The following is a 55,129-nucleotide window of genomic DNA, read 5'->3' as shown; positions in this document are numbered from 1 at the left end:
AGCCGGCATCACCCGCTCCGACGAGCGCTCGGCCCGCGTCCTGGTGGTCGCCGACAGCAAGGTGAGCAACGCGTCGGCGCCACATGGCGAGGCCCGCACCTACCGGCTGCAGCTCGACCTCGTGCTCAAGGACGGCCGCTGGCTGACGTCCGGCGTCGAGTTCGTCGGCTGACCTCGCTCCCGTCCCGCCCGCCTGCCTGCCTAGTACGACCCGTGAGGAGAACGACCGTGTCGAACCCGACCACCCGAAGCCGCACCGGCACCCCCGCCCGCCGGAGCCTGACCGCGGCGGCCCGCGCGGCCGCCAAGCGCGCGGAGCGCATCGGCCACGATCCCATCGACCAGACGCTGCTCCCCCTGGGCCGTGACCTGGTGGAGGACGCCTCTGACACGCCCCCGCAGCGGTCGGCGGGACAGCAGGCCGGCCGCACCGTGCTCATCGAGCCTCCGGACGGCTGGGACGATCCGCCGGAGCCGAGGCTTGAGTCCGAGGAGAACCAGGAGACAGGGGACTCCGGCGCCGGGAGTGCGGCGCGCCGCCGCCCGCGGGGACTGCTCACCGCGGTGCTCGCCGTCGTACTCGTGGCAGGACTGACCGCGATGGCCGTGCTCGGCTGGCAGTACCGCGAGGGCCGGCTGACCGAGCAAGCGCGCGGGCAGGCGCTCGCGGCCGCGCGGGAGGCGGCGCCCGTCGTCCTGTCGTACGACTACCGGCATCTGGACCGGGACTTCGCCGCGGCGCGGAAGCACCTGACCGGGGCCTTCCGCGACCAGTACGAGAAGACAACCAGGACGGTGGTGGGGCCGACCGCCAAGAAGTACAAGGGCATCGTGAAGGCGACGGTCGTGAAGCCCGCGGGCGGTGGAGACCCGGCGGCCTCCGTGGTCTCCGCCTCGCCGGACAAGGCCGTCGTCCTGCTCTTCGTCAACCAGGTCACGCAGAGCACGCAGGTCTCGGGCTCCCGCGTGGATCTGAACCGGGTACGGATGACTCTGACCCGTACGTCCGACGGCTGGAAGGTGAGCGCCGTCGACGCGCTCTGAGCGGCCCATCCCCTAGTGGTGCCAGGGCAGCTGAACCGGAGCAGGAGGAATACGCCCAGCAGCGAGCTCGACGGCCAACTCTGCGAGGCCGAAGGGGTAAACAGTCTCAGAGGTGGCAGCCAGCTCATCCAGCGTCCACCAACGGTGCCCCGCGTGGTGTTTGCGCTCCAACGCTTCCTGCCCGCTGGCATCGACCTGGTGATCCTTGACCCGGAGGTGAAAGAAGTCGTCGCGGAAGATCCCTTCGGCCCATCCGAGGTCCGCATAGCCGGAGGTCACCGCGACCTGCGGGCCGAGTGCCTCCGGCTCGACGGACAGCCCCGTCTCCTCCTGCAGTTCCCGGGCCGCCGCCTCGGCCAGAGTCTCGCCGGCCTCTACGCCCCCACCGGGGGTGAACCAGCAATAGCCGCTGCGCGGTTCATCCGGTTCGACATGAGACTTCAGCAGCAGAACCCGGTCCGCCTCGTCGAGCAGAACCACACGGGCGGAGCAGCGGCGATAGCTCTCGTGATCGGACATCCTCGCAGGCTAAACCCTGTCCCGTAAACGATCCATGGCGCTGGCCGACCTGCTCGCTGCTCCTTCACCCAGCGAGGGCACGGCGCGGGTGATGAGGGCCGCGCGTCTCCTGTTATCCCCGTGTGATCCGCCGGCTGCCAGGTGGGGGCATGCGCGTACTGATCGTGGAAGACCACAGGGATCTCGCCGAGAGTGTCGCGAGGGGGCTGCGCCGGCACGCCATGGCGGTCGAGCTCGCCCACGACGGCGAACAGGGGCTCGCCCGGGCATCGAGCGGCGCGTACGACGTCGTCGTCCTGGACCGCGACCTGCCTCTCGTGCACGGCGACGCGATCTGCCGCGCCTACCCTCCTCATCGGCGGCCTGGCCGGCTCCTATCCGGCCGTGCGCGCCGCCCGACTGCCCCCGACGGAGGCGCTCGCGAACCACTGATCCGGCCCGCAGGCCTGCCGCTTGGCAGCACTGGCCGCGGCCCCCCGTTCGGCCGGTGAGGGGCCGTACTCCGGCTGTCCAGACGGGCGATCCGCGTCGGAATCAGCGGGAGTGGACGGTCGGGCTTTGTACTGGCCCGGTTTCGTCGGGCGCCTTGACACCACCACGGATGCGCAGGCAATCTTCCGATACACAGAAAAATACTTCCGCAATACGGAAGGAATGGCTTATCTCTCATGCCTGGTTCTGAGACAGCCGCCGCCACCGACCAGCGCTTCGACGTCAACCTGTCGATCCTCTTCACCGAACTCCCGCTCCTGGAGCGCCCGGCGGCCGCCGCGGCGGCGGGTTTCACGGCGGTCGAGCTGTGGTGGCCGTGGGTCGACGCCCCCGCGCCCGGACAGTCGGAACTCGACGCGCTGACGAGGGCGATCGAGGGCGCGGGAGTGCAGCTGGTGGGCCTGAACTTCTACGCCGGGCGGCTGCCGGGCCCGGACCGCGGCGCCCTGTCGATCCCCGGCGCGGAGTCGGAGAGGTTCCGGGCCAACATCGACGTGGCGGCCGGCTTCGCCGAGTCCCTGGGGTGCAAGGCCCTCAACGCCCTCTACGGCAACCGCGTCGACGGAGTCGACCCGGCCGAACAGGACGAACTCGCCCTCGAGAACCTGGTCCTCGCGGCCCGAGCAGCCGACCGGATCGGCGCGATCCTGCTGATCGAGACCCTCAACAAGCCGGAGTCACCGCTCTATCCGCTGGTGAGCGCCCCGGCCGCCGTCGAGGCCGTCGACCGGGTCAACGAGGCGACGGGCCTCGGCAACGCCCGCTTCCTCATGGACCTGTACCACCTGTCCATGAACGGCGAGGACCTGCCCGCGGTCATCGAGCGGTACGCGGCGAGGACCGGCCACGTGCAGATCGCCGACAACCCGGGCCGCGGCGCCCCAGGCACCGGCTCCCTGCCGCTGGAGGAGCTCATCGGCCTGCTCCGCAAGGCGGGGTACGACGGCTGGATCGGCCTGGAGTACAAACCGGGCGACCGCCCGAGCGCCGAGGCCTTCGACTGGCTGCCCGCCGAGGCCCGCGCCGCGCGCTGACGCATCCAGCGGGGCATCCTTCGGCAACTCATCGACGGAGCACGGTCTTCAGAGGAGGCACCCTCATGAGCGACAACCTCCCCGGCAAGCTGCCCCACGTGGCATGGATCGGCCTCGGCATCATGGGATCCCCCATGTCCGAGAACCTGATCAAGGCCGGGTACCCGGTCGCCGGCTACACGCTGGAGCGGGAGAAGCTCGACCGGCTCGCCGCCGCGGGCGGCACCGCGGCCGGCTCGATCGCCGAGGCCGTCCGGGACGCCGACGTCGTGATCACGATGGTGCCCGCCTCGCCGCAGGTCGAAGCGGTCGCCTACGGCCAGGGCGGCATCCTGGAGAACGCACGGCCCGGCACCCTCCTGATCGACATGTCCTCCATCACCCCGGTGACGTCGGCCGAACTCGCCAAGGCCGCCGCGGACAAGGGCATCCGCGTACTGGACGCCCCCGTCTCGGGCGGCGAGGCCGGGGCCGTCGAGGCCGTGCTGTCCATCATGGTCGGTGGCGAGCAGGCCGACTTCGACGAGGCCAGGCCGGTCTTCGAAGCTCTCGGGAAGACGATCGTGCTGTGCGGCCCGCACGGCTCCGGCCAGACGGTGAAGGCCGCCAACCAGCTGATCGTCGCCGTCAACATCCAGGCGTGCGCCGAGGCCGTGGTCTTCCTCGAGAAGTCCGGCGTGGACCTCGACGCGGCTCTCGAGGTCCTGAACGGCGGCCTGGCCGGCTCCACGGTCCTGACCCGCAAGAAGGACAACTTCCTGAACCGCGACTTCAAACCGGGCTTCCGTATCGACCTCCACCACAAGGACATGGGCATCGTCACCGACGCGGCCCGTGCCGTCGGTGCCGCGCTGCCCGTCGGCGCGGTGGTCGCCCAGCTCGTCGCCGCGCTGCGCGCGCAGGGCGACGGCGGCCTCGACCACTCGGCGCTGCTGCGCGGCGTCGAGCGCCTCTCCGGTGCCGAGGTCTGAGCAGCAGAGCCACCCTTGGGTTTCCGGGCCGCGTCGGCGCCGACATCTGTCGTGTCGCGCCCAGGCGCCGCCGTGGCCCGGATTCCATCCCGCTCTCTCAATCGCCCTTGGCCCGGACGGAAACCTCAAGTCTTGCTCTGAACTGACTCCCAGAGGCTTCGCAGCCGTACACCGTTGGGCAGAACCTGAACACACGAGGCCCGCCGACACGGGGGCGGCGGGCCTCGATTCTCTCTTGCCCTGTCGGCTCTCGGGCCTCTCGACGTCGGTCAGACCGAGGTGGGCGCGTGCCACGGCTCCGTGGCGACCTCCTCGAACTCGACCACCTTGCTGATGTCCGCCGTCGTGGACATCGAGATATTGGTGACGCGCTCCAGGATCGCCTCGACGACGACCGGCACCCGGTGCTCGCCGGCGAGCTTCCTCGCCTCCTCGAAGGCGGCGCCCAGTTCGTTCGGGTCGGTGACCCGGATCGCCTTGCAGCCGAGGCCCTCGGCGACCTTGACGTGGTCGACGCCGTAGACGCCGAGCTCGGGAGAGTTGAGGTTCTCGAACTCCAGGTTCACCTGAGAGTCGATGCCGAGGCCGAGCTGCGCCTGGCGGATCAGCCCGAGGTAGGAGTTGTTCACCAGGACGTGGACGTACGGGATCCTGTGCTGCGCGCCGACCGCCAGCTCCTCGATCATGAACTGGAAGTCGTAGTCGCCGGAGAGCGCGACGATCTGGGCGTCCGGGTCGGCGGTGGCCACGCCGAGCGCCGCGGGGACGGTCCAGCCGAGCGGGCCCGCCTGGCCGCAGTTGATCCAGTGCCGCGGCCGGTAGACGTGCAGCATCTGGGCGCCCGCGATCTGGGAGAGGCCGATGGTGGTGACGTACCGGGTCTCGGGCCCGAACGCCCTGTTCATCTCCTCGTAGACGCGCTGCGGCTTGATCGGGATGTCGTCGAAGTGGGTCCGGCGCCGGAGGGTGGCCTTCCGCTGCCGGGCGGACGCGGCCCAGGCCGAGCGGTCCGGGAGGCTGCCCGCGCCCTTGAGCTCCTTCGCCACCTGGACGAACAACTCCAGCGCGGCCCCGGCATCGGAGGCGATGCCGTAGTCCGGGGCGAAGATCCTGCCGATCTGGGTGGGTTCGATGTCGACGTGGACGAACCTGCGGCCGCGCGTGTAGACGTCGAGCCTGCCGGTGTGGCGGTTGGCCCAGCGGTTGCCGATGCCGAGGACGAAGTCGGACTCCAGGAAGGTCGCGTTGCCGTAGCGGTGCGAGGTCTGCAGGCCGACCATGCCGGCGTTGAGCTCATGGTCGTCGGGGATGGCGCCCCACCCCATGAGCGTGGGAATCACCGGGACGCCGGTCGACTCCGCGAAATCCACGAGCAGTTCGCAGGCGTCGGCGTTGATGACGCCCCCGCCGGCGACGATGAGCGGGCGCTCCGAGGCGTTCAGCAGCGAGAACGCCTTCTCGATCTGGGCGCGGGTCGCGGCCGGCTTGTAGACCGGCAGCGGCTCGTACGTGTCCGGGTCGAACTCGATCTCCGTCAGCTGGACGTCGAGGGGCAGGTCGATGAGGACCGGACCGGGCCGGCCCGAGCGCATCAGATGGAACGCCTGCTGGAAGACCCCGGGAACCTGCGCGGCCTCGAGCACGGTGACGGCCATCTTGGTGACCGGCGTGGCGATCGAGGCGATGTCGACGGCCTGGAAGTCCTCCTTGTGGATCACGGCCGTCGGAGCCTGGCCGGTGATGCACAGGATCGGGATCGAGTCGCCGGTGGCCGAGTAGAGGCCGGTGATCATGTCGGTGCCGGCCGGACCCGACGTGCCGATGCACACGCCGATGTTTCCGGGCCGGGTACGGGTGTATCCCTCGGCCATGTGGGACGCGCCCTCGACATGGCGAGCGAGGGTGTGGGCGATGCCGCCGGCCTCCTTCAGCGCCTTGTAGAAGGGGTTGATGGCGGCGCCCGGCACGCCGAACGCGTGGGTGACGCTCTCGCACTTGAGGATCTCAACTGCCGCGCGGGCTGCGGTCATTCGAGCCATTGAGTACTCCTGATCCGGCTGTCGGATTCGGACTCCCCGTCGCGCCCAGCGAAGAGTGTTGGTTTCCGCCACACATGGAATTCCATGCGTCATGCATTTTTCCGTATTGCGGAAAATAGATTCTGATATACGGAAGCAATGTAGGTGGCGGCATCGAGACCGTCAAGAGACGGCCGCGGGGCTCCGTCCGGCGGGGCGCAGCATGGCGCGATCTCGTCCGACCGGCTGTCAGGGCGGGGGTGGTTGGAGGACCATGGGAAGGTCTTCCTGACGTCCCGTCGCGAGTCTTGAGTTCTGGAGTGGGTCATGGCCGAGAGCGTGCCGGTGCGGTGCCCCGTCTGCAGCCGCGAGCAGCTCTACGCACCGCCGTCGTATCCGTGCACCTGCGGCGCGCCCGTCCAGCCACCCGTGGCACGCTCGACGCCGAAGCCCGTCACCCACCGGACCTGGGCCGACGAATGGGTGAGCGTGGAGTGCGAGGCGTGCGGCCGCGAGGACGAGTGGCCGCAGCCGGAGCTGGGATGCACATGCGGGACGGTGCTCCGGATCCCCGTCGCGGCAGGGACCACGACGCGCGGCCGGCAAGCGCCGTCGCTCCCCGTCCACATCCCGCTGCCGCGGACCGCCTCATCACCACGCCCCGCCTTCCAGCCGGTCACGATCCGCACCGCACGCGACGCCGTCACCGCCGTCGCGCTGTATCTGCGCTGGCTCGGCTACCGCGACATCCGCACCGCCGAGCACCGCACCTCGTCCGGGATCGGGCTCATGGCCACGGGACTCGTCGCCCAGGTGGAGCCGTCGCTGCGGCCTGCGACGCTGCGCGACGTGGAGTGCCTCTGGCTCACGGGTACGGCCGAGTCCGCGCTGTCCGTCTACTTCTCACTGGCGGGCTACGCGGCCGACGCCCGCGTCCGCGCGGACGAACTCGGCGTCCCCCTGTTCGTCGTCGATCTCACGGGCACCCCGCAGCCGGTCAACAGCCGGGCGGACGAGCTGTACGCGGCGGGGGCGTAGGCCCTCGCGATGGAGTGGTCCCATCCCGTGCGCGTAGCCGTATCCCCGGGCGCGCGGTCCCCGGCACCCGCATACTCGTCCCATGCGCATCCGCCTCGCCGCACCCGCCGAGTTGCCCGCCCTCCAGGACATCGAGCGCGCCGCGGGCGAGCCCTTCCGTGCGCTCGGCATGACCGCCGTCGCCGACGACGAACCGCCCGACCTGGAGATGCTGGAACGTTTCCGGAGGGCCGGGCGCGCCTGGGTGGCCCTCGACGCGCCGGGCGCCGGCGACCCCGTCGCGTATCTGCTCAGCGCGACCGTCGACGGCGCCGAATACATCGAGCAGGTCTCCGTGCACCCCCGCGCGGCACGCCGTGGCATCGGCCGGCTGCTGATCGAGCACACCGCCCAACGGGCCCGCGCCCAGGGCCTGCCGGCCCTCACCCTCAGCACCTTCGCCGACGTCCCCTGGAACGCGCCCTACTACGCACGCCTCGGCTTCCGGATCCTGGACGACGCCGAACTCACCCCGGGCTTACGGAAGATCCGCGCCGCGGAGGCCGAGTACGGCCTCGACCGGTGGCCGCGGGTGTTCATGCGCAGACCCGTCTGACGGCAGGCCGGGCGCTACGCGCCGTACCCCTCCCTCAGCTCGATCTTCCGCACCTTCCCGCTCACCGTCATGGGGAAGGAGTCGAGGATGCGCAGCCGGCTCGGGATCTTGTAGTGGGCGAGTTGCTCATGGCAGTACGCGCGGAGTTCGTCGAGCGTCAGCGGGTCGCCGGGGTCGCGGAGGATGACGCACGCCAGGACCTCCTCGCCGTACCGCTCGTCGGGGACGCCCACCACCTGGACGTCGGCGATCTTCGGGTGGCCGTAGAGGAACTCCTCGATCTCGCGCGGGTAGATGTTCTCGCCACCCCGGATGATCATGTCCTTGATGCGGCCGACGATCTGGACGTAACCGTCGTCGCGCATCACCGCGAGGTCCCCGGTGTGCATCCAGCGGCCGGAGTCGACGGCCTCCGCGGTGCGCTCGGGCTCGTTCCAGTAGCCGAGCATCACGCTGTAGCCGCGGGTGCACAGCTCGCCCGGCTCACCGCGCGGCAGCGTCACGCCGCTCACCGGGTCGATGATCTTCACATCGATGTGCGGCAGGGGCCGGCCGACCGTGCCGGTGCGGCGCTCGAGGTCGTCGTCGCGCCGGGTCTGGGTCGACACCGGTGAGGTCTCGGTCATGCCGTAGCAGATGGAGACCTCCTCCATATGCATTTCGGCCACGACCCGCTTCATCACCTCGACGGGACAGGGCGAGCCCGCCATGATCCCGGTCCGCAGCGAACTCAGGTCGTACGTAGCGAAGTCGGCGAGGTTGAGCTCGGCGATGAACATCGTCGGGACGCCGTACAGCGAGGTGCAGCGCTCCCGCTCGACGGCGTGCAGGGTCGCCACCGGGTCGAAGGACGGCGCCGGGATGACGATGCAGGCGCCGTGGGACGTGGCCGCCAGGTTTCCCATCACCATGCCGAAGCAGTGGTAGAAGGGCACGGGCAGGCACACGCGGTCCTGTTCGCTGTAGCCGACGGTGCGGCCCACCCAGTAGCCGTTGTTGAGGATGTTGTGATGGGAGAGCGTGGCACCCTTCGGGAAGCCGGTGGTGCCCGAGGTGTACTGGATGTTGACGGGGTCGTCGCAGCTCAACTCGGCCTCACAGGAAGCCAGTTGGCCGGGCGGTACCGACTCGGCGCCCGCTGTGAGCGCGTCCCACGTCGGGTCGCCGATGTAGACCGTCTCGCGCAGGTCTGGGCAGTTGCCCCGGACCTGGTCGACAAGGGCGCGGTAGTCGCTGGTCCTGTGGCCGGTCGAGGCGATGAGGAGCGAGATCCCGGCCTGCTTGAGGACGTACTCCAGCTCGTGGGCGCGGTAGGCCGGGTTGATGTTCACCATGATCGCGCCGATGCGGGCGGTGGCGTACTGGACGAGCACCCATTCCGGGCAGTTGATCGCCCAGATGCCCACCCGGTCGCCCTTCGCCACGCCCTTGGCAAGGAGTCCGCAAGCCACCTCGTCGACGGCGGCGCCGAACTCGGCGTAGGTCCAGCGGCGTCCCGAGGGGACGTCCACGAGTGCGTCACGGTCGGGGTACGCGGCTATCGCGCGGTCGAGGTTGGCGCCGATCGTGTCACCGAGGAGCGGTGTCGTGCTCGTCCCGTGAGCGTACGACAGTCCGCTCACCGGAAGTCCTCCTCGCGGTACTCGTCGGCGGAGCCCGCGGCGGTCTGCTCGCGCAGCTCGATGCGGCGGATCTTGCCGGAGACCGTCTTGGGAAGGTCGGCGAACTCCAGGCGGCGGATGCGCTTGTAGGGCGCGAGGACGGTCCGCGAGTGCTCGAAGAGCAGTTTCGCGGTGTCCGGCCCCGGCGCGTATCCCTCGGCGAGGACGACGTACGCCTTCGGTACGGCCAGCCGCAGCGGGTCGGGGGCGGGGACGACGGCGGCCTCGACGACCGCCTCGTGCTCGAGGAGGGCGCTCTCCAGCTCGAAGGGGGAGATCTTGTAGTCGGACGCCTTGAAGACGTCGTCGGCCCGTCCGACGTAGGTGATGTAGCCGTCGGCGTCGCGGGAGCCGATGTCGCCGGTGCGGTAGTAGCCGCCGCCCATGGCCTCGGCGGTGCGCTCCGGGTCTCCGTGGTAGCCGGTCATGAGGCCCACCGGGCGGGCCGACAGGTCGAGCGCGATCTCTCCTTCGTCGGCGCCGGGCGCACCGGTCACGGGGTCGAGCAGCTCGACCTCGAAGCCGGGGCTCGGCCGCCCCATGGAGCCGGTCTTCAGCTGCTGGCCGGGGCTGTTGGACACCTGCACGGCCGTCTCGGTCTGCCCGAAGCCGTCGCGGATGGTGACGCCCCACTCGCGGCGTACCTGCTCGATGACCTCGGGGTTGAGCGGCTCCCCGGCGGCGACGGCCTCGCGCGGCGGCGTACGCAGCTGGCTCAGGTCGGCCTGGATGAGCATGCGCCACACGGTGGGCGGCGCGCAGAAGCTGGTGACGCCGGCCTCGTCCATCTCGGCCATCAGGCGGCCCGCGTCGAAGCGCGTGTAGTTGTGGATGAAGACGGTGGCCTCGGCGTTCCAGGGGGCGAAGAGGTTCGACCAGGCGTGCTTGGCCCAGCCGGGCGAGGAGATGTTCAGATGGACGTCGCCCGGCTTCAGGCCGATCCAGTACATCGTGGCCAGATGGCCGACCGGATACGACACATGGGTGTGCTCGACCAGTTTGGGGCGGGCGGTCGTGCCGGAGGTGAAGTACAGCATGAGCGTGTCGTCGGCGCGGGTGACGCCGTCGGGCTCGAAGACGGCGGAGGCGTCGTAGGCGTCCTCGTACGAGACCCAGCCGGAGGTGCCTCCACCGACGGCGATCCGGGTGTAGTCGCCCGGCACGTCGTCGAACTTCGCCGCGTCCCCGGCCCGGGCGATGACGTGCCGCACGCGGCCGCGCTCGACGCGGTCCCGCAGGTCGGCGGGGCCCAGCAGGGGTGTGGCGGGGATGACGACGGCCCGCAGCTTCATCGCGGCAAGGGCCGTCTCCCACAGCTCCGCCTGGTTGCCGAGCATGACGAGGATGCGGTCGCCGGGGCCCACGCCCTGGGCGCGCAGCCAGTTGGCGGCCCGGTTGGAGCGGGCGGAGAGCTCCTCGAACGTGAGGCGGGTGCGCTGCCCGTCCTCCTCGACGATGTGCAGCGCGATCCTGTCGTTGCCGCGCGCGATGACGTCGAACCAGTCGAGCGCCCAGTTGAAGAACTCCGGCCGGGGCCAGTCGAAGCCCTCGTACGCGGTGGCGTAGTCCTCCCGGTGCGTGAGCAGGAAGTCCCGGGCGGTGCGGAACTGCTCCGTGGCGCTCGTCGTCGCCGTCATGCGTCCTCCTCGTTGCGGACCGTTGCCGGACAGCTTCCTGTCATCGTCTAATCCGTGGCGTGGGTCTCACCACCCCCGAACGGGGGTGGTGATGGTGAAGGGGCACGAACGTGGTGGCAGACGGAGTCGGGGCGGTGGAGATGCGCGCCGCGCTGCTGCGGCTGCGGCGCGCGACGGGCCTGCCCGTCGCGTTCGGCGGGCTGGTCGAGTCCGGTGGGCGGCACGTGCGGATCAGCGAGCTGAGCGGCACGGCCACCGGGGCGCTGCGCGCGCTCGCGGTCTCGGCGGGCAACGGCCTGGGCGGCAAGACGCTGGCTCTGTCGCGCCCGTGCGCGGTCACGGACTACAGCGTCTCGCGGCAGATCAGCCATGAGTACGACGTGGCGGTGGCGACGGAGGGCCTGCGCTCGGTCCTGGCCGTGCCCGTCGTCGTACGCCGCCGGGTGCGGGGTGTGGTGTACGGGGCCCTGCGCTCGGCCGAGCCGCTCGGGGACCGGATGCTGGGCGCGGCGGTTGCGGCGGCGCGGGACGTGGAGCAGGCGCTGGTGGTCCGCGAGGAGGCGCAGGCGCTGCTCGCGGCGGCGGGGAGCGCGGCCCTGGGGCACGGTGCGGGTGCCGGTTCCGCCGCGTGGGAACAGGTCCGCGAGGCGCACGCCGAGCTGCGGGCCCTCGCTCCGCGCATCGCCGACGCGGCGTTGCGGACCGAACTCCTCGCGGCCTGCGCCCGCCTGGCGACGGCGACCGCGGGCCCGGGGGCGTCCGGCTCCTTCGGGCTGACCAGGCCGGGCGACGGCGCCGTGCCGCCGGGGGCACGCACCGCCGCGCTCACGCCGGGCGCGTGCGGCGCCGCACCGGCGGCGCGAGAGCCCTCGGTCTCCCTGGCACCGCGGGAGATCGACGTCCTCGTATGCGTGGCGACGGGCGCGACGAACGCCATCGCGGCGGACCGCCTCGGCCTCCGCCCGGAGACGGTGAAGGGCTACCTGCGCTCGGCCATGCGGAAACTGGGGGCGCACACGCGCCTGGAGGCGGTGGTGGCGGCACGGCGGGCGGGGTTGCTGCCGTAGAGCCCCGTCGCACGCCGAGTGGCTGTTGTTCCCCTCACGTCCGCAACAGCCCGAGTTCTCAACCCTCTTTGCTTAATATTGTCCCGGACACGACACGAGGGGAGCGGTGGCCATGCGAGGGGATCTCGAGGAGCCTGCCAGATCCCGTCCCGAGCGGGTCACCGGCCAGTTCAGCGGCCTGGTCACCGACCGGATCACCGGCCGGGACGACCTGCTCGCCCGGGCACGCGGACAGCTCTCCCGCGGCGGCAGCGTGCTGTTGCACGGCCCCGCCGGAATCGGAAAGTCGACCGTGCTGCGCACGCTGGCCGCGGAATACGCCGTAACGGCACAGACCGTGCTGCGGTGTGCGGCCACCGAGTCCGAATCCCATCTGCCGTTCCTGACGCTGGTCGATCTGCTGGGCCTCGTGGTGGATGAGGTGTCCGACCAGCTGCCCGCGCCGCAACGGGCCGCGCTCGAGGCAGCGCTCACCGGCCGGGGCGACTCATCGCTGCACCACGACGGACTCGCGCTGCGGCTCGCGGTGCTGTCGGTGCTGCGGGCGCTGGCGGCCCGAGGCCCGGTGCTGCTCGTCGCCGACGATCTGCAGTGGCTGGACGCGGCGAGCGCCGAACTGCTGGGCTTCGCGGCCCGCCGGCTGGGCGGCATGCCCGTACGCATGCTGTGCGCCGCACGGACCGATACGGAACCGCAGGGACATTCGTACGACCGTTATCTACGCGCGTCCCTCCCGGAGACGCTGGCCCTGCGCGTGCCGCCGCTCTCCCGTACCGGCGTCCTCGAACTCCTCACCCGGCGCGGGTACACGGGGCTGCCCCGCTCGACCGTCCGGGACATCCACCGCACCAGCGGCGGCAACCCGCTGTTCGCGCTCGAACTGGGCCGGGCCCTGGCCGAGAGCCCGACCCCGCCGAGACCCGGCGAGCCCCTGCCCGTGCCGACCTCGCTGCGCGCCCTCGTACTGAGCCGGCTTGGCATGCTGTCCACCGAGGCCCGCAGAACGCTCCTCGTCGCGAGCGCGGGGGCGCGCCCCACGCTGCAGCTGCTGCATGCCGCGGGCCGGAAGGACGCCGAGGCCGAGACTGCCCGCGCGGCCCGGCTCGGGCTGCTGACGACCGAGCATGAGCCTTCCGGCGGCCAGGAGGGCGCCATACGGTTCGCGCATCCGCTCCTCTCTGCGGCGCTGTACGCACAGGCGTCCACGCAGGAGCGGCGCGCCGTGCATGCGGCGCTGTCCACGGCGGCCTCCGACCCGATCGAGCGCGCCCGCCACCTCGCCCTGGCCACCCCGGGCACGGACCAGCGGGTGGCCGTCCGGCTGTCCGAGGCCGCGGCCCTGGCCCGGGACCGCGGCGCCCCCTCGATCGCCGCGCAGCTCGGGCTGCTCGCCGCCCGGCACACCCCGCCGGACGCCGTACTGGAGGCGGACGAACGGCGGCTGCGGGCCGCCGAGGACGCGCTCACCTCCGCTGAGCAGGATCTCGCCCGCGAGGTCGCGCGCGAGGTCCTCGATCGCGCGACCGACCCGGCGGTCCGGGTGCGGGCCTGGATGGTCGTGATCGACACGGCGGGACAGGCCATGGCCGGCATCGACGCCGTCTTTCCGCAGGTGCTCGCGGACGCGGGCGACGATCCCCGGCTGCTGGCCCTGGTCCACTACCAACTGGCGTGGCGTGCGCTGCTGGTGGAGGGCGCCATGGAGAAGGGCCGCGCGGAGGCCGCCCGTGCCGCCCGGCTCGCCGCGCAGGCAGGGGACCGGCGTACGGAACTCATGGCCCTCGCCTTCCAGGCGCAGATGGAGACCCTGATGGGGCACCCCGAGGCGCCGAAGACCCTCGTACGCGCGCTGCGTGAACCGCAGGACCCGGCCGTGGCCTGCGACCACAACGGCGCGGGTGCCGCCCGGTTCCGCTGGCAGATCATGAGCGACCGGCTCACCGAGGCCCGCACCACCATCACCGGGCTGCTGCGCGAGGTGCGCCGCCGCGGCATGGCCGAGAGCGAGGTGCACTTCCTGCGCGGGCTCGCCGAGACGGAACTGCGCTCCGGGCACTGCGGCCGGGCGCTGGAACTCGCCCACGAGAGCCTGCGGCTGGCGCGGGACACGGGGATCGGTGAGGGGGCTGCGGCCATGTTTGCGTCCCTCGCCGAGGCCGCGGGCGGCAGTGCGGAACGGGCGCTGGCCCTGGCCGGGGAGGCGGTGCGGCGAGCCGATGAGGACGGCGACCTGATGTACCAGTCGCGGGCCCTCGCCGCCCTCGGCCACGCCCACCTCGTGGCCGGGGACGACAGTGCCGCGGCGCAGACGCTGCGCCGCGTACGGGAGTTGGAGCACCGCCTCGGCGTGTCGGATCCGGCCCGCGGCCGCTGGCACGGCGACCTGGCCGAGGCGCTGGCGCGGACGGGTGAGCTGGCCGAGGCCCGCAACGTCATCGACGCTACGCGCGTCCACGCGGCCCGGCTCGGGCGTGAGAGCGTTCTCGCCGTTCTGGACCGGGCCGAGGCGCTCGTGGTGGCCGCACAGGGCGAACAGGGCGCCGCGGCCCTGCTGCTGGCCGCCGCGGGGGACCGCCTCGGGCGGCTGGGATACGGGCTTGAGGAGGCCCGTGCGGCCCTGGAGCTCGCTCGTCTGCGGGCGGCCGCGCCGGACACGGTGCCGGCGCGGAGCGCGTACGACGAGGCGGCGCGGCTGCTGCGGCGCTGCAAGGCGCGGCCGTGGCTGCGGCGTCTGGAGGCACTGCGGGCGGCACTCTCCCCGGTCGCCTCCCCCGTCACCTCACCGGTCGCCCAGCCGGCCTCCGCGGCCTTCACCCCGGTGGGCCCGGCCGGAACGGGCAGCCGGGCCCGGCCGGGCCTCGCCGGGTCCGCTCCCCCGGCGCTCGACACCCTCGCCGCGACGGAGCGTCAGGTCGCCGCGCTCGTACTGGAAGGCGCCACGAACCGGGAGATCGCCGCGCGGCTGTTCATCAGCGTCAAGACGGTCGAGGCCACGCTCACGCGGGTCTACCGCAAGCTGGGCATCCGCTCCCGCGTCGACATCGTGCGGCTGGCGGCGGGCGGCCGCACGGGCTGATACGTGACCGAGGGTTTTCCCTCCCCGACTCCCGCAGGGGCAACCCCTATTGGGCCGCCCCCGGAACCGCCCCTAGCGTGAGCCGTGCCGCAAGCTCGGGCACCGGCGTCCCCTCCCCGGGGGCCCGGTGCACCACCCCCCACCCGTGCACCCCCCACCGGCATTCCTCGAGGAGATCCATGTTCGGGCTCACCCGTGTCAAGAAGGCCACCGCCGCCTGCGTGGCGACCGCTGCCGCCGCAGCGACCGTCGCACTGGGCGCTCCCGCCGCCGTCGCCGCACCCCAGCCCATCGTCGGCGGCACGACCACCACGACGTCCGCCTACCCGTACGTCATGCAGATCACCAACGCCTCGCAGAGCCAGTTCTGCGGCGGCACCCTCGTGTCGGCGACCAAGGTGGTCACCGCCGCGCACTGCGTGGACGGCCGGACCACCAGCAACACCAAGGTCATCGGCGGCCGCACCTACCTCAGCGGCACCAACGGCACCGTCGCGTCGGTCAGCAAGATATGGATCCACCCGGATTACGTCGACGCCGAGCAGGGCGACGACGTCGCCGTCCTGACCCTGTCGACCTCGATGCCGTACACGCCCATCAGTTACGTCTCCTCGTCGGACACCGGTGTGTACGCGGCGGGCACCACCGCCCGCATCCTCGGCTGGGGCACCACCTCCTCCGGCGGCTCGTCGTCCAACCAGCTGCGCACGGCGACCGTCCCGACGGTCTCCAGCTCCACCTGCTCGGCCGCGTACGGCTCGTCGTACATCGCGTCCGACATGGTCTGCGCGGGCTACGCGGACGGCGGTGTGGACACCTGCCAGGGCGACAGCGGCGGTCCGCTCGTCATCGGCGGCAGGCTCGCGGGCATCACGTCCTGGGGCTACGGCTGCGCGGACGCGGACTACCCCGGCGTCTACACGCGGCTGACCACCTTCTCCTCCCTGGTGACGGCACAGATCAACTCCTGATCGCCTCCTGACCACCTTGTGATCGACTCCTGAGAACCCTCAGGTGCGCCGGGGCGTCGCGGACTGCCACAAGCGGGCCGCGGCGCCCCTCCTTGTCTCGGCTGTACGGTCGTTGTCCGTCCTCTCGGTCAGCCCAGCCAGGCTCGCACGCCCTTCAGGGCCTCGGCCACCGTGTCCGCCGGAGCGCCGGACGCCCGCAGGGAGTCTTCGGCGACGGCGGCGAGCTGGCGGTCCGTCAGGCAGAGGACGGTGCGGGCCGTCTCGTACTCGTCGAGCAGGCCGGGCCCGAAGAGCAGCGAGTCGTCGGCGGCGATCGTGCAGCGCACCCCGGCGGCGAGCAGGTCGGGCAGGGGGTGGGCGGTGAGGGATTCGACGACGCCCAGGCGGGTGTTGGAGGTCGGGCAGACGTCCAGCACGATGCCCTCCGCCGCCAGACGTGCAAGCAGTCCGGGGTCTTCGACCGCCCGTACGCCGTGCTGGATGCGCTGTGCGCCGAGCGCGTCGAGGGCGCCGAGGACGCTGGCGGGACCGGCGAGTTCACCGGCGTGCGGCGCAGCGATCAGCCCACCGGCGCGGGCGAGCGCGAAGGCGTCGGCGAACGGCTCGGGCGGGTGCAGAGACTCGTCCGCAGCCAGCCCGAACGCGACCACCCCGGCATCCGCCCGTCGTACGGCGAGCCGTGCCAGGTCCACGGCCTCGCGCGGATCGAGGTGCCTGAGCGCGGTGACGAGGAGCCCACAACCGATGCCGATCCGGTCCGCCGTGCCGAGCGCCTCGTCGAGCATGAGGTCCAGTGCGTAGGCCGGGCTGCGGCCGAACAGATCCGCGTACCCGACCGGGTTGACGGCCGGTTCGACCCACAACGCGCCGTCGGCGGCCGCATCCTCCACCACCTCCCGGACGATGCGGCGCAGGCCGTCCTCGTCCCGGACGAGCGACACAGCCTCCTGGTAGCGGAGCCCGAACTCGCTGAAGGTGCCGTACGCGGACACGTCCGGCACCGGCGCGCCCTGGCTCCGGGCGAGATCGGCGAGGGTGGCCGGCCGCATCGAACCCTCGAGGTGGAGATGGAGATGCGCCTTGGGCAGCGCCCGGAGATCCCGTGCCGCGGCGGTCGCCCGGTCCGTGACCGCCGCCGTCACCGTTGCCTCCGCTGTTGCATCCATCGCTGTCACACCGTCGCCTTCCCGTCGAAAACGGCGTCCAGCACCGACTGGTCGACGATCTTCGAGGCGCTGGGCAGCTTCTTGACTCCGGCGGCCTTCAGGCCGTCGTACATGTCGCCCCCGAGCAGCTTGTCATCGATGCGCAGCAGGCCCTTCTCCTTCGTCAACGCGCTGTGAGTGAAGGGGATCTGCAGCTCGTTCTCCCTGATCTGCTGCTTGAGGTCGAGGCCGAGGTCGACGCCGTACTTCGTGACGGCGAGCTTCGCGGCCTCCTCCGGGTCCTTCGCGTTGTCCTGCCAGCCACGGACCGTGGCGCGCAGGAACCGTTCCAGGACGTCGGCCTGCCCGGTCAGCATGGTCCGCTTGCAGAACACGACCGACGAGTACGCGGGCAGGCCCAGTTCGCTGTAGGTGACGACCTCGTAGTCCTTCCCCTTCTTCATGCCGTACTTGGTCTCCAGCGTGATCGGCTGGTTCGTGAGGAAGCACGTGTACGCCTTGCCCTGCTTCTCCACGAGCGGGCTGACGTCGTACCCGACCGGCGTGAAGTCGTAGTCCTTCTTGAGTCCGGCGCGGGTGAGGACCGCGTCGATGAGGGGCTGGGTGCCCTGCTGGCCCAGCACCTTGGCGCCCAGCAGGTCCTTCGGCTCGGTCACCGGGTCCGCGGCAAGCGAGAGGAGTCCGCCGGGGCTGGTCTGGAAGACCGCGCCGAGGAGCGCGAAGTCGTTGCCTTTGGGGATCGACTCCAGCAGCGTCTGCATGTTGGCGTGGACCCCGATGTCGGCTGAGCCCGCGGACACCGACTGCGTCGGGTCGGGGGTGTTGGGGCCGCCGGCCTGGAACTCGACGGTGAGGTTCTCGTCCGCGTAGTAACCCTTGTGGTCGGCCAGCCAGAACCCCGCGAACTCGACGTTCTTGATCCAGCCGAGGGCGACCTTGACGGTGGCGGATTTGGCTCCGGCGGCCCCGGAAGCGGTGCCGGACGAGTCGGCGGAGCCGCAGGCGCTGAGCAGCCCCCCGGCTCCGAGAGCGAGTCCGGAGGCGCCCGCCGCGCGTAGGAGAGCTCGGCGGGAGACATCTGGGCGTGGCGACACGGGCGTTCCTTCCACAGACACTTGAGGACGGAGCATGGGTGGCGTGAGGTCAGCTGAAGCGAGCGGTTCCCCGGCGTTCCGCGGCCCGCGCCCCGACGAAGCACAGGACGGACACGACGGTGGCGACCAGGGCCGTGCCCCAGGCACGGGCGGGGTCCATGAACGTGACGGACCGGGCGAAGAGCTGCCCGAGGCCGTGGGTTCCCAGCAGATACTCGGCGAGCATGGCGGCCAGTACGGCGGTGGGCGCGGTCAACCGGAGGGCGACGAGCAGAGCGGGCACGGCGTGCGGCAGCAGGAGCAGCCGCAGCCGGGTCGGGCGCGAGGCGGCGAGGACGCTGAAGACGTCGCGGGTCGCGGCGGGCGCGGCACGCAGCCCCGAACCCGCCATGACGAAGGCGGGGAAGAACGAGACCACCGTGGTGATCGTCAGTACGGCCGCGGTGCCGAAGCCGACGACGCGGGCTATCACGGGGATCATCGCGACCACGGGCACCGAGCGCATGATGAGTGCCAAGGGCGTCATCAGCCCGGACAGGACCGGAGACGTCCACACCAGCAGGGCGCCGGCCAGCCCGAGCAGCATGCCCAGCGCCACGCCCATCACCGCGTTGAGGAGCGTCCAGCCGAGGTCGGGGGCGTAGGCACCGGGGTTGCCGAGCACATCGCCGAACACGGCGGCCGGGGTGGGCGCGACGATCTGGTTGAGCTGCTGCGTCCGCACCCACAAGCCCCAGGCGGCAACGAGGGCGAGAACGGTCCAGTAGCGTGACAGCAGACGGCCGATGGCCTGCAGGGCCGTGCTGACGTGCGCCGTCATGGCGCCGCCCGGGACCACCGTCCCGGCCTTCACCGCCGACGTGCCGGTCACCCCGGCCTTGCCGGTCACACCCGTCTTGCCGACCGCACCCGCCTTGCCCATGACATGCGCCGTGCGGGTCGCGCCCGCCCTGCCGGTCGTCTGTGGTGCACGTCCGTTCATGCGAACCTCCGGGCTGCCGCCACGCGCAGGCCGGCCAGTGCGGCGTACGCGAGGAGGGAGATCGCGGCGGCGGACAGGGCAGCCGACCACATGAGCTCCGTCTGGAAGTTCTGCATCGAGCTGACCAGCAGAACGCCGAGACCACGCGGTGCGCCGAACCAGTCGCCGACGACGGCTCCCAGCACCGCCGCGGGCGCGGCGAGCGCCAGCCCGTCGAGCAGCAGCGGTACGGCGGCGGGGAGTTGGAGGCGCACGAGCGTGCTGCGCCGGGATGCGCCCAGGGCGCGGAACACATCGCGGTGGGCCTCGCTCGCGGCGCCCAGGCCGGACGTGGCGGCGACGAACACCGCGAAGCCGGCGGCCAGCGCGGCGATCACGGAGGGGGTGCCCTCGCGGCCGACGGTGGTGATCAGCAGCGGGCCGAGCGCGATGAGCGGCACGGCGTGGACGACGGCGGCCAGCCGGTCGAGCCCGGGCTGGAGGACCGGCAGCAGCACGCCCGTCACGGCGACGGCGAGTGCGACGAGCGCGCCGGCGGCGAATCCGGTGCCCGCGGCGGTCGCGGTGGCGGCGAGCGCGCGGCCCAGCAGATCGCGGGTGATCGGGTCGCCGAGGGCGGCGACGACCTGGGTGAGCGGCGGCCAGCTCTCCCCGAGCACACCGAGCCGCCCGGCGGCCTCCATGGCCGCGAGCAGCAGCAGGGTGCCGAGGGCGGTGAGCAGTGCGGTGCGGGCGCGGTTCACTCGGCCCCCTCGTCGAGGAGGGCGGTCAGCCGGTCGACGATGTCATGGAACTCGGCGTTCCGTGCGAGCGCCTTGTCGCGGGGCCGCGGCAGGGTGATCTCCTCGACGTGGCGTACGGTGCCGGGCCGGCCGGTGAGTACGACGACGCGGTCGGCGAGCAGCACGGCCTCGTCCACGTCGTGCGTGACGAGCAGCGTGGTGATGCGCTGATCGGCCCAGATGCGGGCGAGCTCGAAGTTCATGCGCCGCCGGGTGACGGCGTCCAGGGCGCCGAATGGTTCGTCGAGCAGCAGCACTTCGGGGTGCAGGACGAGGGCGCGTGCGATGGCGACCCGCTGCCGCATGCCGCCCGACAGCTGCCGGGGCCGCGCGTCGGCGAACCCTTCGAGTCCGACGAGTTTCAGCAGCTCGGTGACCCGTTCGGCGTCCAGGGGCCGGCCCGCGACCCGGAAAGGCAACGCGATGTTGTCGTACGCGCTCGCCCACGGGAGCAGGGCGTGCTCCTGGAAGGCGATGCCCAGCCGGTGGCCGCGCACGAGTTCGGCGGGCGCACCGCCCTCGACGAGCACTTCGCCGTACGTGGGTTCCTCGAGGCCGGCGACCATGCGCAGCACGGTCGACTTGCCGCAGCCCGACGGCCCGAGCAGGGCGACGAACTCGCCGTGTCCAACCGTCAGGTCGACGGACTCGAGCGCGGTGACGGTACGCGAGCGGCGAAGTCTGAACTCCTTGGTCACCCCGCGCAGTTCCAGCGCGGCGGAGACGGGCGGTGCCGGTACGGCGGGAGGTGACTCGCTGATTCCGGTGGTGGCCATGAAGGCCCCTCCTTGCTCGTGAACCAATCGGTTCATGGACGGTAGGACGAGCCGGTTTCACGGGCATTGCGACGGCTGAGCCGAACCGTTACGCCCCGGCGGTCCGCACGCGACCGCCCCACCCTGCACGCGCCGGCCGACCGCGACCGTTCGGCCCGATCCGGCCGCCGGGGGGCTCCGCCCCCAGACCCCCATCGACTTGGCGGGCTCGTCCTCAAGCGCCGGACGGGCTGAAATCAGCCGGTCATGAGCGCCCGCACACACCCCCCGAACCCCCGGTCATCAGCCCGGTTAGAGTGCGAGACATGTCCCCTGATCCGGAGGAGAGCGAGCGCGCACGCCTGCTGCGGCTGAGCGCCGACCACATCCTGGCGCACGGTGTCGCCGGCCTGTCCCTACGCGGCATCGCCCAGGCCGTCGGCAGCAACAACCGCATGCTGCTGTACTACTTCGGGTCCAAGGAGGAACTGATCACGGCGGCGCTCACGGAGGCGGGCCGCCGCTTTCCGCTGCTCGAGCCGGTCTTCGAACTCCTCGAGGACCGGTCGCGGCCGCTGCGAGCCCGGCTCGAGGCGGCGTGGGAGACGCTGTCGGCGGACGAGAACCTTCCCTTCCACCGCGTCTTCTTCGAGGTGCTGGGCCTCGCGGGGTACCAGCGCGGCCGCTTCGACGCGTTCCTCGGAGCCGTCGCCAAGGACTGGCGCGAACGGGCGGCGGCCGCGCTGCGGGCCGACGGCGTACCGGCGGGCGCGGCCGACGATCTTGCGCGCGAGCTGGTCTCACTGTGGCGCGGCCTCCAACTGGACCTGCTCACGGCAGGGGACCGCGCGGCGACCATCCGCGTGAACGCGGCGGCGGCCGCCTCCTTGGCGGCCAGGGCGAAGAAGGCGAGGACAGCGGCACCGCTCGGCGGACGCTGAGGCCCGAATGGGCCGCCCGTAGACGGCCCGTCCCGCGTGGAGGCCGGGCAGCGCGCCGTTCGCGGGCCCCGTCGCCGTCGGCTCGTTCCCGCCGACCTCGCCGCGCTACGCGCTCATCGGCAGCTTCGGCACCACGATGTCGAGCGGCCCGTCCGGAATCGCCATCGCATCCGTCGACCAGCCCCAGATCGAACAGACCCTGCGCCGGGGATCACCATGGCCGTCCCTCCCGTGCAGGACGCGGTAGTTGTCGATGCAGATCATGTCGCCCGCCTCGACCCGGAACATGGGTCCGGTGTCGCGCGCGGCGACGACCGCCTCCTCCCACCTGCGTACGAAGGTCCAGTGCTCGGCCTCCGACGGACCCTCGACCGGTGCGAGATACGGGTGGTAGCGGCCCTGGAAGCGCCCGGAGGGCACGGTGCGGGCGATGGGCGTGTAGACGCTCTGCGGGAAGTTGGGCTCGGAGTGGTCGATGTCGATGCCGCGGCAGAAGTCGGCGATGGCAGCCCACTCCGGGTCGGCGCCGAGCAGATCGAGCAGCCGGGAGGTGTCGATGAGGAAGGAGTCGCCGCCCTTGGCCGCGGGGCGCTCGCACCACAGGAACAGGTGGTCGGGCGCGTAGTCGCCGAACGCGAAACCGTCGTTGTGCGCGACCATCCGCTCCTCGGTGGGCGCGAAACTGCGCTTGCGGCCGCGCGAGTCGGCGGGCTGCATGGCCACTTTCGCCGCCTCCTTGTCACCGTGCGCCTTGGTGGCCTCGAACTGCGTACCGATACGCACGGCCTTGTCACCCATGACCTCACGGCCGAACGCGACGGCCGACCGCTCGTCGCCGAGTCCCGTCACGATGGCCGCACCCTCGGCGGCGAGCACTTCGCGGGCCTCGGCGGCACCGGCCACCCGGCGCGGGATGAAGCTTGCGGAACTGACGTCCATTTCCGACTCCCCTTGACGTGGGTCCAGTGTCTCCTGCGCGAACGCAGCGTTGAACCGATCGGTTCAACCAAGGTAGGGCCGCCGTGTTTCACCCGCATGTCCCGCACGGAACGCGTCGAATTCCCCTGCAGAGCAGGACATTGGGGCACACGAGCCCGCTGGCGACCTTGACGCGTGGGAGCGCTTCCGATTGGGTCGCGCGCATCCGCTGCACCGCAGTCCACCGCACCGCACCACCCATGCACCGCACACGTACTGCACCGCCATCCACCGCAACGGAAAGGGATTCACCATGAGACGTGCCGCTGTCCTGCTGGCGACGGTATGCGCGACGACCCTGCTCCCCGTATCGACGGCCGCAGCCGACAGCCCGTTGCCGGGCAACCCGACGGGGGCCGAACCCTGGGAGCCCTACGTGCAGCAGGAGTTCTCCGCTCCCGCCGGCCGCTACTGCTCCTTCCCGCTGCAGCTGAAGGTCGTGGAGCAGGACATCCGCAAGCGGGTCCTGGAGCGCTACCCGGACGGCGCCGTCAAGCGCGAGGAGTACGAGGGTCCGCTGGTCGTCGCGTACGTCAACGGCGACACCGGCGCGTCCGTGGAGCGCGACACGGGCGGCCGCGGCTTCCCCGAGTACCGCACCGACGGCACCTTCCTGCGCTACACCGCGGTCGGCCCCGTCGGCTTCGGCATCCGCGAGGGGGACGACTTCCCGAAGGGCTACTACGTCGTCGACGGCATCCACGTCATGGAGTTCGCCGTCGACGGGCGCCGTAGCTTCTCGGTACGGCGGGGCCCCGAGGAGAACGTCTGCGAGGCCCTCGGGAACTGACTGAGCGGCTCGGCCCCGCAGAACCCCCTCCATGACGGGAGGCGTGCGGTTGAATGGCGGGCGTTGGAGGTGATGGGCATGGTGTCCACGGACCGGTTCCTGGCCTTCGCCGCGATGTCGCTGCTGGTGATCGTCATCCCGGGGCCGAGCGTGCTGTTCGTCATCGGCCGGGCCCTGGCACACGGCCGGCGGACCGCCGTGGCGACCGCGCTGGGGAATGTCTTCGGCTCGTATCTGCTGGTCGTGGCCGTCGCGTTCGGGGTCGGCTCGGTCGTGGAGCGGTCCGTCGCGGTGTTCATGGCGGTGAAGCTGGCGGGCGCCGCGTATCTGGTGTTCCTCGGCGTGCAGGCGTTCCGGCACCGCAAGGAGCTGACGGCCGACGCCATCAGGGCCGTGCCGTCCGACGCCGCGGCGCACGGCGATCTGCGTACCGTCCTCGACGGTGTCCTCGTCGGTGTGACGAACCCCAAGGGCATCGTCTTCTTCGCGGCGGTGCTGCCGCAGTTCGTCGACCGCACGGCGGGTCGTCTGCCCACGCAGATGCTGCTGTTGGGGCTGGTCCCGATCGGCATCGGCCTGGTCACGGACACGCTGTGGGGGCTGACGGCGTCCGCGGCACGCGCTTGGTTCGCCCGCTCCGACCGGCGCCTGTCGCTCATCGGCGGTGCCGGCGGCTTCACCATGATCGGCCTGGGTGTGACGGTCGCGGTGACGGGCCGCGCGGACTGAGCCCCCTGCCCGCGGCGGCAGCCCTTACGCGACCACGGTTCCGAACCGGATGTCGTACGAGGACGCGTCCGTCATCACCTTCAGCATCCGCTCCCCCTCCGCAGCGACTTCGTCCCGCTGCACCCGGGTCAGGGCGTCGAAGGGCTCGATCGTCAGCGTCGCCGCCGCGCCGTCCCTGCTCTCCTGAAGCCGCCATACGCCCGCCAGGAAGCCGTCGACCAGCAGCGTGCAGAAGGCCTGGTTCGCCTTCCAGCTGCGGCCCTTGTGCTCGGCGGGCACGACCCGGGTGCGGTCGGCGTGGGAGAGCAGCAGGTTGTCGAACTCGGGCAGGAAGCGGGGCGGTGCGGGGACGTCGGGTGCGGGGCGCGGTGCGTCGGGGAGGTCGAAGAGTTCGGTGCCCCGCTCGTCGCGGAAGGTGAGCAGCCGGGGCCGCAGCCGCTCGAAGGCGTCCCGCAGCCGGGTCAGGCCGGCCCAGGTCTGCATGTCCTTGACGGAGGCGGGGCCGAAGGCGGCGAGGTAGCGCAGGACGGTGGCGTCCGGCTCCGGGGCCTGCTCGCTGGGGCGGCCCAGCCACTTCTCCGCGGTCGTGAGGACGACCTGGCCGCTGTGCCGCCACATGCCGCGCGGGGTGGCCTGGACGAGGGGCAGCTTGCAGCGGGCGGCGAGGGTGAGTGCCTGCGGATCGGCCTCGGGCCACTCGGCGAGCAGCGCCGCACGCAGCTGCTTCACGGTGCGTGGCGCGGCCTCGACCAGCTCACGGCCGAGCTCGGCGAGCCGGTCCAGGTCCACGCCGGAAAGCCCCTCGCGGAACTGGTTCAGCTCCCGGTCGCGTGCGGCCTGCACCAGCGGCCGCAGTGTGAGGCAGTCGTCGGCGGTGTGGGTGTGGATGGTGGACCGCATGGTGACGATGCGGACGACCTCACGGGAGGCCATCAGCGCGGAGAGCTCCTCGGGGCCGAATCCGTCGAGCCGCGCGGCCAGGGCGACGTACGGCGGCCTGACGTTCTGCGCCTGCAGGCCGACCAGGTGCTCGACGGCGTCGCGTGCGGACAAGGTCGCCCGGCGCAGGAGCAGTTGACGGTCGAGCGTGGCCCGGTTGAGCTCCCGGGTGCCGAGCACGGGCGCCGCCGAAGTCGTCGTCTTCGTCATGCCCCGCACGCTAGCCCGGATTGCGGACAGCTACAGTCCTGTCAAAGCGGCCGATAAGGACCGGCGGCACATCGATACGCGAAGTGATACAGGCACGGGAGGCTGCCGCGATGTCAGAGCGACGAGGGCGCCCCGTAGCGGCTCGCAGGATCGCACGGAAGTACGCATGGCGGCGGGCGACGGCCTCTCCCCCGCCGCCGGCCGCCGAGCCCGCGCCGCCGCAGCCGCCGCGGGACGCCTCCGCCGACCCGGCCGCGGAGGTCGACAGCATCGTGCAGGCGGTGCTGTACCGCGACGGCGTACGCGTCTCGGCCCCGGCCTCTCTCGCGGAAACGTTCCACGAGCTGCGCAAGCAGCAGGACGGCATGGCGTGGATCGGCCTGGCCCGCCCGACCGAGGCCGAGCTGCTCTCCCTGGCGGCCGAGTTCGACCTGCACCCGCTCGCGGTCGAGGACGCCATGGAGGCCCACCAGCGCCCAAAGCTGGAGCGCTACGGCGAGACGCTCTTCGTCGTCCTGCGCGCCGCCCGCTATCTCGACGCGCCCGAGGAGGTCGACTTCGGCGAGCTGCACGTGTTCGTCGGCCCCGACTTCGTCATCACGGTCCGGCACGGCGCGGCCCCGGACCTGTCGGCCGTGCGCCGCCGTATGGAGGAGACCCCCGAGCTGCTCAAGCTCGGCCCGGAGGCCGTCCTGTACGCCATCCTCGACGCGGTCGTCGACGGCTACGCGCCCGTCGTCGCCGGCGTGCAGAACGACATCGACGAGATCGAGACCGAGGTCTTCCGCGGCGACCCCGAGGTGTCCCGCCGCATCTACGAACTCTCCCGCGAAATGGTCGAGTTCCAGCGCTCGACCCGCCCCCTCGTCGGCATGCTGCACGGCCTGATGGCCGGCTTCACGAAATACGGCACGGACGACGAACTCCAGCGCTATCTCCGCGACGTCGCCGACCACGTCACCCACACCAGCGAGCGCGTCGACGGCTTCCGCCAGGCCCTGGCGGACATCCTCACGGTCAACGCGACCCTGGTGACCCAGCAGCAGAACGCGGAGATGCGGGCGCTGGCGGAGGCGGGCTTCGAGCAGAACGAGGAGATCAAGAAGATCTCTTCATGGGCAGCGATTCTGTTCGCTCCGACACTGGTCGGGACGATCTACGGCATGAACTTCAGGGAGATGCCGGAGTTGCACTGGGTACTCGGATACCCCTTCGCTCTGGTCCTTATGGCGATCGTATGTGCCAGTTTGTACCTCATCTTCAAGCGCAAGGACTGGCTCTGAGTAATCGGCGAGACGGGCGCATGCCCTGCAGGCTGGGAGCGACGAAGACCCGTGTCGTAGCCTCCCTCAGGCCGCTGGGGAGAATCTGGGGCGCGTTGTTGTCGCCGTAGACCTGAATGTTGGTGATGACCGCTGCGACCTGGCGCTCGTACGGGGCGGTGTCGACACCCACCTCTTCGAGGTACTCGGAGACGGTCCGGAAGATGCAGGTCTGCGTCAGCACGACGTGCCGCTTGGCATCGTCGCTCTGGTGCATGTCGGTGACTTCCTCAGTGGAGTATCGGTCGGGCAGACTGACCGGATCCTTCCCCTCGGCCCTGCCCTCCTCACGCCGTCCACCGAGCCCGAGCCGAGTCACGAACCGCCACAGCGCGACCGGACCCGCGACCGCGTCCAGTATCGATTGGGCCACGAGCCAGCCGAGCAGACGGGGCCCACGCTTAACGACCGGCGTGCCGGCGACCCGCAGTTCGTTGTACACCGGCGTGATCACCTGTGACCGGACGGTCAACCGCAGTTCCCCCGCTTCCAGCGCAGCGTGCACGAACACGCTGACCACAACCCCACCGGCAGGCTGCGGCCCCACAGGCCGCAGAGGTTCGCGCCGTCGCCGCATGCGGCAAGGGCCGTTCCGCAGGCGGAACGGCCCTTGCCGACGCTCAGCCCTCAGGAGAGCGTGATGCTGTCGAGCTCTGCGTACCCGGTGCCTCCCGAGAAGCCAGGCGATCCCTTGGCCAGACGAATCATGTTGTAACCGGCGTGGAGATTGACGTTGACGGTGACCGCGCCGGTCGGGTTGCCCCATCCCGAGCTGGTCTGCGGGTAGGTGACGGTGGACCAGGAGCCGCCGTTGTATGCCAGGCCCTGCGTGGAGTTGGCTCCCGTGGCGTTCGCGTACTTGACGGTCATCGTGTACGAGCGGGCAGTGGGCACGTTGACGAGGAAGTCCACGAAGCTGTCGTCACGCATGTCGGTCTTGTTGTCGATCTGACCGACGTAACCGCCGTTCGAGGCATTGGTGGAGCTCAGCCGGTTGGCGTTGACGACCGTCGCGTTCTCCGCCTCGTAGGTCTGCTGCCACGTCGGCGTACCGGTCGTCGGCGTGATGAGGAGCTGGTACGCCTTGACGGCGTCCATGCCGCTCACCGGCACGGTGATGCTGCCGTCCGAACCGACGGTGTACGTCGCGGTCGACACGGTGATCGGAGCGGCTTCGTTCGTCGTACGACCTGTGTTCTCGGTGCGTGAGAGCGTCACGGTGACCTGTGAACCGAGGGCACCGAGTCCGTTCACCTTCACCGCGTTGTCGCCGCTGTCGCCGCCGAAGACCACGTTGACCTGCTTGCGGCTTGCGTCGTACGAGGCGACGCCGTCGAGCCAGGACTGGGGAACCGTCTGGACGATGTTGCCGGACTGGTCGCCGTACCACTTGTACGCCCAGTAGGACGCCGTCGGCTGGTTGTTGTAGAGCAGGCCGTCCATCGTGCCGGCCTCGTACCAGTAGGCACGCTCGGCGTCGTGCACGCCGGCCCGCTCCAGCGAGGCCATGTAGTGCACGCCGATGCTCGGCTGGTCGACCTGCGTCGGGGACGCGTACTCGTTGATCGAGATCGGCCGGTGCGACAGCCCCAGCGAGGTCTCGATGCTGCGGAAGTCGTCGACGTGCGCCTGGATGTTCTGGTAGCCCAGGTTCCCGAGTTCGTGCCACACCGCGACCGCCGGAAGCGTGTTGGTGTTCTTGGCGTTCTGCATGAAGTCGAGCATCCAGCTGTGGTCGTAGCTGCTCGCGCCCGGACCCACGATCGGTGTGCGGGTGTCGATGGCCCGGATGTCGCCGTAGGTGCGCGTCCACATGGCGTCGAACGAGCCGGCGTTGCCGCCTGTGCTGGTCGTCCAGTTCGCGTCGGGCTCGTTCCAGATCTCGTAGCCCGCGATGTTCGTGGTGCCGGTGGCGTCCATACGGGCCTGCACCATCGTGCGGACCTTCGATTCCCAGTCGGCCCAGCTCACCCAGTTGTAGGGGAAGTTGCTGAAGATGTCGGGCAGCCGAACGTACTGTTGGCCGCCCGCGTCGGTGATCTTGCTCGCGACCTGGAGCGCGTCACAGCACGGCGAGGTTGCCCCGTTACCCAACTGCTGGGTGCCCGGCGGGGGCTGGGTGAAGTTGTTGACGTGCAGCGGGTACAGCTGGCTCAGTGGCGGGTTGCTGCCGGTGTCGACACCGTAGAGCCCGCCGGCGGCCACGTGGGTGACGGGGCGCACGGCCGTGCCGACGTTGACCGTGAGCGTGTTGCCCGCGGCGTGTGCCGGGGCCGCCGTGGCGAGACCGAGCAGCGCCATCAGGGACGCCATCACGGTCGTGGCCGCGGTGTGGCGCGTCAGCCGACCGCTTCTCGCAGGTACGTGCGGGGCCGCGTGCGGGGGTATGGGCGCCGCTCGAAAGCGACGTGCCGTAGTAGATCGCCGGAACACGGGGTTCCTTCCCTTCCTGGGGATTTGCCGGACGGGGATGAGTACTGAAGGGATGCGGGGAAGCGTTTCCCCATAGCTGTTCGACCTTTCCCGGCGTCGCAGCGCAGGAGGAGCCGCAGGCCTCAAGAGCGGTGTCCTGCGGCAGCGGTTTCTGAAATGCCAGATCAATTACCCTTTGAGGCATCGAAGTTGCGGCGATGTTTCCGCACAGTGAGAGCCGTGTCAATAGAAGGGAACACGCGCACAGCGCGAGCAAAGCGAACCCTGTGAGGTAACGCTTCCCCATCGACGGCACATCGGATCGCCTGCCCTCGCGGACCGTTGCAGTTCGCTTCGCGCCCGGGCCAAGGGCGCCGGGGGTCTCTCGGCAGGTCAGCCGGACGCGGTCGATCCCCTGACCACCAGCGTGCAGGAGTGCAGCCGCACACCACCACCGACCGGCTCGCCGTCGATCATGCCGAAGAGGTCGCGCACGGCCGCGGCGCCGAGTGTCTGCAGGTTCATGTCCACCGTGGTCAAAGGCGGATCGGTCTCCAGGGCGAACACCGCCCAGTTGTCGAATCCGGTGATCGCAATGTCGTCCGGCACCCTCCGGCCCGAGGCGCGCACGGCTTCCGCCGCCCCCATGGCGAGCTGGTCGGAACCGCAGATGATCGCGTCGACGTCCGGAGCCTGCGCCAGCAGTTGTTCGGCGGCGACACGCCCGGCCCGCTGCGACCACGGCGTGTGCAGCACGCTGTGCGCCGGCTCGACACCGCTTCGCCGCAGGGCCGCGTCAACGCCCTTCCCGCGCTCGACGACCGCTCGCCCCGACTGCGGGCCCGTGATCACCGCCGGCCGGCGACGGCCCAGCTCGAGGACGTGTTCCGTCGCGGCGCCGGCGCCCGACAGGTCGTTGGGCACGTGCACCACGTCGTTGCCCTCGCCGGTCTCGCCGTACACGTAGACGACGGGGGGGCCGAGTCGACCTATGCCCGGCGTGGGCGCGTTGTTGTCCCCGACCACAAGCACGCCGTCGACCTTGCGTTCCCGGAAACGATCGACGATCTGCCGCAGTCGCGTCTCGTCCCCCCGGGCATCGCCGATGATCATGCTGAGGTCGATCTCGCCGAGCGCCTCCTCGGCACCGAGCAGAATCGGCAGGGCAAAGCGCTGCGCCAGGCTGTCCACCACCACCAGCCCCACGGTGCCGCTGCGTCCGGTGATCAGGCTGCGCGCTATGCCGTTGGGTGTGTAGGACAGTTCTCGGGCGGCCTTGAGTACGCGCCCGCGGGTCTCGGCGGACACCCGTGCCCGGCCGTTGATGGCCTTGGACGCAGTGGTCAGTGACACACCCGCCCGGCGTGCCACTTCGGTGAGGGTCGCCGCCCGCGCTGACTGCATGCGCCGATTGTTGCAGGTCAGGGCGCGCGACGGGACGGGATTGTTTTCGGGGGCGGGCCGCCTTTCGCCAGGTGACCAGGGCGACGGGCATCCTCGGTGCGCCTCCACCATGGTCCGCCCGGCTTCGGAAGGCGTGGGGGGTGGACGGCTCACAGTCTTCCGGCATCGTCGGCCAGGTCCGCGAGGTGCTCGCTGTCCGGTAAACGACATCGGCTTCAGGCCGGCAACCCACGCCTGTTGACTCGACGATGCCGAACGCCACCATCGGCTCCCGCGTCCTGCCACCGCATCTATGTGCCCAACCCGTACGCAAGAGCAGACGAGCGAGCTGCTCAGGGCGACTCAGCCCTGAGCAGCTCGCTCGGCAAGGGACCCCGTGACACTCAGCCAAAGGGCCCAGCGCGTCGGACAACGCGGCGAGCAGGGGGACTCACCCCCTGCTCGCCGGTTGAAGGAAGACAGGAAGACGCAGCGTGAGGCACGGTCCTCAACCGTGCCCCACACGCTCATACGCTCACACGGCGGTGTCGGCGTCGGCCTGGAGCTGGGCGAGTTCGGCCTCCAGGTGGGACATGGCCTCGCCACCGGCCATCAGGTCGGTGATCTCCTCACGAGTGCGCTCGCCCTTGCGGAAATCGTCGGCCTTCTGACCGCGGATGAGAACGGCGAAGTGGTCGCCGACCATCATGGCGTGGCGGACGTTGTGGGTGACCAGGATGACCGCGACGCCCTTGGCCCGCGCCTGCATCACGATCCGCAGAACGTGCGCCGCCTCCTTCACGCCCAGCGCCGCTGTGGGCTCGTCGAGGATGAGGACGTTGGCGCCGAAGTAAACGGCACGCGCGATCGCCAGCGCCTGGCGCTCACCACCGGACAGGCTGCCGACCAGCCGGTTGCCGTCAGTGACCCGGGTGATGCCCAACGACTGCATCTCGCGAACCGCGATCTCACCCGCGAGCTTCTTGTCGAACAGCTTGAACGGCCCAAAGCCCTTGGTGGGTTCGGCACCCACGAAGAAGCACCGGCCGACACCCATCAGCGGGAACGTGCCGCCGAACTGATGCACGGTGGCAATGCCCTGGGCACTCGCATCCCGCGGGCTGTCGAACTCGACCGGCTTGCCGTTGACCTCGATCGTGCCGGACGTCGGCTTGTGGAACCCCGAGAGAATCTTGATCAGGGTGGACTTGCCGGCGCCGTTGTCACCCAGCAGGCACAGCACCTTCCCGGCGTCCACCTCCAGGGAGATATCCGCGAGTGCGTTGGTGCCGAGGAACGACTTGTTGACGTCGGTCAGACGCAGAAGGGGGGTCGTCATGGTCATGCCTTCTTCGCAGTGCGGGGCTTGTAGGACAGGGCGAGGCGGCGGAACGTGTTGTTCATCAGGACCGCGGCGAGGATGAGGATGCCGAGGATCAGGCTGGCCCAGTCCGAGTTCCAACCCGTGTAGTAGATGCCCTGGTTGACGATCGCGAACGTCAGCGTGCCGAGGACTACACCGAAGACGGAGCCGTAGCCACCCGTCAGCAGCACACCGCCGACGACCACCGCGATGATGGAGTTGAAGACGAAGGACTGGCCGTTGGCGACCTGCGCACCGTTGTAGAGGATCGTCTGGATCACACCGACCAGCGCGGCACCGAAGCCACTGGCCATGTAGAGGGCGATCTTGACCTTGTCGACCGGGATACCGGTCGCCCGCGCGCTCTCCTTGTCCCCGCCGATCGCGAAGATCCAGTTACCGTACTTCATCAGCTGCAGCAGCACCGTCACCACGACCGCGATACCCAGCCACCAGAAGATCGCCACCTCGAACTGACCGGCGATCAGCGTGCCGAACACCGCCTTCGACAGCGGGTCCGGACTGATCGGAACACTCGTCGTGCCGGTCGTGACACGAGACAGGCCCAGCGTCAAACCCGCCATACCGGACAGCGTGGCCAGCGTGATGACCAGCGAGGGCACGTTGGTGCGGGTCACCAGAACGCCGTTGAGGAGTCCGACCAGCAGACCCAGCCCCAGCGCGAGGACGATACCCACGATCACCGGCGCGCCCCAGTACCCGGAGACGATCGCCAGCGTCATCGAGCTGCCCGCCAGCACCGAGCCCACCGACACGTCCAGCTCACCGGCGATCATCAGCAGACCGACCGGGATGGCGATGATGCCCAGCTCCGCGGCGATATTCAGCCAGCTCGCCGCACCCGCCGGAGCCAGGAACTTGGTACCACCGAAGATCGCGAAGAAGACGAAGACGGTGATAGTTCCGATGAGCGCGCCCGCCTCGGGACGGTGCCGCAGTTGTGACAGCCAGCTCTCGGACTGCTTCGGTCGAGCGACGACGGGCGCGGTCTCGGCCGTCGTGTCAGGAAGTGAGGTTGTCATCGGAATGGAGTCACCTTCGGGAATCTGGTTGTGCTGCGAAGCGGGCTCAGGAGGAAGGGGGTGCCGGGCCCGGGGAGAGGCCCGGCACCCTGGGGGTGGGTCAGCGGACGCCGGCCTTGGCGCCTGCGATCGCCTTGTCGACGTTGTCCTTGGTGACCAGCAGCGGACCGGTCAGGATCGGGTTCTGCGGCGGAAGCACGCCGTAGGACAGGTACTGGCTGGCCATCGACACGACGTAGAAGCCCTGCAGATACGGCTGTTGGTCGATGGCGAACAATTCGGTGCCGGCCTTGATGCGGTCGAGCTGGCTCTGTGAGAGGTCGAAGGTGCCCAGCTTGACCTTGCTGCCGACGCCCGCCTGCTTGATCGCTGCGGCCGCGCTGTCGGCGTCACCGACACCGATCGTCACCACCGCGTCGATGCCGCTGTCCTTCAGCAGCGCGCCCTTGATGGCCTGGGTGACAGCGGACGGGTTGCCGAAGTTTGAGGAGGGCAGCGGGAGTTGCTTGGACTTGGCACCCTTGCTCTGGGCGCCGTCCTTGATGCCCTTGCAGCGGGCCTCCTGGTTGGCGGAGCCGGGCACGGTGTTGACGCACAGGATGTTCTTGGCGCCCTCTTCGGCGAACTTGACGCCGCCCGCTTTGCCCGCCAGGTAGTCGTCCGAGCCGACGTACTTCACCGCACCGACCTTGTTGGCCGCCTCCACACCGCCGGAGTTGTAGATGAACACCGTGATGCCCTTGGCGATGGCCTCCTTGATCGCGGAGTCCTGGTTCTCGGGCACCCAGTCCGGCACGACGATCGCCGACGGGTTCTGCGATATGGCGGTCAGCGTCAGCTTGGCGGCGTCCGGGCCGAGGTTGTCGTAGTTCTGCGGGCCGAGGTAGGTGACCTTGCCGCCGCCCGCCTTCACCAGCTTCGCCGCGTCCTCGCCGCCGCGCTTGACCGCGGACCAGAACGGGTCGTCGGACTTGCCGCCGATGACGTATATGGAGTTCTTGCTGTTGCTCTTCGTGCCGGATGTCGATCCGCCCCCGGCCGTCGCCGTTGCCTGGCCCGCATTGTCGCCGGTGGCCTTGCCGCTGGCGCACCCGGTCAGCGCGGTGGCCGCCAGGGCGAGCAGGCTCACCGCGGTCAGGCCACTTCTGGAGAGACGGCGGCCGGAGGGCCGCCAGGTCTGCGTGCGTTCCATGTGCTGGGGTTCTCCTTCGTGTGATGCCGGGCGATGTGTGAGCGGGGCCGGGCAGGGCTCGGGATGTGCTGGTGTGCGAAGCGGGTCGCACGCGGGCCCGGGGAAGACCGGCACGTTCGCGGTACCGGGTGTTTCGCCTGGCCGGGCAGAGAGGTGTCGGCGATCAGTGGAACGGCTCGGCGCGAGGGTGCCCCGGCACCGGATACGGCAACGCCGGACTGGATGGTTCGGTGAGGGTTCCGCGTTGCTTTAAATCGCTTTAAGCGGTGGCCAGAGCATGCTTGTGTTTCGGATACGTGTCAAGACTCTGCTCACAAATGCACACTGTCCCGTCATCCGCCCGGGAAAGGCTGCACTTACCACGCATTTCTGCCCTGAGCGGCCGCACCCCACGGTCGGCGAGGCGCACCACATGCCACCCTCGTGCGGAGCGGTTCGGCGGGATCAGCGTGGTTGCGCCGTGGTTCCGCGGACGACGAGGGAGGGGGCGAGGACGATCTCGCGCGGCTCGGTGCGGCCGTGATCGAGGCGTTCGACGGCGGCCGTGACGGCCCGCCGGGCCTGCTCCTCGGCTTCCTGGCTGACCGTGGTCAGATCGAAGCAGGTCAGCCGGGACAGGGGGCTGTCGTCGTAGCCCACGACGGAGACATCGCCGGGGACCCCGACCCCTGCCCGCCAGAGGGCGGTGAGCATGCCGATGGCGCTCCGGTCGTTGAACGTCACGACGGCGGTCGGCAGGTCACCGCTGTCGAGCAGATGCCGGCCGGCCTTGTCACCGGCTTCCTCTGTGACGTCCCCGTGGAGGATCCTGATCTGCGCGTCGAGACCGTGATGACGCATGGCGCTGCGGTATCCGCGGCGACGGTCCGTGGCGATGACGCCCTTGCCGCCGTCGACGTAGACGATCGCGCGGTGACCGAGACCCGCCAGGTGGTCGACGATCTGGCCGACGCCGTCTTCGTCGGCACTGCGTACGACGTCGAGACCGGCTCCGACGACACGACGCCCCACCGAGATGACGGGGGCCTTGCGGTCGAGTTCGGCGAGGACGGGGACGGGGGCCACCGGACCGATGAGGATCAGGGCCTCGCAGCGGTAGGCGAGGAGTGTGTCGATCGCCGTGTTCTCGTCGCGGGTCCGGGTCTGGGTGCTCAGGACGAGGTCGTAGCCGACCTCCTCGGCCGCCGTGTGCAGGTGCTCGACCAGCTCGGCCTGGAAGGCGCTGTGGACGTCGATCATGACCCCGAGCAGCCGGCTGCGCTTGCTGGCCAGGGCGCTGGCGGTGCGGTTCGGGCGGTAGCCGAGTTCGGCGGCCGCCTTCAGGACCCGCTGCCGGGTGTTCCGGCTCGGCCCCGGCACGCCACGAAGCACAAGGGACACCGACGCAGTGGACAGGCCGACGCGCGCGGCGACGTCCTCCAGCCGGGGGCGCTGCACCGCGCCGTTGCCGCCCTCGGGGGCGCCGGAGCTGAGCTCGTCCACGCGACCTCCCGCGGTTTTGAGGCAACACCCTTGACATCTGCCTGTGACGCCGCCGATAGTACCAGGACTTAAAACGCTTTAAACAAGAGCTTGGTCGCCCGGCCCGGAACGGGACCAGGACACCACAACTCCCGGTCTCCAGGCCCCCAGCCACGGCGCACCGTCGCGCCGGAGAGGAATCACAATGAGCACACGGCCGATCGGGGTTGCGGTCATCGGCGCCGGCATGGCGGGCCGGGCCCACCTCAACGGCTACCGGCAGGCCGCGACGCTGTACGGCGCCGGGCTGCCCGAGGTGCGGCTGGTCGCCGTCGCCGACGCGCACCAGCCCTTCGCGCTGGACGCCGCCCGCCGCTACGGCTTCGAGCGCGCAGAGACCGACTGGCGGACGATCGCCGAGGCCGACGACATCGACGCCGTCAGCGTCGTGGTCGCCAACGCCCTGCACCGCGAGATCGTCGAGGCCCTGCTGGCCGCCGGCAAGCACGTGCTGTGCGAGAAGCCGCTCGCCCCGACCGTGGCCGACGCCGAGGCCATGGTGAAGGCCGCCGAGTACACCGGCCTGGTGGCCGCCACCGGCTTCACCTTCCGCCGTTCCCCCGCGATCAACGCAGTACGGCAGCAGGTGCTGGAGGGCTCGCTCGGGCCGGTCCAGCACTTCAACGGGCACTACTGGTGCGACTACGGGCACAACCCGGACGCCCCCATCAGCTGGCGCTACCGCGGGCCGCTCGGCTCGGGCGCGCTGTCCGACATCGGCAGCCACCTCATCGATCTCGGCGAGTACTTCTGCGGCCCGGTACGGAGTGTGCAGGGCGCCGTGCTGTCCACCCAGGTGCCGGACCGTCCCGTCCCGCTCGGCACCGCGGTCGGCCACTCGGCCGACGTGGCGGTGAGCCAGCAGCGCGAGCGGGTCGAGAACGACGACATCGCCACGTTCACCGCGACGTTCGCCTCCGGCGCCGTCGGCACCTTCTCCGTCTCGCGCATCGCCCGGGGCCTCGCCAACTCGCTGGGCTTCGAGGTGTTCACGAAGGGCGGCGCGGCGACCTTCGAACTGTCGCGTCCGGCGGAGTTCACCATCACCGACGCGGCGGCCTCCGACCCCGTGGACGGCTACCGGCGGGTGGTAGTCGGCCCCGGCCACCCCTACATCGCCGGCGGCCTGCCGATGGACTTCCCCAGCGTCGGGCACGGCCAGCACGAGTTCTTCGTCTGGCAGGCCCGGGCGTTCCTGGAGCAGATCGCGGGCCTGGACCGGCTGCCGCCCTGCCCCACGCTCGCCGACGGGCTGCACAACCTGCGCGTCATCGACGCGATCGTCGCCTCCGCGGACGCGGGCGGCAGGGCCGTCACCGTCCAGTAACCCGAGCCTTTCGCCCCACCCGCACCGCCACCCCCGAGAAGGACCGAGGAAGCACACGATGAAGCTGGGCCTCTACAACGCGATCCTGCACGACCGCCCGCTGCCCGAAGCGATCAAGGTCGTCGCCGATCTCGGCCTGACCGGTCTCGAGGTCAACACCGGCGGCTTCCTCCCGCCGGTGCACGTGCCGACCTTCGACGACATCCTCGTCAGCGACGCCGCCCGGGACGACTTCCTCGGACTCTTCGAGGGCACCGGCGTGGCCATCGCCGGCCTCAACGCCAACGGCAACCCGCTGCACCCGAACCCCGCCATCGGCGAGAAGCACGCCGAAGACATCCGCCGCTCCATCCGCCTCGCCGAACGCCTCGGCCAGCACCGCCTCGTCACCATGTCCGGCCTGCCCGGCGGCGAGCAGGGCGCCACCCGCCCCAACTGGGTCGTCAACGCCTGGAACTCCGCGGCCCTGGACGTGCTGGACCACCAGTGGAAGATCGCCGCGGACTTCTGGCGCGAGACCGACCGCCTCGCCCGCGACCACGACGTCAAGGTCGCCCTCGAACTGCACCCGCAGAACATCGTGTTCAACTCAGCCGACATCCACAAGCTCATCGACCTCACCGGCGCCACCCACGTCGGCGTCGAACTCGACGCCTCCCACCTGTTCTGGCAGCAGATGGACCCCGTCGCGGTCGTCCGCCACCTCGGCGAACTCGTCTTCCACGCCGCCGCCAAGGACGTCCGCATCAACCCCGAGCACGCGGCCCTCAACGGCGTCCTCGACAACAGCTTCCGACGCCTGTCGCCCGACGAGCCGCGCACCAACCTCGGCGGCGACGAGTGGGCCAACGAGTGGCCGAAGGAATCCGCCTGGGACTTCGTCGCCCTCGGCAAGGGGCACGACGTCGCCTACTGGACCGAGTTCCTGCGCGCCCTGCACGAGGTCGACCCGGACATGCTGGTCAACATCGAGCACGAGGACACCGAACTCGGCCGCGTCGAGGGCATCGCCGTGGCCGCCGAAGTACTCAAGGCGGCCGACGCGGCACTGCAGGAGTCACTACGGTCGTGATCGCCTGGGCCGGCTACCCCTACCGGGGCCAGGTCGTCCTGGTCACGGGAGCCGGGACCGGCATCGGCCGGGCGACCGCACGCGCGTTCCTGGAGCAGGGAGCGAGCGTGGCGGTCCTCGGCCGCAGCCGGGAGCCACTACAGGAAACCGCTGCCGGTTTCGACGCCGAACGCGTCCTTGTGCTGGCCGCCGACGTGACGGAGGCCGACGCCCTGGAGCGCGCGGTGGCCGCGGTCACGGAGCGCTTCGGCCGCCTCGACGTCGTCGTCGCCAACGCCGGCACCAGCGAGCCCAGCCGCATCGACACCTTCGACGACACCGCCTGGGAGCGCCTGCGGTCGGTGAACCTCGACTCGGTCATCGGCCTCGCCCGTCTGACGGTGCCTTCGCTGCGTGCCACGCGCGGCAACCTCGTGGCGATCTCCTCCATCGCCGGCCTGCGCGGCGACTGGGCCCAGTTCGCCTGCAACGCCACCAAAGCGGCGGTCAACGGGTTCATACAGAGCCTCGCACTCGACCTCGGCGCCGACGGAGTACGGGTGAACGCCGTCGCCCCCGCCTTCACCGTCTCCCGGCTCACCCAGGAACGCCTCGACGACCCCGAGTTCACCACGCGGCTCCTCGACCGGGTGGCCCAGCCCGAGGACATCGCACGGGCCGTGCTGTTCCTCGCGAGCCCCGACGCCGGATACATCACGGGAACCGTGATCCCCGTCGACGGCGGCACCAGCGCCTCCAGCGGAACACCTCGACCCCTTTAAGAGACACACAGAAGGAAACGCCGAAGCCGCGACGCCGGCAACGGCAACGGCAACGGCAACGGCATCAGAAGGAGCACTCACCAGCATGAAGATCGCCCTCGATCCGTACATGATCCGCCATGTCCCGCTGCTCGAACTGCCCGCCATGGTCGCCGAGTTGGGCTACGAGTGGATCGAGCTCTCGCCGCGCGAGGACTTCATCCCGTTCTTCCGCCACCCCCGTGTCGACGACGCCACCGTCGCGAAGTTCCGCAAGGCCCTGGAGTCCGCCGGTGTCGGGATCTCCTCCGTCCTGCCCCTGTTCCGCTGGTCGGGGCCGGATGAGGACGCCCGGCAGGCCGCCGTACGGTACTGGAAGCGCGCCATCGAGATCGCCGCGGACCTCGGAGTCACCAGCATGATCTCCGAGTTCAACGGGCGTCCGGAGGAGGCCGACCGCAGCGAGGCCCAGTTCTGGCGGTCGATGGACGAACTGCTGCCGCTGTTCGAGCGCGAGGGCATCAAGCTCACCCTGGAGCCGCATCCCGACGACTTCATCGAGAACGGCTACGACGCGGTCAACTTCATCCGGGGCATCAACCACCCCAACGTCGGGTTCCTCTACTGCGCCCCGCACACCTTCCACATCGGCAACGACGCCCCCGGCATCATCAAGTACGCGGGTGACCTGCTGACCCACGTCCACCTGGCCGACGCCTTCGACCACACCGCGTCCTCCGGCAACCGTTACATCCTCAACCCGCCCGGCACCGCGGCCCGCATCCACCAGCACCTCAACATGGGTGAGGGCGAGGTCGACTTCGACGAACTCTTCCGCGAACTGCAGGCGAGCGGCTTCGACGGCACCCTCACCGCCTGCGTGTTCGCCTGGGAGGAGAAGGCCAAGGAGTCCTCCCTGTTCATGCGGGAGAAGATCAACGAATACCTGGCCACTTGGAAGTGACCTCGCGAGGGGCACGGGGCGTCGGTCGGCGAGGGCGGCGCAGGCCGGTAGCCGTCCCGCCCAGTTGCTCCCGGACCTCGGCGTCGATGCCTTGAGCCGGCCGCGCCGGCCACTCCTCGGAGCGCGCCCGGTTGTCCGGCATCCCGACCTTCGCCGGTTCCTCCGGGCCGGGAGATGGAGAAGCGACCTCCCTGCAGCAGGGGCACTCGAGATCCCCGGGCGTCACAGACAGTCGTCGGCGGGCCTATCTTGGCGTGCATGCAGTCATACACGATCGGCCAGGCCGCACGGCTGCTCGGCGTGAGTCCGGATACCGCGCGTCGGTGGGCGGACGCGGGCCGGGTGGCGACCCATCGCGACGAGGCCGGGAAGCGGCTCATCGACGGGAAAGATCTCGCCGCCTTCTCCGTGGAGCTCGCCAAGAGCGGGGGCGGCGAGGCGGACGCCCCCTACACGTCGGTCCGCAACGCCTTCCCCGGCATCGTCACCGCGATCAAGCTCGGTGACGTGGCGGCCCAGGTGGAGATCCAGGCCGGGCCGCATCGGCTGGTGTCGCTGCTCACCCGGGAAGCGGTGGAGGAGCTGGGTCTCGAGGTCGGTATGGAGGCCACCGCCCGGGTGAAGTCGACGAACGTGCACATCGACCGCGTGTGAGCGGGCCTGCGCTCCGGCCCGGCAGTCGTGCTTCACCGGGTTTCTCTCGGCGCCGTCAGGTCCACGCGGTGTAGCCGCCGTCCACCCGTACCGCGTCGATGCCGCTGATGTACCGGGCGCCGCAGCGGTCCTGGGGCAGGACGAGCTGGGGGCCGGCGTGGTCGAGCGGGGTGCCGTCGAGGGTGACCGCGAGGAGGACGGGGGACCGGCCGAAGTCGGGGTCTATCTCCGCCCAGGACAGCAGCGCGTGGTGGCCGTCCGCGCCGTGTACGGCGATCAGGAAGCGCAGGCGGTCCTTGCGGCGGGCGGGGTCGAAGACGGGGCCCGCGTCCGTGAGCACGTCGTGCAGGAGCGGTCCGGTGAAGGTGTGGTGCCGGCTCCCGCTGGTGGCGCACTCGAAGGCGACCTGCGCCCGGTGCTGGGACCAGGCGAGAAGGTCCGGCACGGTCAGCCGGGCCGGACGCGTCAGATCGCCGGTGAGGGCGAGTTCCGCCGCCTGTCCGGCGGCCGTACGGGCAGCTGCGAGGGACTGACTCACGGGCTACCACCTCCCCGGTGACCGTACCCGCACACTCATCTCGTACAAACGCACATGCGATGCCAGCCGATAGAAGATCTGGCTCATGCGATGTGACGGGAGACTTTTCCCTCGCACTTGCGGCATTATCATCGGCGCATGCACACCTACCGGATCGGGGACGCGGCCGCCTTGCTCGGCGTCAGCGCCGACACCGTGAGGATCAGGTCGAGAGACCGTAGCTGAGTCCGTCCAGGACCCTGAGGGAGTGGACCCGTGATGACCCGTTCCGTGCGCCGGAGCCGTCGGATGCTGCAGGTGACCGGCGCGAGCGCCGCCGCGCTGCTGGCCCTGAGCGCCTGCTCCTCCTCCGACGACTCCTCGTCGGCGAAGTCGGACGCCTCCTCGTCGGCCTCCGCCTCGGACGCCTCGGACAAGCTGTCCGGCGAGGTGACCGTCTTCGCCGCGGCCTCGCTGAAGGAGAGCTTCACGACGCTGGGCGAGGAGTTCGAGAAGGAGCACCCGGGCACGAAGGTGACCTTCAGCTTCGGCGGCAGCGACGCGCTCGCCGCGAGCATCACCGGCGGAGCCCCGGCGGACGTGTTCGCCGCGGCCAGCCCCAAGACTATGAAGATCGTCACCGACGCGGGGGACGCCTCCGGCACGCCGGCGACCTTCGTGCGCAACCAGCTGGAGATCGCCACCCTGCCGGGCAACCCGGACAAGGTCTCGTCCTTGAAGGACCTCACCAAGTCCTCGCTGAAGGTGGTGCTGTGCGACAAGACGGTGCCGTGCGGAGCCGCCGCCCAGAAGGCCCTCGACGCGAGCAAGCTGAAGCTCACGCCGGTCTCCTACGAGGAGGACGTCAAGTCCGCCCTCAACAAGGTGGTGCTGAAGGAGGCCGACGCGGCGGTCGTCTACAAGACCGATGTGCAGGCCGCGGGTGACAAGGTGGCGGGCGTGGACTTCCCCGAGTCGGCCGATGCCATCAACGACTACCCGATCACGCTCCTCAAGGAATCGAAGAACGCCGATGCGGCCAAGGCGTTCATCGCGCTGGTGCAGTCCGCCGAGGGCCAGAAGGTCCTGACCGGGGCCGGGTTCCTCCAGCCGTGACGTTCCCGTACCCGTCGTCGGACAAGGCCGACGCCGCGGACAGCCTGACCGGTGGCCCGCGGCGCCGCCGCGTCCGCGGGGGCCGTCGGGGCCATGGGGGCGGCCGGGGCGCCCCGTTGCCCCTCCTCCTGCCCGCCCTCATCGGCCTGGCGTTCCTGGTCCTCCCGCTTGTCGCCCTGCTGATACGGGCCCCCTGGCGGAGCATGCCCGACCTGCTGACCAGCGCCGAGGTGTGGCAGGCGCTCCAGCTGTCCCTGGTGTGCGCGACGGCGGCGACCGCGGTGAGCCTGGTGCTCGGGGTGCCGCTGGCCTGGCTGCTGGCCCGGGTCGAGTTCCCGGGGCGCGGTCTCGTACGGGCCCTCGTCACCTTGCCTCTCGTCCTGCCGCCCGTGGTCGGCGGTGTGGCGCTGCTGATGGCGCTCGGCCGCAACGGAGTCGTCGGAAAGTGGCTGGACGACTGGTTCGGGGTCACGCTGCCGTTCACGACGGCGGGCGTGGTCGTGGCGGAGGCGTTCGTCGCCATGCCGTTCCTCGTCATCAGCGTGGAGGGCACCCTGCGGGCCGCCGACCCGCGCTACGAAGAGGCCGCCACGACCCTCGGCGCCTCCCGCTTCACCGCGTTCCGCCGGGTCACGCTGCCGCTCATCGCGCCGGGCATCGCGGCCGGCGCCGTACTGGCCTGGGCCCGGGCTCTCGGCGAGTTCGGTGCGACGATCACCTTCGCCGGCAACTTCCCCGGCCGTACGCAGACCATGCCCCTCGCCGTCTACCTCGCCCTCCAGAACGACCCCGAGGCTGCCATCGCCCTCAGCCTGGTCCTGCTGGCCGTGTCGATCGCGGTACTGGCCGGGCTGCGCGACCGCTGGATGACCGCCTCATGACCGACACCGAGAAGACCGTGCAGGACGCTGTCGGCGTCCCCAGGCAGGAGACCGGTCAAGGGCTCGACGCCCGGCTGGTCGTGGAGCGCGGCTCCTTCCGCCTCGACGTGGCACTGACCGCCGCGCCCGGTGACGTCGTCGCGCTCCTCGGCCCCAACGGCGCCGGCAAGACGACCGCCCTGCGCGCACTCGCCGGTCTCGTACCGCTCACCGACGGCCACCTCCGCCTCGACGGGGCCGAGCTGGACCGTACGCCGCCGGAGTCCCGCCCGGTCGGGGTCGTCTTCCAGGACTACTTGCTCTTCCCTCATCTGTCCGCGCTGGACAACGTGGCCTTCGGGCCGCGCTGCCACGGCGCCACCAGGGCGGAGGCCCGCACCCAGGCCGCCGGGTTGCTGGAGCGCATGGGCCTCGCCGACCACGCCGGAACCAAGCCGCGGAAGCTCTCCGGCGGCCAGGCGCAGCGCGTCGCACTCGCCCGCGCCCTGGCCACCCGCCCGCGTCTGCTGCTCCTCGACGAGCCGCTCGCCGCCCTCGACGCCCGGACCCGCCTGGACGTCCGCGCCCAGCTCCGTCACCATCTGGCCGACTTCGAAGCGGTCGCCGTACTCGTCACACACGACCCGCTGGACGCGATGGTCCTGGCCGACCGCCTCGTCGTCGTCGAGGACGGCCATATCGTCCAGGAGGGCACCCCGTCCGACATCGCCCGCCACCCGCGCACCGACTACATCGCCCACCTGGTCGGCCTCAACCTCTACCGGGGACAGGCGGAAGGACACACGGTCCACGTCGACGGCGGACCCGCGATCACGACCACCGAGGACCTCACCGGCCCGGTCTTCGTCGCCTTCCCGCCCAGCGCGGTCACTCTCCACCGGGACCGCCCCACCGGATCCAGCGCCCGCAATCTGTGGCGGTGCGAGGTCGCCGGACTGGAGACCCACGGCGACCAGATCCGCGCCGACCTCACCGGCGAACTCCCCCTGGCCGCCGACCTCACCACCGTCGCCGCCGCCGAACTCGACCTCCGCCCCGGAGCCACGGTCTGGGCGACGGTCAAGGCGACGCAGACACACGCGTACCCCGCCTGAGGGGAACCCTCCGAGCGGGCCTCGCGCTTGATCCGGCACTCGAGCCGCCGGGTCAGGCCCCGCTCCGAGGCGGTGCCGTGGTGCCCCGCACCTCCAGGAAGGGCACGGCCAGATCGACTTCGCGGGGGCGGTCCGGGTCCTCGATGCGGTCGAGCAGGCGCTGTGCGGCGCGTCGGCCGACGTCGTGGCTGGCGTTGTCCACGGTGGTCAGCCACAGGTGGCGCAGGCGTGCGAGGTACGTGTTGTCGTAGCCCACGAGGGACAGGTCCCGGGGGACCTGAAGGCCGCTTTCCCCGGCGGCCGACAGCGCACCGACACACGTCACGTCATTGACCGCGAAGACGGCGGTGGGGCGCTGCGGGCGGCTGAGCAGCCGGACGGTGGCCCGGTAGCCGCCCTCCTCCGTGAGGTCTCCTTGTTCCATGGCCGCCATGTCGGCCAGACCGTGCTCCCGCATGACGGCCTCGAAGCTGCGCCGACGCAGCTCGCCCACGGCTCCGTGGCCCGCGATGTGGGCGATGTGCCGGTGACCGAGGCCGATGAGGTGTTCGGTGGCCAGGCGGGCGCCGTGCTCGTCGTCGCCCGCGACGATGTCCACGCCGGGCAGCACCGGTTCGCGGGTGCCTGCGACGACGGTGGGCACCCGCCCCGCCGCGGTGCGCAGTGCCTCGGGGTCCTGCAAGGTGCCGACGGCGATCAGCCCGTCGACGCCCAGTTCCGTGAACGTGCGGGTGAGGTCCTCGCCGAGGCGCCGGTTGAGGTGGCCGTCGGCGAGCAGCATGTGCAGGCCGCCGTCGTACAGCCGGGAGTTCAGTCCGTCGAGGAGTTCCACGAACCAGGGGTTGCGCATGTCGTTCAGCAGCACGCCGACCGTCCGGGTGCGCCGCTCGCTGAGGCTGCGTGCCGCGGCGTTGGGCCGGTAGCCGAGCTCCTCCACCGCTGCGAGAACGGCCGCCCGCTTCTCGGGACGCACTCCGTCGGCGCCGCGCAGCACCAGCGAGACCAGGGACTTCGACACGCCGGCCCGCTCGGCGACGTCGCGGATGGTCGGGGTCCTCATGTCGTGGACCGTTCCATACGGTGTCCGTGCCTGTAAAGACCTTGACACCTGCCGAGAAGCCGCCCCATCGTGGGCCACCAAGCGCTGGAACGGTCCAAAGAAGGGCGGTCATCGTGAACACGCTCGGCATCGCCGTGGTGGGATTCGGCTGGATGGGGCGGGTGCACACCCAGGCGTACGCCCGACTGCCGCACCACTTCCCGCAACTGCCTCTGCGGCCGGACCTGGTGACGGTCGCCGACGAGGTGCCCGGCCGGGCCGAGGAGGCCGCCGCGCAGTTCGGGTTCGCCTCCTCGACCCGTGACTGGCGGGAGGTCGCGGCCGACCCTCGCGTGGCGGCGGTGAGCATCGCCGCCCCCAACTTCCTGCACCGTGAGATCGGCGTCGCCATGGCCGAGGCGGGCAAGCACATCTGGATCGAGAAGCCGGTCGGGCTGACCGCCGAGGACGCCCGCGCGGTCGCCGGCGCGGTCGCCAAGGCCGGAGTCCAGGGGGCGGTCGGCTTCAACTACCGGGGCGCGCCCGCCGTCGAGACCGCCCGCGAGATGGTCGCCGCCGGCGAGATCGGCACCGTCACCCACATCCGCATCCGTCTGTTCAGCGACTACGCGGCCCATCCGGAGGGTGCCCTGACCTGGCGCTACGAGCGTGAGCGCGGGGGCAACGGAGTGCTGGGCGACCTCGCCTCGCACGGCGTCGACCTGGCCCGCTTCCTGCTCGGCGACATCGGCTCCCTGACCGCGGACACCGCGGTCTTCGTACCCGAGCGGGCCCGGCCGACCGGCGCCACCGCCGGTCACACCCGCGCGACGGGCGGCGAGCTGGGCCCGGTCGAGAACGACGACTACGTCAACTGCCTGCTGCGTTTCGCCTCCGGCGCCCGCGGTGTGCTGGAGGCGTGCCGGGTCTCCGTCGGTGAGCAGAACAACTACGGCTTCGAGATCCACGGCACGACCGGCGCCGTCTTCTGGGACTTCCGGCGCATGGGCGAGCTCGGCGTCAGCCGTGGCACCGGCTACCAGGACCAGCCCGTCAGCACGGTGTACGTCGGCCCGGTCCACGGCGAGTACGGCGCCTTCCAGCCGGGGGCGGCCACGAGCATGGGGTACGACGACCTGAAGGTCATCGAGGCGTACCGCTTCCTGCGCTCGGTCGCCGACGGCAGTCCGTACGGCGCCACGCTCGACGACGCCGTGGCGAGCGCGGTGGCACTGGACGCCATGGCCCGCTCCGCCGAGCAGGGGACGTGGGTGAGCCTGGCATGACCATCGGGGTGGTCGGCGCGGGCACCATGGGCGCCGACCATGTGCACACGCTGCACCGCTGGGTGTCCGGCGCCGAGGTCACGATGGTCGCCGACGTCGACCTGGAGCGGGCCGGCTCCGTCGCCGCCGCGGTCGGAGCCCGGGCCACCGGCGACGCCCACGCGCTGATCGCCGACCCGGACGTCGACGCCCTGTCGAGGAGGCCGCAGCCGCGGGAGCCTGCGGTGCGCCGCTGCTGAGGGCACCGGCACCAGCACCGGCCACCGCTCGGGTGGCCCGTGCGCAGCCGCATGTCACGGCCTGCGCACGAGCCACCCGGCCCGCGGTTCAGCGCCCCCCAGCGACCAGCAGCGGCGCCCTGCCCGGTGCCGGTCCCGGGCGGCCGTTCGCCGCCGGGGCCCCGGACAGCGACGCGGCCGGGATGCGCGGCAGCAGACCACGCGCCGCCAGATCCGGGAGCACGCCCTCGCCGAACCAGTACGCCTCCTCCAGATGCGGATAGCCGGAGAGGACGAAGTGCTCGATGCCGAGCGCGTGGTACTCCTCGATCCGGTCGGCGACCTCGGCGTGGCTGCCGACGAGGGCGGTGCCGGCTCCGCCTCGTACGAGACCGACGCCCGCCCACAGGTTCGGCGATATCTCCAGTTTGTCCCGGGAGCCGCCGTGCAGCGCGAGCATGCGCTGCTGGCCGACCGACTCGCTGCGGCCCAGGGCCTGTTGGGCGGCCGCGACGGTGTCCGGGTCGAGGTCGTCGAGCAGCCGGTGCGCGGTCGCCCAGGCCTCGGCCGATGAGTCGCGGGAGATCGTGTGCAGCCGGATGCCGAACCGGACCGTGCGGCCCTCCCGCTCCGCGAGGCCGCGGATCCAGTCGGTCTTCTGCTTCACCTGCTCGGGCGGCTCGCCCCACGTCAGATACACGTCGGCATGGCGTGCGGCCACCGGTCCGGCCGCCGCGGACGAACCGCCGAAGAAGATCTCCGGCAGCGGGTCGGGCGGCAGGGCGGTGAGTCCGCCGTCGATCGTGTAGTGCTCGCCGTCGAAGTCGTAGGGCTGACCGCTCCACACTCCGCGTACGACCGACAGGAACTCGTCGGTGCGGGCGTAGCGGCGGTCGTGGTCGAGGTGGTCGCCGAAGCGCCGCTGCTCGGTCGAGTCGCCGCCGGTGACGACGTTCAGCAGGAGCCGTCCGCGGGTGATGCGCTGGTACGTCGCGGCCATCTGGGCGGCGAGCGTCGGGGAGATGACGCCGGGCCGGAACGCGACCAGGAACTTCAGCCGTTCGGTGTGCTGGGACAGCGCCGCCGTCGTCAGCCACGCGTCCTCGCACCAGGTGCCGGTCGGCGTCAGCACCGCCTCGAAGCCCAACTGCTCGGCGGCCTTGGCGATCTGCGTCAGATAGTCGATGTCGGGGGCGCGCACCCCGGTCACCGGAGTGACGCGGGAGCGCTTGATTCCGCCGTCGGTGTAGGCGTGCCGGTCCACGAGGGTGCGGCCGTCGCCACCTGTCGGCAGGAACCAGTGCAGATGAACGGTCATCGGTCAGGACTCCTTGCGGGGAGCGGTCGTGGACGGCGGCAGGTCGCCGTTGTAGCGGGTGTCGACGAAGTCGTCGAACGTGACTGTGCGAGGAATCAGCTTGAGCTTGGTGAACGTGTCGGCGATTCTCTGTTCGGAGGCGATCGCGGCCTTGTCGACGGCGACGTAGACGCGCGTGCCATTGGTTCGCTTCACCGAGGCGAGCGCCACGTCGTAGGGCAGGCCGGTGTCCTTCGCCCACACCTTCGCCCAGGCCTCGGGGTGCTTGTAGACCCAGTCCTGGGCGCGCCGCAGCCGCTCCAGGTAGTCGGCTATCGCCGCGGCCTTCTTCTTGTCCGCGAGTGCCGTGGGCGACGCCACCTGGAAACTGAGGCCGTTGACGACGCCCTCGCCGGTCGTGAGGACGCGGCCCTGCTTGGCCCCCAGCACCTGTGAGGTGTACGGGTCCCAGACCGCCCAGGCGTCCACCTTGCCGCCGGTGAACGCGGCCAGGGCGTCGGCCGGCTGCAGATATTTGACCTTGACGTCGTTCAGGCTCAGACCGGCCTCCTGGAGGGAGGCGATCAGCTGGTAGTGCGCGGACGAACCCTGCGCCACGGCGATCGACTTGCCCTTGAGGTCCTGCGGCTTCTTCAGCGGCGAGTCGTCGGCGACCAGGATGGCCTCGCCTTCGGACGAGCCGTGCGAGGCCGCCACGACCTTGATCTTCGAGCCCGCTCCGGCCGCGAAGACCGGCGGCGTGTTGCCGACGCCTCCGATGTCGACGGCCTTGGCGTTCACGGCCTCGAGGAGCGGCGGGCCGGAGGTGAACGTCGACCACTTGATCTTGTAGTCGAGGTTGTCGAGTTCGCCGGCGGCACGCAGTACGGCCTCGGAACCACCCTTCTGGTCACCGACGTTGAGCGTGAGGGACCCCTTGCCGTCGGTCCCTTGACCGGAGCCACCCGTGGAGGAGTCGGCGGACGACGAGCCGGAGCAGGCGGCGAGGAGCAGGGCGAGCGGCAGCAGCAGGGCGGGGGCGAGTCGGCGTCGCATGGTGTTTCCGTTTCGGTTCGGTACGTGGGGTGGTGCTGGGGACGGGTAGTCAGGCGCGGGGGAAGGCCGGGTACGGGGAAGGGCCAGGCGCGGGGAGCGGTCAGGTACGGGGAGCGGTCAGGCGGCGGACGGGTGCGCTTCGACGCCCAGGCGTTCGAGGAGCTGTCCGCGTATCTCGGCGAAGCGGGGATCGGTGACGTCGCGCGGCCGCGGCAGATCGATCCGTGTCTCGTGGGCGATGGTGCCGCCGTCCATGACGAGGACGCGGTCGGCGAGCAGCACCGCCTCCTCGACGTCGTGGGTGACCAGCAGCACGGCGCAGCCGCGGCGCTGCCACAGTTCGTCGACGAGCCGCTGCGCCTTGATGCGGGTGAGGGCGTCCAGGGCGCCGAAGGGCTCGTCGAGCAGCAGCAGATCGGGCTCGCGTACCAGCGCGCGGGCCAGCGACGCGCGCTGGGCCTCGCCTCCGGAGAGCGTCTTGGGCCAGGCGTCGGCGCGGTGCGAGAGACCGACCTCCTCCAACGCCCTTTCGGCCACGGCCCGTTCGGGCTTGCCGGGCAGCCCGAGGAGGACATTGCGCCAGACCTTCTTCCAGGGCATCAGGCGCGGCGCCTGGAAGGCGACGGCCTTGCGCCGCGGGACGAGAACCGTTCCTGCAATGTCCCGGTCGAGTCCGGCGAGGATCTTCAGGAGCGTGGACTTGCCGCATCCGCTGCGCCCGAGCAGCGCCACGAACTCGCCCGGCTGTATCTCCAGGTCGAGGAAGTCGAGCACGGCGCGCCCGCCGAAGGTACGGGTCAGCTCCTCCACGCGTACGACGGCGCCGTAGGGGTCGTGTACGGGCCGGTCCACGGGAGCCGTCTTCGAAGGGGCCGGCCTTCCGGTGGCCGCCTCGGCCGGGGTCACCGGCCCGTGAACGTCGGTCGCCATTGCAGCAGCAGCCTTTCGAGAGTACGGACGACGAAGTCGGCGAAGAGGCCGAGGAAGGCGTAGACGATCAGGCAGACGACGATGACGTCGGTCCGCAGGAAGTCGCGGGCCTGCACCATGAGGAAGCCGATCCCTGCGTCCGCGTTGATCTGCTCGGCGAAGACGAGGGCCAGCCAGGCGATGCCGAGCGAGTAGCGCAGTCCGGTCATCGCTCCGGGCAGGGCGCCGGGCAGGACCACGTGCCGGACCAGGCCCCAGCGGGACAGCCCGAGCGACTCGCCCGCCTCGATCAGCTGGGAGTCGACGCCGCGGATGCCCGCGTACACGTTCAGATAGAGCGGGAAGGACACGCCCAGCGTGATGATGGCGACCTTCGGCGCCTCACCGATACCGAACCAGATGATGAACAGCGGGATGAGTCCGACGAACGGCACGGTACGGAGCATCTGGACGCTCGCGTCCACCAGGTCCTCGCCGATGCGGAACAGCCCCGAGACCAGAGCCAGGGTCGTGCCGGCGACGGTGCCGAGCAGCAGTCCGGCCGCGACCCGCTGCAGTGACACGCCCATCGCGGACGGCAGCGAACCGTCGGCGATCAGACCCCACCCGACGCGTGCGATGGTCCCCGGCGAGGCGAGTATGTCGGATGTCAACACGCCCGTACTGCTCAGGATTTGCCACAGGACGAGCAGGAGGACCGGGCCGGCCGGGCGGCGCAGCCAGCGGGGGACGCGGCCGCGACGGGCGGAGGAGGGGACGATCGGCTCCAGCTCGGGCGGCTCGAAATCCGATACGGGGGGCATATCCGCCGAAAATTTCTTCGGCGGAGCATGACTGACACTCATGGGAGCTCCAGGGGAGGCAGGCGGGAGGCCCAGGGGGTGGGCGGGAAGCCCAGGGCTACGCCCAGGTGGCCGTTTGTGAGCCGCCAGGACGCCCTTGACGAGCCATCAGCTCATCGACACGTCGCCGATGCGTCATCCGATACGCGTGAGGGGCACCGCGGGCGCGTTACGGCAACGGGGCGCAGGAGAGAGATGCGAAGAGGGCGAAGAGCCGGGAGTGAGAAGGCGTCAGCAGCCGCGGCAACAGGCGGCGGAGGCCACCCGCAGCAGGTCGATGTGACCGCGCGTGGTGAGCATGACGGGACGCAACATGCGACTGAAAGTAGCCAGCTCGTCTGGGCACGGTCAATGGCGTCTCGGTGAGTGGACTGGCCGTATCGATCAACGAGACGGGCCCCGTGTGGGGGCCAAGCGGTGGCCGCCGGAAGAGCCGCGTTCAACGGGCCTTCCGGCGGCCGTGGTGCGGCCATCGCCGCGCAGGGCTCAGTGCAGCGCCAGCTCCACCACCATGGCGATCAGACCGATGGCGATCAGCACGGCGACGGCGAAAATCAGTACGAGGGGAACGGCTTCCCATCCCTTGCGCACCTCGACCGGTTCCCGGTAGGCGATGCCGTGAATGCTCTCCTCGGCAGGCGGGGTCTCCTCGGGCGGCGCGCCTCCGCCGCCCTTCTGTCCGGGCGTGAGCCCCTTCTGTCCGAGCGTGAGCCGCGGTTGTCCATGGTTGGCCGTGGTCATCTCCGGTACTCCTTTCACACGGTGCGTCGCCTCCGGGACGCGCCGCCGATCTGCACCAGGGCGACATCGGTGAAGCCCGCCTCCGCGTAGGGCCGTACGGCCTCGACGGCCGCGTCGCGGTCCTGGTCGTAGCAGACCGGCAGCCGGCCGATGGGACCCGCCTGCTCGGTCGTCATCGTGTATCCGAAATGCACCATGTCGGGCGGGTGCCCGGTCGGGGTCCCGGGAAACGGCCCGGGCGGCCCCACCCGCCTCGCCACGGCTCCGCGCGCCTGTGCCTCCGCCGCGCCGCGCCCCGCGCGCCTATGCCTCCGCGCGCCGCGCCTGGTCGGCCAGGAGTCTGCGGGCGTGGCTCAGTGCCTGCTGGGGGTCGCGAACGCCGGTGTACACGCAGACCGTGTACTGCAGGTCCTCCAGCCGGCGGTGCCCCTCCGGTGTCCCGGAGGCCAGCAACAGTCCGTCGGAGAGCTTGTCGTGCTCGGCGACGAGTTCGCGCAGGACGTGGAAGTCGATGAGAGGCATGAGACGCCCCTTTCTCGCCGGTGCCGGTTGGATCGGCACCCGCTCCCAAGATGGTGCAGCCTGTCACTGAAGTGCGCCAGCCGACTCCCGACTGGCACTCCGAGGCGCGTTTGACCTGGGCTTTTGACCTGGGCTTTTACTATCTCGCGGGCTGCCGTGCCGCCGTGGTGCCATGCCTTGCGGGGGCTACCGGTGGGTCCCGGCCTCGTTACTGGAAACAAGTGCCCACGGCGGTCGAAGCGCAATCTCCCGGCGCGGGCCGACGCCCGCGGCGCGCCCGCCGCCGCTGTGGGCAGTCGTGCCTCCCCCATTGCCTTAAGGGCCTGGGAGGTGCCCCCAGGGCGATGGGGGTACCTCCCAGGCCCTTAAAGCAATGGGGGAGGGTGGGCGCAGCGGCACTCCGCGACGGCAGGCAATGCGGTGGCGGGCCGCGGTCAGTCCGGCGGTTCGGGCACCGGTTCCTCGTCCGGGCCCGTGTGCGGCCCGGGGCCCGGATCGGGCGGCGGGTGCTCCTCCGGGGGCTCGCGGCCGGGAAGTTCCGGGCCGGGCGGTTCCGGGTCGTGCGGGACCGGCTCCGGCCGGGTGGGGACGGGACCGGGACCCTCGCGGCGGGGATGTCCCATGGCTGCTGCTCCTTCCTGCCCCGTGTCGAACCTGCCCTCGTGCCGAAACGGCCGTCGTCGCTTCGAGGGCGTTTCGGCGGGTCAGCCGCCGAACTCCTGGATGAACGTCGTGCAGAACGCCTTGAGATCGTCCGGCTTACGGCTGGTGATCAGCTTGGCGGCACCGGCGTCGCAGACCCTGACCTCCTCGTCGACCCAGGTGGCGCCCGCGTTGCGGAGATCGGTACGCAGACTGGGCCAGGACGTCACCGTCCTGCCCCGCACGACGTCGGCCTCGACCAGGGTCCAGGGCGCGTGACAGATGGCCGCGACCGGCTTGCCCACCTCGACGAAGCCCTTCACGAACGCCACAGCCTTGGGATCCATCCGCAGGAAGTCGGGGTTGGCGACGCCGCCCGGCAGTACGAGTCCGTCGAAGTCCTCCACCTCGCTGTCGGCGACCGTCCGGTCCACCGGGAACGTGTCGCCCTTGTCGAGGTGGTGGAAGGCCTGGATCCTGCCGGACCTGGTGGAGATCAGCTTCGGCGTGCCTCCGACGTCGATGACGGCCTGCCACGGCTCGGTCAGCTCGATCTGCTCGACCCCCTCGGGGGCCATGAGGAATGCGACCTTCACGGTCATCCCACCTTCGCGTGCCTGTTGCATGTCGTTGCGTACGTGTTGGGACCTGTGAGGGCCTGTACGTACGTCCGGTGCACGGACCGGTTTCCCCCGGGCAGGCCTTTCACACGGGTCACCCGGGCGTTTGCGGGCAGGGCGCGGGGGCAGCTGCCCACTGACCGCACCAGGCAGAAGGACCCCCCATGAACGGCCAGTCAGACGCCGCACGCGTCCGCGCAGAGCACCTGCGTGACAAGGCCGAGCAGCTGCTGCAGCGGGCGCAGCGCTCGACCGACCCCGCGGAGGCCGAGCGCCTGCGCCACGAGGCGAAGAAGCTGCAGGACCAGACCGAACCCGTCCTGCGCCACGAGCCGGGGCCGGAGATCGGCGATCTCCGCGAGGAGTACCCGGAGTAGCGGTACCGGCCGCGGATCGCGCGTGGTCATGCGTCCGGCGGCCGCGGCGGTCCCGGACGCGGGCGGGGCTCGGGACCCGGATCGGGCCGTGGTTCGGGGCGAGGGCCCGGACCCGGCTTCGGGCCCGGCTCGTCCGGGCGCGGGCCCGGCCGCGGGACGGGCGAGATGTCGGGGTCCGGCGAGACTGGGCCGGTCATGGCGTGCCGCCTCCCTGTACAAGGCTGCTGCGACCCTTTCGTCCCTGCCGCTGCCCCGGCAGCTGCCGCCCAATCATCGGGCACCGCCGGGCAAGCCTTCGGGCACCGCTCTGTGAGTCGGCCCCGAGTAGAATCCGAGGCGTCCGGCTGTAGAGAACGAGGTGCTCACGGCCCTCCTGAAGAGCCGGAGACGTCATGATCCCTCCCGTTCGCGAGCAGGGGCCGTCCCGAGGGCCTGATGCGGGACGGGAGGAGCTGGTCGCGGCCGTCACGGCTCTCACCGCCGAGGTGGCCGCCCTCCGTACCGAACTCGCCCGCCGTCATCTGCTCGACCTGGCGGCCGGCGTTCTCGTGGCCCAGTTGTCGCTGTCCCCGTCGGACGCCACCGACCACCTGGCCCGCCTCGCCGGATCCACGGGTCTGAGCCTGCATGATCTGGCGGCCGATGTGGTCAATGCGGCAGCGGGCACCGTCGTCACCGGCCGGCCGAACGCCGTACCGACCGGGGCGGCAGACGACGTACGCGGGCCGGCTCCGCCCGGCGAACCGGGCGCGGCCGGGGACGTCGGGGCAGGCCCGGCACAAGCCGGGCACCCGTCGCGTCCGGCCGCCGACGGCGCACAAGGCCGAGGCGCGGTCAGTGCCGCGAGCGGGCCGGCTTCCGGCGGCGGACCGGCCATGGCCGCGGAGCCGGGCGGCCCAGGCGGTGCACAGGCCGGTCGCGGGCCAGGTCCGGCCGACGGCGGCCACGGGCCCGGCACACCGCCGGGCGCCGGCATGTCGTCGCGTGCCGGCACGCTGCCGGGCGCCGGCGCGCCGCGCACGGCGGAGGACGTCTCCGAAGCCGCCGCGGCAGCCCGTGGTGGACGCGGCCCGGCCGCCCTGCGGAGGGTGCGGCAGGCCTCCGCCGCGGCGGAGGCGCAGGGCAGCATCGCCGCCGTGGCGGCGTCGCTGCTGGACGGCGGGCTGCGGCCGCTCGGCGTGCAGTCGGTGTGGCTGTGGCGGCGCACCGCGAGCGACTGTCTCCAGTTGGTGGGGCATGCGGGGCTCAGCCCGCTGGAGGCCTCGCACTGGCGGTGGCTGACGCCGGAGGCGCAGGGGCCCCTGCACCGGGCGCTGATCACGGCCGCATCGGCCTGGTTTCCGGCAGGCCCGCCCGACAGCGAGCGCCTCCCGGGCCCCGGCCCGCACGCGGCCAGGGCCGTCGTACCGCTGCGCCGTGCGGGGCTGATCGCCGGGCTGGCGCTCGCCGTCTGGCCCGGGACGGCCGAG

The 55,129-nt window shown here is 71.0% G+C and carries 55 protein-coding genes and 1 pseudogene (2 of these 56 only partly in view); 26 read left to right on the top strand and 30 right to left on the bottom strand.

Going from position 1 to position 55,129, the window contains the following annotated elements:
• A protein-coding gene (locus tag ACWD4J_RS08055; RefSeq protein ID WP_451394471.1) for a hypothetical protein crosses the window boundary here: on the top strand, positions 1 to 172 show its 3' end. The gene continues 437 nt to the left of window position 1, outside the view; only the last 172 of its 609 coding nucleotides appear in the window; its start codon lies beyond the left edge, outside the window; its stop codon occupies positions 170 to 172.
• 56 nt (positions 173 to 228) lie between these two features.
• Positions 229 to 1,044 carry a hypothetical protein gene (locus tag ACWD4J_RS08050; protein WP_451394470.1) on the top strand — a complete coding sequence of 272 codons (816 nt, stop codon included), beginning with the start codon at positions 229 to 231 and terminating at the stop codon, positions 1,042 to 1,044.
• A 12-nt stretch (positions 1,045 to 1,056) separates the two neighbouring features.
• On the opposite strand, the gene ACWD4J_RS08045 is transcribed toward ACWD4J_RS08050, so the two are convergent.
• A complete protein-coding gene (locus tag ACWD4J_RS08045; protein WP_451394469.1) occupies positions 1,057 to 1,563 on the bottom strand; it encodes an NUDIX hydrolase in 507 nt (168 codons plus the stop codon).
• Between the two features lie 149 nt (positions 1,564 to 1,712).
• Between ACWD4J_RS08045 and ACWD4J_RS08040 the strand changes: the two are divergent.
• The 3 genes and pseudogenes from ACWD4J_RS08040 to ACWD4J_RS08030 all read left to right on the top strand — a co-directional run.
• Positions 1,713 to 1,844 (top strand): annotated as a pseudogene (locus ACWD4J_RS08040) (response regulator transcription factor); the annotation flags it as partial.
• 387 nt (positions 1,845 to 2,231) lie between these two features.
• Positions 2,232 to 3,089 carry a TIM barrel protein gene (locus ACWD4J_RS08035; RefSeq protein ID WP_451394468.1) on the top strand — a complete coding sequence of 286 codons (858 nt, stop codon included), beginning with the start codon at positions 2,232 to 2,234 and terminating at the stop codon, positions 3,087 to 3,089.
• A 65-nt stretch (positions 3,090 to 3,154) separates the two neighbouring features.
• A complete protein-coding gene (locus ACWD4J_RS08030; RefSeq protein WP_451394467.1) occupies positions 3,155 to 4,060 on the top strand; it encodes a 2-hydroxy-3-oxopropionate reductase in 906 nt (301 codons plus the stop codon).
• A 269-nt stretch (positions 4,061 to 4,329) separates the two neighbouring features.
• Here the strand turns inward: ACWD4J_RS08030 and gcl are convergent, their stop codons facing one another.
• Complete coding sequence (gcl, locus tag ACWD4J_RS08025) at positions 4,330 to 6,099, bottom strand: glyoxylate carboligase (protein WP_451394466.1); 1,770 nt, start codon at positions 6,097 to 6,099, stop codon at positions 4,330 to 4,332.
• Positions 6,100 to 6,405: 306 nt separating this feature from the next.
• Between gcl and ACWD4J_RS08020 the strand changes: the two genes are divergently transcribed.
• Positions 6,406 to 7,116, top strand: coding sequence for a hypothetical protein (locus ACWD4J_RS08020; RefSeq protein WP_451394465.1), 711 nt, complete (start codon positions 6,406 to 6,408; stop codon positions 7,114 to 7,116).
• 82 nt (positions 7,117 to 7,198) lie between these two features.
• Entirely contained in the window at positions 7,199 to 7,711 is a 513-nt protein-coding gene (locus ACWD4J_RS08015; protein ID WP_451394464.1) for a GNAT family N-acetyltransferase, read from the top strand.
• A 14-nt stretch (positions 7,712 to 7,725) separates the two neighbouring features.
• Here ACWD4J_RS08015 and ACWD4J_RS08010 read toward each other — a convergent pair whose 3' ends face one another.
• Positions 7,726 to 9,333 carry an AMP-binding protein gene (locus ACWD4J_RS08010; protein WP_451394463.1) on the bottom strand — a complete coding sequence of 536 codons (1,608 nt, stop codon included), beginning with the start codon at positions 9,331 to 9,333 and terminating at the stop codon, positions 7,726 to 7,728.
• Positions 9,330 to 11,009, bottom strand: coding sequence for an AMP-binding protein (locus ACWD4J_RS08005; protein ID WP_451394462.1), 1,680 nt, complete (start codon positions 11,007 to 11,009; stop codon positions 9,330 to 9,332). The genes ACWD4J_RS08010 and ACWD4J_RS08005 overlap by 4 nt, the downstream gene beginning before the upstream one ends.
• A gap of 110 nt (positions 11,010 to 11,119) precedes the next feature.
• Here ACWD4J_RS08005 and ACWD4J_RS08000 point away from each other — a divergent pair, with 110 nt between their 5' ends.
• The 3 genes from ACWD4J_RS08000 (at position 11,120) to ACWD4J_RS07990 (ending at position 16,123) form a co-directional block, all read left to right on the top strand.
• Positions 11,120 to 12,076, top strand: coding sequence for a response regulator transcription factor (locus ACWD4J_RS08000; RefSeq protein WP_451394461.1), 957 nt, complete (start codon positions 11,120 to 11,122; stop codon positions 12,074 to 12,076).
• A 112-nt stretch (positions 12,077 to 12,188) separates the two neighbouring features.
• Positions 12,189 to 15,152: a helix-turn-helix transcriptional regulator gene (locus ACWD4J_RS07995; RefSeq protein ID WP_451394460.1), complete on the top strand. Its 2,964-nt coding sequence runs from the start codon at positions 12,189 to 12,191 to the stop codon at positions 15,150 to 15,152.
• A gap of 179 nt (positions 15,153 to 15,331) precedes the next feature.
• Positions 15,332 to 16,123: a S1 family peptidase gene (locus tag ACWD4J_RS07990; protein ID WP_451394459.1), complete on the top strand. Its 792-nt coding sequence runs from the start codon at positions 15,332 to 15,334 to the stop codon at positions 16,121 to 16,123.
• A gap of 128 nt (positions 16,124 to 16,251) precedes the next feature.
• Here ACWD4J_RS07990 and add read toward each other — a convergent pair whose 3' ends face one another.
• Genes add through ACWD4J_RS07965 form a run of 5 tightly spaced genes read right to left on the bottom strand, consistent with a single transcriptional unit; the run spans position 16,252 to position 20,923 of the window.
• The gene (gene add, locus ACWD4J_RS07985; RefSeq protein ID WP_451394458.1) at positions 16,252 to 17,289 is read right to left on the bottom strand and encodes an adenosine deaminase; all 1,038 of its coding nucleotides are present in this window, start codon (positions 17,287 to 17,289) and stop codon (positions 16,252 to 16,254) included.
• A gap of 5 nt (positions 17,290 to 17,294) precedes the next feature.
• Positions 17,295 to 18,383: an ABC transporter substrate-binding protein gene (locus tag ACWD4J_RS07980; protein WP_451394457.1), complete on the bottom strand. Its 1,089-nt coding sequence runs from the start codon at positions 18,381 to 18,383 to the stop codon at positions 17,295 to 17,297.
• Between the two features lie 49 nt (positions 18,384 to 18,432).
• Positions 18,433 to 19,365 (bottom strand): ABC transporter permease, encoded by a 933-nt coding sequence (locus tag ACWD4J_RS07975; RefSeq protein ID WP_451394456.1) that lies wholly within the window; start codon positions 19,363 to 19,365, stop codon positions 18,433 to 18,435.
• Positions 19,362 to 20,108 (bottom strand): ABC transporter permease subunit, encoded by a 747-nt coding sequence (locus tag ACWD4J_RS07970; RefSeq protein ID WP_451394455.1) that lies wholly within the window; start codon positions 20,106 to 20,108, stop codon positions 19,362 to 19,364. The genes ACWD4J_RS07975 and ACWD4J_RS07970 overlap by 4 nt, the downstream gene beginning before the upstream one ends.
• Positions 20,105 to 20,923 carry an ABC transporter ATP-binding protein gene (locus tag ACWD4J_RS07965; RefSeq protein ID WP_451394454.1) on the bottom strand — a complete coding sequence of 273 codons (819 nt, stop codon included), beginning with the start codon at positions 20,921 to 20,923 and terminating at the stop codon, positions 20,105 to 20,107. The genes ACWD4J_RS07970 and ACWD4J_RS07965 overlap by 4 nt, the downstream gene beginning before the upstream one ends.
• Before the next feature lie 305 nt (positions 20,924 to 21,228).
• On the opposite strand from ACWD4J_RS07965, the gene ACWD4J_RS07960 reads away from it, so the two are divergent.
• Positions 21,229 to 21,843 carry a TetR/AcrR family transcriptional regulator gene (locus ACWD4J_RS07960; protein ID WP_451394453.1) on the top strand — a complete coding sequence of 205 codons (615 nt, stop codon included), beginning with the start codon at positions 21,229 to 21,231 and terminating at the stop codon, positions 21,841 to 21,843.
• Between the two features lie 105 nt (positions 21,844 to 21,948).
• On the opposite strand, the gene ACWD4J_RS07955 is transcribed toward ACWD4J_RS07960, so the two are convergent.
• On the bottom strand, positions 21,949 to 22,782 hold the full coding sequence (locus tag ACWD4J_RS07955) for a TauD/TfdA family dioxygenase (RefSeq protein ID WP_451394452.1): 834 nt from the start codon (positions 22,780 to 22,782) through the stop codon (positions 21,949 to 21,951).
• A gap of 292 nt (positions 22,783 to 23,074) precedes the next feature.
• On the opposite strand from ACWD4J_RS07955, the gene ACWD4J_RS07950 reads away from it, so the two are divergent.
• Together ACWD4J_RS07950 and ACWD4J_RS07945 are read left to right on the top strand one after the other, a co-directional pair.
• Positions 23,075 to 23,611, top strand: a complete 537-nt coding sequence (locus ACWD4J_RS07950) for a hypothetical protein (protein ID WP_451394451.1) — start codon at positions 23,075 to 23,077, stop codon at positions 23,609 to 23,611.
• A gap of 78 nt (positions 23,612 to 23,689) precedes the next feature.
• Complete coding sequence (locus ACWD4J_RS07945) at positions 23,690 to 24,340, top strand: LysE family translocator (RefSeq protein WP_451394450.1); 651 nt, start codon at positions 23,690 to 23,692, stop codon at positions 24,338 to 24,340.
• Positions 24,341 to 24,364: 24 nt separating this feature from the next.
• Here the strand turns inward: ACWD4J_RS07945 and ACWD4J_RS07940 are convergent, their stop codons facing one another.
• Entirely contained in the window at positions 24,365 to 25,489 is a 1,125-nt protein-coding gene (locus ACWD4J_RS07940; protein ID WP_451394449.1) for a winged helix DNA-binding domain-containing protein, read from the bottom strand.
• 110 nt (positions 25,490 to 25,599) lie between these two features.
• On the opposite strand from ACWD4J_RS07940, the gene ACWD4J_RS07935 reads away from it, so the two are divergent.
• Positions 25,600 to 26,772 carry a magnesium and cobalt transport protein CorA gene (locus ACWD4J_RS07935; protein WP_451394448.1) on the top strand — a complete coding sequence of 391 codons (1,173 nt, stop codon included), beginning with the start codon at positions 25,600 to 25,602 and terminating at the stop codon, positions 26,770 to 26,772.
• Here ACWD4J_RS07935 and ACWD4J_RS07930 read toward each other — a convergent pair.
• The 7 genes from ACWD4J_RS07930 to ACWD4J_RS07900 form a co-directional block, all read right to left on the bottom strand.
• On the bottom strand, positions 26,750 to 27,331 hold the full coding sequence (locus tag ACWD4J_RS07930; RefSeq protein WP_451394447.1) for a hypothetical protein: 582 nt from the start codon (positions 27,329 to 27,331) through the stop codon (positions 26,750 to 26,752). The genes ACWD4J_RS07935 and ACWD4J_RS07930 overlap by 23 nt on opposite strands.
• A gap of 107 nt (positions 27,332 to 27,438) precedes the next feature.
• Entirely contained in the window at positions 27,439 to 29,124 is a 1,686-nt protein-coding gene (locus ACWD4J_RS07925) for an RICIN domain-containing protein (protein ID WP_451394446.1), read from the bottom strand.
• A gap of 492 nt (positions 29,125 to 29,616) precedes the next feature.
• On the bottom strand, positions 29,617 to 30,627 hold the full coding sequence (locus ACWD4J_RS07920; protein ID WP_451394445.1) for a LacI family DNA-binding transcriptional regulator: 1,011 nt from the start codon (positions 30,625 to 30,627) through the stop codon (positions 29,617 to 29,619).
• A 514-nt stretch (positions 30,628 to 31,141) separates the two neighbouring features.
• Entirely contained in the window at positions 31,142 to 31,945 is an 804-nt protein-coding gene (locus tag ACWD4J_RS07915; RefSeq protein ID WP_451394444.1) for an ATP-binding cassette domain-containing protein, read from the bottom strand.
• A 2-nt stretch (positions 31,946 to 31,947) separates the two neighbouring features.
• Positions 31,948 to 33,012, bottom strand: a complete 1,065-nt coding sequence (locus ACWD4J_RS07910; protein ID WP_451394443.1) for an ABC transporter permease — start codon at positions 33,010 to 33,012, stop codon at positions 31,948 to 31,950.
• A 100-nt stretch (positions 33,013 to 33,112) separates the two neighbouring features.
• On the bottom strand, positions 33,113 to 34,204 hold the full coding sequence (locus ACWD4J_RS07905) for a sugar ABC transporter substrate-binding protein (RefSeq protein WP_451394442.1): 1,092 nt from the start codon (positions 34,202 to 34,204) through the stop codon (positions 33,113 to 33,115).
• A gap of 444 nt (positions 34,205 to 34,648) precedes the next feature.
• Positions 34,649 to 35,686: a LacI family DNA-binding transcriptional regulator gene (locus tag ACWD4J_RS07900; protein WP_451394441.1), complete on the bottom strand. Its 1,038-nt coding sequence runs from the start codon at positions 35,684 to 35,686 to the stop codon at positions 34,649 to 34,651.
• 184 nt (positions 35,687 to 35,870) lie between these two features.
• On the opposite strand from ACWD4J_RS07900, the gene ACWD4J_RS07895 reads away from it, so the two are divergent.
• From ACWD4J_RS07895 to ACWD4J_RS07875, 5 genes are all read left to right on the top strand, one after another.
• Positions 35,871 to 37,052, top strand: a complete 1,182-nt coding sequence (locus tag ACWD4J_RS07895) for a Gfo/Idh/MocA family protein (protein WP_451394440.1) — start codon at positions 35,871 to 35,873, stop codon at positions 37,050 to 37,052.
• 58 nt (positions 37,053 to 37,110) lie between these two features.
• Entirely contained in the window at positions 37,111 to 38,124 is a 1,014-nt protein-coding gene (locus tag ACWD4J_RS07890) for a sugar phosphate isomerase/epimerase family protein (protein ID WP_451394439.1), read from the top strand.
• Entirely contained in the window at positions 38,121 to 38,885 is a 765-nt protein-coding gene (locus ACWD4J_RS07885) for an SDR family NAD(P)-dependent oxidoreductase (protein ID WP_451394438.1), read from the top strand. The genes ACWD4J_RS07890 and ACWD4J_RS07885 overlap by 4 nt, the downstream gene beginning before the upstream one ends.
• Before the next feature lie 85 nt (positions 38,886 to 38,970).
• A complete protein-coding gene (locus ACWD4J_RS07880) occupies positions 38,971 to 39,828 on the top strand; it encodes a sugar phosphate isomerase/epimerase family protein (protein WP_451394437.1) in 858 nt (285 codons plus the stop codon).
• 258 nt (positions 39,829 to 40,086) lie between these two features.
• Positions 40,087 to 40,482, top strand: coding sequence for a TOBE domain-containing protein (locus tag ACWD4J_RS07875; RefSeq protein ID WP_451394436.1), 396 nt, complete (start codon positions 40,087 to 40,089; stop codon positions 40,480 to 40,482).
• A 55-nt stretch (positions 40,483 to 40,537) separates the two neighbouring features.
• On the opposite strand, the gene ACWD4J_RS07870 is transcribed toward ACWD4J_RS07875, so the two are convergent.
• Positions 40,538 to 41,020, bottom strand: coding sequence for a molybdopterin-dependent oxidoreductase (locus tag ACWD4J_RS07870; protein ID WP_451394435.1), 483 nt, complete (start codon positions 41,018 to 41,020; stop codon positions 40,538 to 40,540).
• Between the two features lie 258 nt (positions 41,021 to 41,278).
• Between ACWD4J_RS07870 and modA the strand changes: the two genes are divergently transcribed.
• The 3 genes from modA to ACWD4J_RS07855 are packed head-to-tail and all read left to right on the top strand — an operon-like array spanning position 41,279 to position 44,090.
• The gene (gene modA, locus ACWD4J_RS07865) at positions 41,279 to 42,115 is read left to right on the top strand and encodes a molybdate ABC transporter substrate-binding protein (protein ID WP_451394434.1); all 837 of its coding nucleotides are present in this window, start codon (positions 41,279 to 41,281) and stop codon (positions 42,113 to 42,115) included.
• Positions 42,112 to 42,996 (top strand): molybdate ABC transporter permease subunit, encoded by an 885-nt coding sequence (gene modB, locus ACWD4J_RS07860; RefSeq protein WP_451394433.1) that lies wholly within the window; start codon positions 42,112 to 42,114, stop codon positions 42,994 to 42,996. Before modA ends, modB begins: the two co-directional genes overlap by 4 nt.
• Positions 42,993 to 44,090: an ABC transporter ATP-binding protein gene (locus ACWD4J_RS07855; RefSeq protein WP_451394432.1), complete on the top strand. Its 1,098-nt coding sequence runs from the start codon at positions 42,993 to 42,995 to the stop codon at positions 44,088 to 44,090. The genes modB and ACWD4J_RS07855 overlap by 4 nt, the downstream gene beginning before the upstream one ends.
• Positions 44,091 to 44,142: 52 nt before the next feature.
• Here ACWD4J_RS07855 and ACWD4J_RS07850 read toward each other — a convergent pair whose 3' ends face one another.
• Positions 44,143 to 45,150, bottom strand: coding sequence for a LacI family DNA-binding transcriptional regulator (locus ACWD4J_RS07850; protein WP_451394431.1), 1,008 nt, complete (start codon positions 45,148 to 45,150; stop codon positions 44,143 to 44,145).
• A gap of 110 nt (positions 45,151 to 45,260) precedes the next feature.
• Here ACWD4J_RS07850 and ACWD4J_RS07845 point away from each other — a divergent pair, with 110 nt between their 5' ends.
• On the top strand, positions 45,261 to 46,415 hold the full coding sequence (locus tag ACWD4J_RS07845) for a Gfo/Idh/MocA family protein (RefSeq protein ID WP_451394703.1): 1,155 nt from the start codon (positions 45,261 to 45,263) through the stop codon (positions 46,413 to 46,415).
• Positions 46,412 to 46,654 carry a Gfo/Idh/MocA family oxidoreductase gene (locus ACWD4J_RS07840; RefSeq protein ID WP_451394430.1) on the top strand — a complete coding sequence of 81 codons (243 nt, stop codon included), beginning with the start codon at positions 46,412 to 46,414 and terminating at the stop codon, positions 46,652 to 46,654. Before ACWD4J_RS07845 ends, ACWD4J_RS07840 begins: the two co-directional genes overlap by 4 nt.
• Before the next feature lie 88 nt (positions 46,655 to 46,742).
• On the opposite strand, the gene ACWD4J_RS07835 is transcribed toward ACWD4J_RS07840, so the two are convergent.
• The 10 genes from ACWD4J_RS07835 to ACWD4J_RS07790 form a co-directional block, all read right to left on the bottom strand.
• Positions 46,743 to 47,951, bottom strand: a complete 1,209-nt coding sequence (locus ACWD4J_RS07835; protein WP_451394429.1) for an LLM class flavin-dependent oxidoreductase — start codon at positions 47,949 to 47,951, stop codon at positions 46,743 to 46,745.
• Between the two features lie 3 nt (positions 47,952 to 47,954).
• The gene (locus tag ACWD4J_RS07830) at positions 47,955 to 48,986 is read right to left on the bottom strand and encodes an ABC transporter substrate-binding protein (protein ID WP_451394428.1); all 1,032 of its coding nucleotides are present in this window, start codon (positions 48,984 to 48,986) and stop codon (positions 47,955 to 47,957) included.
• 117 nt (positions 48,987 to 49,103) lie between these two features.
• Positions 49,104 to 49,916 (bottom strand): ABC transporter ATP-binding protein, encoded by an 813-nt coding sequence (locus ACWD4J_RS07825; protein WP_451394427.1) that lies wholly within the window; start codon positions 49,914 to 49,916, stop codon positions 49,104 to 49,106.
• Positions 49,889 to 50,719, bottom strand: a complete 831-nt coding sequence (locus ACWD4J_RS07820; RefSeq protein WP_451394426.1) for an ABC transporter permease — start codon at positions 50,717 to 50,719, stop codon at positions 49,889 to 49,891. Before ACWD4J_RS07820 ends, ACWD4J_RS07825 begins: the two co-directional genes overlap by 28 nt.
• Before the next feature lie 270 nt (positions 50,720 to 50,989).
• Positions 50,990 to 51,073: a putative leader peptide gene (locus ACWD4J_RS07815; protein ID WP_351303160.1), complete on the bottom strand. Its 84-nt coding sequence runs from the start codon at positions 51,071 to 51,073 to the stop codon at positions 50,990 to 50,992.
• 171 nt (positions 51,074 to 51,244) lie between these two features.
• Positions 51,245 to 51,499 (bottom strand): DUF6480 family protein, encoded by a 255-nt coding sequence (locus ACWD4J_RS07810; protein ID WP_451394425.1) that lies wholly within the window; start codon positions 51,497 to 51,499, stop codon positions 51,245 to 51,247.
• 14 nt (positions 51,500 to 51,513) lie between these two features.
• Positions 51,514 to 51,696, bottom strand: a complete 183-nt coding sequence (locus ACWD4J_RS07805; protein WP_451394731.1) for a hypothetical protein — start codon at positions 51,694 to 51,696, stop codon at positions 51,514 to 51,516.
• A 106-nt stretch (positions 51,697 to 51,802) separates the two neighbouring features.
• The gene (locus ACWD4J_RS07800; RefSeq protein ID WP_451394424.1) at positions 51,803 to 52,021 is read right to left on the bottom strand and encodes a DUF5133 domain-containing protein; all 219 of its coding nucleotides are present in this window, start codon (positions 52,019 to 52,021) and stop codon (positions 51,803 to 51,805) included.
• Positions 52,022 to 52,455: 434 nt separating this feature from the next.
• Entirely contained in the window at positions 52,456 to 52,644 is a 189-nt protein-coding gene (locus ACWD4J_RS07795; protein WP_451394423.1) for a hypothetical protein, read from the bottom strand.
• Between the two features lie 81 nt (positions 52,645 to 52,725).
• Positions 52,726 to 53,259, bottom strand: a complete 534-nt coding sequence (locus tag ACWD4J_RS07790; protein WP_451394422.1) for a type 1 glutamine amidotransferase domain-containing protein — start codon at positions 53,257 to 53,259, stop codon at positions 52,726 to 52,728.
• Between the two features lie 188 nt (positions 53,260 to 53,447).
• Here ACWD4J_RS07790 and ACWD4J_RS07785 point away from each other — a divergent pair, with 188 nt between their 5' ends.
• Both ACWD4J_RS07785 and ACWD4J_RS07780 read left to right on the top strand, forming a co-directional pair.
• Positions 53,448 to 53,660 (top strand): DUF6381 family protein, encoded by a 213-nt coding sequence (locus ACWD4J_RS07785; RefSeq protein WP_451394421.1) that lies wholly within the window; start codon positions 53,448 to 53,450, stop codon positions 53,658 to 53,660.
• Positions 53,661 to 54,052: 392 nt separating this feature from the next.
• Positions 54,053 to 55,129 carry the 5' end (the start) of a SpoIIE family protein phosphatase gene (locus ACWD4J_RS07780; RefSeq protein ID WP_451394420.1) on the top strand. 1,566 nt of this gene lie beyond the right edge of the window, so only the first 1,077 of its 2,643 coding nucleotides appear in the window; its start codon is at positions 54,053 to 54,055; the stop codon falls past the right edge of the window.

The sequence above is a fragment of the Streptomyces sp. NPDC002577 genome (assembly GCF_053594815.1).
This window is presented reverse-complemented; position numbering and strand designations above follow the sequence as displayed.

Bases quoted from the DNA above. Each gene is read 5' to 3' on its own strand.
- ACWD4J_RS08045 (WP_451394469.1), bottom strand. From the start codon at position 1,563: ATGTCCGATCACGAGAGCTATCGCCGCTGCTCCGCCCGTGTGGTTCTG.
- ACWD4J_RS08035 (WP_451394468.1), top strand. From the start codon at position 2,232: ATGCCTGGTTCTGAGACAGCCGCCGCCACCGACCAGCGCTTCGACGTC.
- ACWD4J_RS08030 (WP_451394467.1), top strand. From the start codon at position 3,155: ATGAGCGACAACCTCCCCGGCAAGCTGCCCCACGTGGCATGGATCGGC.
- gcl (WP_451394466.1), bottom strand. From the start codon at position 6,099: ATGGCTCGAATGACCGCAGCCCGCGCGGCAGTTGAGATCCTCAAGTGC.
- ACWD4J_RS08020 (WP_451394465.1), top strand. From the start codon at position 6,406: ATGGCCGAGAGCGTGCCGGTGCGGTGCCCCGTCTGCAGCCGCGAGCAG.
- ACWD4J_RS08015 (WP_451394464.1), top strand. From the start codon at position 7,199: ATGCGCATCCGCCTCGCCGCACCCGCCGAGTTGCCCGCCCTCCAGGAC.
- ACWD4J_RS08005 (WP_451394462.1), bottom strand. From the start codon at position 11,009: ATGACGGCGACGACGAGCGCCACGGAGCAGTTCCGCACCGCCCGGGAC.
- ACWD4J_RS07995 (WP_451394460.1), top strand. From the start codon at position 12,189: ATGCGAGGGGATCTCGAGGAGCCTGCCAGATCCCGTCCCGAGCGGGTC.
- ACWD4J_RS07990 (WP_451394459.1), top strand. From the start codon at position 15,332: ATGTTCGGGCTCACCCGTGTCAAGAAGGCCACCGCCGCCTGCGTGGCG.
- add (WP_451394458.1), bottom strand. From the start codon at position 17,289: ATGGATGCAACAGCGGAGGCAACGGTGACGGCGGCGGTCACGGACCGG.
- ACWD4J_RS07975 (WP_451394456.1), bottom strand. From the start codon at position 19,365: ATGAACGGACGTGCACCACAGACGACCGGCAGGGCGGGCGCGACCCGC.
- ACWD4J_RS07965 (WP_451394454.1), bottom strand. From the start codon at position 20,923: ATGGCCACCACCGGAATCAGCGAGTCACCTCCCGCCGTACCGGCACCG.
- ACWD4J_RS07960 (WP_451394453.1), top strand. From the start codon at position 21,229: ATGTCCCCTGATCCGGAGGAGAGCGAGCGCGCACGCCTGCTGCGGCTG.
- ACWD4J_RS07955 (WP_451394452.1), bottom strand. From the start codon at position 22,782: ATGGACGTCAGTTCCGCAAGCTTCATCCCGCGCCGGGTGGCCGGTGCC.
- ACWD4J_RS07950 (WP_451394451.1), top strand. From the start codon at position 23,075: ATGAGACGTGCCGCTGTCCTGCTGGCGACGGTATGCGCGACGACCCTG.
- ACWD4J_RS07945 (WP_451394450.1), top strand. From the start codon at position 23,690: ATGGTGTCCACGGACCGGTTCCTGGCCTTCGCCGCGATGTCGCTGCTG.
- ACWD4J_RS07940 (WP_451394449.1), bottom strand. From the start codon at position 25,489: ATGACGAAGACGACGACTTCGGCGGCGCCCGTGCTCGGCACCCGGGAG.
- ACWD4J_RS07935 (WP_451394448.1), top strand. From the start codon at position 25,600: ATGTCAGAGCGACGAGGGCGCCCCGTAGCGGCTCGCAGGATCGCACGG.
- ACWD4J_RS07925 (WP_451394446.1), bottom strand. From the start codon at position 29,124: ATGGCGTCCCTGATGGCGCTGCTCGGTCTCGCCACGGCGGCCCCGGCA.
- ACWD4J_RS07920 (WP_451394445.1), bottom strand. From the start codon at position 30,627: ATGCAGTCAGCGCGGGCGGCGACCCTCACCGAAGTGGCACGCCGGGCG.
- ACWD4J_RS07915 (WP_451394444.1), bottom strand. From the start codon at position 31,945: ATGACGACCCCCCTTCTGCGTCTGACCGACGTCAACAAGTCGTTCCTC.
- ACWD4J_RS07910 (WP_451394443.1), bottom strand. From the start codon at position 33,012: ATGACAACCTCACTTCCTGACACGACGGCCGAGACCGCGCCCGTCGTC.
- ACWD4J_RS07905 (WP_451394442.1), bottom strand. From the start codon at position 34,204: ATGGAACGCACGCAGACCTGGCGGCCCTCCGGCCGCCGTCTCTCCAGA.
- ACWD4J_RS07895 (WP_451394440.1), top strand. From the start codon at position 35,871: ATGAGCACACGGCCGATCGGGGTTGCGGTCATCGGCGCCGGCATGGCG.
- ACWD4J_RS07890 (WP_451394439.1), top strand. From the start codon at position 37,111: ATGAAGCTGGGCCTCTACAACGCGATCCTGCACGACCGCCCGCTGCCC.
- ACWD4J_RS07880 (WP_451394437.1), top strand. From the start codon at position 38,971: ATGAAGATCGCCCTCGATCCGTACATGATCCGCCATGTCCCGCTGCTC.
- ACWD4J_RS07875 (WP_451394436.1), top strand. From the start codon at position 40,087: ATGCAGTCATACACGATCGGCCAGGCCGCACGGCTGCTCGGCGTGAGT.
- modA (WP_451394434.1), top strand. From the start codon at position 41,279: ATGACCCGTTCCGTGCGCCGGAGCCGTCGGATGCTGCAGGTGACCGGC.
- ACWD4J_RS07855 (WP_451394432.1), top strand. From the start codon at position 42,993: ATGACCGACACCGAGAAGACCGTGCAGGACGCTGTCGGCGTCCCCAGG.
- ACWD4J_RS07850 (WP_451394431.1), bottom strand. From the start codon at position 45,150: ATGAGGACCCCGACCATCCGCGACGTCGCCGAGCGGGCCGGCGTGTCG.
- ACWD4J_RS07840 (WP_451394430.1), top strand. From the start codon at position 46,412: ATGACCATCGGGGTGGTCGGCGCGGGCACCATGGGCGCCGACCATGTG.
- ACWD4J_RS07835 (WP_451394429.1), bottom strand. From the start codon at position 47,951: ATGACCGTTCATCTGCACTGGTTCCTGCCGACAGGTGGCGACGGCCGC.
- ACWD4J_RS07830 (WP_451394428.1), bottom strand. From the start codon at position 48,986: ATGCGACGCCGACTCGCCCCCGCCCTGCTGCTGCCGCTCGCCCTGCTC.
- ACWD4J_RS07825 (WP_451394427.1), bottom strand. From the start codon at position 49,916: ATGGCGACCGACGTTCACGGGCCGGTGACCCCGGCCGAGGCGGCCACC.
- ACWD4J_RS07820 (WP_451394426.1), bottom strand. From the start codon at position 50,719: ATGCCCCCCGTATCGGATTTCGAGCCGCCCGAGCTGGAGCCGATCGTC.
- ACWD4J_RS07815 (WP_351303160.1), bottom strand. From the start codon at position 51,073: ATGTTGCGTCCCGTCATGCTCACCACGCGCGGTCACATCGACCTGCTG.
- ACWD4J_RS07810 (WP_451394425.1), bottom strand. From the start codon at position 51,499: ATGACCACGGCCAACCATGGACAACCGCGGCTCACGCTCGGACAGAAG.
- ACWD4J_RS07805 (WP_451394731.1), bottom strand. From the start codon at position 51,696: ATGGTGCATTTCGGATACACGATGACGACCGAGCAGGCGGGTCCCATC.
- ACWD4J_RS07800 (WP_451394424.1), bottom strand. From the start codon at position 52,021: ATGCCTCTCATCGACTTCCACGTCCTGCGCGAACTCGTCGCCGAGCAC.
- ACWD4J_RS07795 (WP_451394423.1), bottom strand. From the start codon at position 52,644: ATGGGACATCCCCGCCGCGAGGGTCCCGGTCCCGTCCCCACCCGGCCG.
- ACWD4J_RS07785 (WP_451394421.1), top strand. From the start codon at position 53,448: ATGAACGGCCAGTCAGACGCCGCACGCGTCCGCGCAGAGCACCTGCGT.